General features: G+C 73.1%; 59 protein-coding genes and 3 pseudogenes (2 of these 62 running past the window's edge). 31 read left to right on the plus strand and 31 right to left on the minus strand.

What is annotated here, in order from left to right:
* The 3 genes in view from kdpB to kdpF are tightly spaced (at most 12 nt apart) and all read right to left on the minus strand, a layout consistent with a single transcriptional unit that may run on beyond the window.
* Window positions 1–527: the 5' end (the start) of a potassium-transporting ATPase subunit KdpB gene (kdpB, locus tag ACFFXY_RS23150; RefSeq protein WP_382356275.1), read on the minus strand. Its footprint begins 1,612 nt before the window's first position; only the first 527 of its 2,139 coding nucleotides appear in the window; the start codon lies at window positions 525–527; the stop codon falls past the left edge of the window.
* Between the two features lie 12 nt (window positions 528–539).
* Window positions 540–2,201 carry a potassium-transporting ATPase subunit KdpA gene (kdpA, locus tag ACFFXY_RS23155; protein ID WP_382356277.1) on the minus strand — a complete coding sequence of 554 codons (1,662 nt, stop codon included), beginning with the start codon at window positions 2,199–2,201 and terminating at the stop codon, window positions 540–542.
* Complete coding sequence (gene kdpF, locus ACFFXY_RS23160; RefSeq protein WP_112136207.1) at window positions 2,201–2,290, minus strand: K(+)-transporting ATPase subunit F; 90 nt, start codon at window positions 2,288–2,290, stop codon at window positions 2,201–2,203. Before kdpF ends, kdpA begins: the two co-directional genes overlap by 1 nt.
* 414 nt (window positions 2,291–2,704) lie before the next feature.
* Here kdpF and ACFFXY_RS23165 point away from each other — a divergent pair, with 414 nt between their 5' ends.
* On the plus strand, window positions 2,705–4,288 hold the full coding sequence (locus ACFFXY_RS23165) for an alpha/beta hydrolase (RefSeq protein WP_382356280.1): 1,584 nt from the start codon (window positions 2,705–2,707) through the stop codon (window positions 4,286–4,288).
* A 213-nt stretch (window positions 4,289–4,501) separates the two neighbouring features.
* Complete coding sequence (locus ACFFXY_RS23170) at window positions 4,502–5,335, plus strand: undecaprenyl-diphosphate phosphatase (protein ID WP_382356718.1); 834 nt, start codon at window positions 4,502–4,504, stop codon at window positions 5,333–5,335.
* Between the two features lie 55 nt (window positions 5,336–5,390).
* On the opposite strand, the gene ACFFXY_RS23175 is transcribed toward ACFFXY_RS23170, so the two are convergent.
* The 7 genes and pseudogenes from ACFFXY_RS23175 to ACFFXY_RS23205 form a co-directional block, all read right to left on the minus strand.
* Entirely contained in the window at window positions 5,391–6,320 is a 930-nt protein-coding gene (locus ACFFXY_RS23175; RefSeq protein ID WP_382356282.1) for a DMT family transporter, read from the minus strand.
* Window positions 6,321–6,464: 144 nt separating this feature from the next.
* Window positions 6,465–7,700 (minus strand): MFS transporter, encoded by a 1,236-nt coding sequence (locus ACFFXY_RS23180; protein WP_382356284.1) that lies wholly within the window; start codon window positions 7,698–7,700, stop codon window positions 6,465–6,467.
* Window positions 7,697–8,329 carry a GntR family transcriptional regulator gene (locus tag ACFFXY_RS23185; protein ID WP_382356286.1) on the minus strand — a complete coding sequence of 211 codons (633 nt, stop codon included), beginning with the start codon at window positions 8,327–8,329 and terminating at the stop codon, window positions 7,697–7,699. The genes ACFFXY_RS23180 and ACFFXY_RS23185 overlap by 4 nt, the downstream gene beginning before the upstream one ends.
* Before the next feature lie 60 nt (window positions 8,330–8,389).
* Complete coding sequence (locus tag ACFFXY_RS23190; protein WP_359951939.1) at window positions 8,390–8,953, minus strand: PadR family transcriptional regulator; 564 nt, start codon at window positions 8,951–8,953, stop codon at window positions 8,390–8,392.
* A 191-nt stretch (window positions 8,954–9,144) separates the two neighbouring features.
* Window positions 9,145–9,708, minus strand: a complete 564-nt coding sequence (locus ACFFXY_RS23195; RefSeq protein ID WP_382356288.1) for a hypothetical protein — start codon at window positions 9,706–9,708, stop codon at window positions 9,145–9,147.
* Between the two features lie 61 nt (window positions 9,709–9,769).
* A pseudogene (locus tag ACFFXY_RS23200) lies at window positions 9,770–11,071 on the minus strand (UDP-N-acetylglucosamine 1-carboxyvinyltransferase); the annotation flags it as partial.
* 128 nt (window positions 11,072–11,199) lie between these two features.
* Window positions 11,200–12,126, minus strand: a complete 927-nt coding sequence (locus ACFFXY_RS23205) for a LysR family transcriptional regulator (protein WP_382356290.1) — start codon at window positions 12,124–12,126, stop codon at window positions 11,200–11,202.
* Between the two features lie 472 nt (window positions 12,127–12,598).
* On the opposite strand from ACFFXY_RS23205, the gene ACFFXY_RS23210 reads away from it, so the two are divergent.
* The 5 genes from ACFFXY_RS23210 (at window position 12,599) to ACFFXY_RS23230 (ending at window position 16,326) form a co-directional block, all read left to right on the plus strand.
* The gene (locus tag ACFFXY_RS23210; protein WP_382356292.1) at window positions 12,599–12,991 is read left to right on the plus strand and encodes a CBU_0592 family membrane protein; all 393 of its coding nucleotides are present in this window, start codon (window positions 12,599–12,601) and stop codon (window positions 12,989–12,991) included.
* A 26-nt stretch (window positions 12,992–13,017) separates the two neighbouring features.
* Complete coding sequence (locus ACFFXY_RS23215; protein ID WP_382356294.1) at window positions 13,018–13,665, plus strand: response regulator; 648 nt, start codon at window positions 13,018–13,020, stop codon at window positions 13,663–13,665.
* Between the two features lie 16 nt (window positions 13,666–13,681).
* On the plus strand, window positions 13,682–14,293 hold the full coding sequence (locus ACFFXY_RS23220) for an IMPACT family protein (protein ID WP_417398524.1): 612 nt from the start codon (window positions 13,682–13,684) through the stop codon (window positions 14,291–14,293).
* 10 nt (window positions 14,294–14,303) lie between these two features.
* Window positions 14,304–15,269 (plus strand): glycoside hydrolase family 43 protein, encoded by a 966-nt coding sequence (locus tag ACFFXY_RS23225; protein WP_382356298.1) that lies wholly within the window; start codon window positions 14,304–14,306, stop codon window positions 15,267–15,269.
* Window positions 15,270–15,336: 67 nt separating this feature from the next.
* Entirely contained in the window at window positions 15,337–16,326 is a 990-nt protein-coding gene (locus ACFFXY_RS23230; protein WP_382356300.1) for an NAD(P)-dependent alcohol dehydrogenase, read from the plus strand.
* 5 nt (window positions 16,327–16,331) lie between these two features.
* On the opposite strand, the gene arfB is transcribed toward ACFFXY_RS23230, so the two are convergent.
* Both arfB and ACFFXY_RS23240 read right to left on the minus strand, forming a co-directional pair.
* Window positions 16,332–16,751, minus strand: coding sequence for an alternative ribosome rescue aminoacyl-tRNA hydrolase ArfB (gene arfB, locus ACFFXY_RS23235; protein WP_382356302.1), 420 nt, complete (start codon window positions 16,749–16,751; stop codon window positions 16,332–16,334).
* A 22-nt stretch (window positions 16,752–16,773) separates the two neighbouring features.
* A complete protein-coding gene (locus ACFFXY_RS23240; RefSeq protein WP_382356304.1) occupies window positions 16,774–17,814 on the minus strand; it encodes an aminoglycoside phosphotransferase in 1,041 nt (346 codons plus the stop codon).
* A 34-nt stretch (window positions 17,815–17,848) separates the two neighbouring features.
* On the opposite strand from ACFFXY_RS23240, the gene ACFFXY_RS23245 reads away from it, so the two are divergent.
* On the plus strand, window positions 17,849–18,721 hold the full coding sequence (locus ACFFXY_RS23245) for a hypothetical protein (protein ID WP_382356306.1): 873 nt from the start codon (window positions 17,849–17,851) through the stop codon (window positions 18,719–18,721).
* On the opposite strand, the gene ACFFXY_RS23250 is transcribed toward ACFFXY_RS23245, so the two are convergent.
* Both ACFFXY_RS23250 and ACFFXY_RS23255 read right to left on the minus strand, forming a co-directional pair.
* Window positions 18,718–21,207, minus strand: a complete 2,490-nt coding sequence (locus tag ACFFXY_RS23250; RefSeq protein ID WP_382356308.1) for a DEAD/DEAH box helicase — start codon at window positions 21,205–21,207, stop codon at window positions 18,718–18,720. The genes ACFFXY_RS23245 and ACFFXY_RS23250 overlap by 4 nt on opposite strands.
* 48 nt (window positions 21,208–21,255) lie before the next feature.
* A complete protein-coding gene (locus tag ACFFXY_RS23255) occupies window positions 21,256–22,056 on the minus strand; it encodes an exodeoxyribonuclease III (RefSeq protein WP_382356310.1) in 801 nt (266 codons plus the stop codon).
* A gap of 123 nt (window positions 22,057–22,179) precedes the next feature.
* On the opposite strand from ACFFXY_RS23255, the gene ACFFXY_RS23260 reads away from it, so the two are divergent.
* The 5 genes from ACFFXY_RS23260 to ACFFXY_RS23280 all read left to right on the plus strand — a co-directional run bounded on the left by ACFFXY_RS23260 (window position 22,180) and on the right by ACFFXY_RS23280 (window position 27,501).
* Window positions 22,180–24,441 carry a DUF2339 domain-containing protein gene (locus ACFFXY_RS23260; protein ID WP_382356312.1) on the plus strand — a complete coding sequence of 754 codons (2,262 nt, stop codon included), beginning with the start codon at window positions 22,180–22,182 and terminating at the stop codon, window positions 24,439–24,441.
* Between the two features lie 71 nt (window positions 24,442–24,512).
* Window positions 24,513–25,292 carry an exodeoxyribonuclease III gene (locus ACFFXY_RS23265; RefSeq protein ID WP_382356314.1) on the plus strand — a complete coding sequence of 260 codons (780 nt, stop codon included), beginning with the start codon at window positions 24,513–24,515 and terminating at the stop codon, window positions 25,290–25,292.
* A 68-nt stretch (window positions 25,293–25,360) separates the two neighbouring features.
* Window positions 25,361–26,323, plus strand: a complete 963-nt coding sequence (locus ACFFXY_RS23270; protein WP_382356316.1) for a VldE C-terminal domain-containing protein — start codon at window positions 25,361–25,363, stop codon at window positions 26,321–26,323.
* Between the two features lie 17 nt (window positions 26,324–26,340).
* Complete coding sequence (locus ACFFXY_RS23275) at window positions 26,341–26,979, plus strand: maleylpyruvate isomerase N-terminal domain-containing protein (protein WP_382356318.1); 639 nt, start codon at window positions 26,341–26,343, stop codon at window positions 26,977–26,979.
* 78 nt (window positions 26,980–27,057) lie between these two features.
* Complete coding sequence (locus tag ACFFXY_RS23280; protein ID WP_382356320.1) at window positions 27,058–27,501, plus strand: hypothetical protein; 444 nt, start codon at window positions 27,058–27,060, stop codon at window positions 27,499–27,501.
* Between the two features lie 4 nt (window positions 27,502–27,505).
* Here the strand turns inward: ACFFXY_RS23280 and ACFFXY_RS23285 are convergent, their stop codons facing one another.
* The 3 genes from ACFFXY_RS23285 to ACFFXY_RS23295 are packed head-to-tail and all read right to left on the minus strand — an operon-like array spanning window position 27,506 to window position 30,556.
* Window positions 27,506–27,997 carry a methylated-DNA--[protein]-cysteine S-methyltransferase gene (locus ACFFXY_RS23285; protein ID WP_382356720.1) on the minus strand — a complete coding sequence of 164 codons (492 nt, stop codon included), beginning with the start codon at window positions 27,995–27,997 and terminating at the stop codon, window positions 27,506–27,508.
* A complete protein-coding gene (locus ACFFXY_RS23290; protein ID WP_382356322.1) occupies window positions 27,997–29,514 on the minus strand; it encodes a DNA-3-methyladenine glycosylase 2 family protein in 1,518 nt (505 codons plus the stop codon). Before ACFFXY_RS23290 ends, ACFFXY_RS23285 begins: the two co-directional genes overlap by 1 nt.
* A 49-nt stretch (window positions 29,515–29,563) precedes the next feature.
* Window positions 29,564–30,556, minus strand: coding sequence for a tyrosine-type recombinase/integrase (locus ACFFXY_RS23295; protein ID WP_382356324.1), 993 nt, complete (start codon window positions 30,554–30,556; stop codon window positions 29,564–29,566).
* Between the two features lie 83 nt (window positions 30,557–30,639).
* Here ACFFXY_RS23295 and ACFFXY_RS23300 point away from each other — a divergent pair, with 83 nt between their 5' ends.
* Entirely contained in the window at window positions 30,640–31,059 is a 420-nt protein-coding gene (locus ACFFXY_RS23300) for a secondary thiamine-phosphate synthase enzyme YjbQ (protein ID WP_382356326.1), read from the plus strand.
* Here ACFFXY_RS23300 and ACFFXY_RS23305 read toward each other — a convergent pair.
* Window positions 31,056–32,000 carry an aldo/keto reductase gene (locus ACFFXY_RS23305; RefSeq protein WP_382356328.1) on the minus strand — a complete coding sequence of 315 codons (945 nt, stop codon included), beginning with the start codon at window positions 31,998–32,000 and terminating at the stop codon, window positions 31,056–31,058. The genes ACFFXY_RS23300 and ACFFXY_RS23305 overlap by 4 nt on opposite strands.
* Before the next feature lie 115 nt (window positions 32,001–32,115).
* Between ACFFXY_RS23305 and ACFFXY_RS23310 the strand changes: the two genes are divergently transcribed.
* Both ACFFXY_RS23310 and ACFFXY_RS23315 read left to right on the plus strand, forming a co-directional pair.
* On the plus strand, window positions 32,116–32,475 hold the full coding sequence (locus tag ACFFXY_RS23310) for a MerR family transcriptional regulator (protein ID WP_382356330.1): 360 nt from the start codon (window positions 32,116–32,118) through the stop codon (window positions 32,473–32,475).
* A gap of 14 nt (window positions 32,476–32,489) precedes the next feature.
* Window positions 32,490–32,918, plus strand: a pseudogene (locus ACFFXY_RS23315) (AAA family ATPase); the annotation flags it as partial.
* A gap of 105 nt (window positions 32,919–33,023) precedes the next feature.
* On the opposite strand, the gene ACFFXY_RS23320 reads toward ACFFXY_RS23315, so the two are convergent.
* Genes ACFFXY_RS23320 through ACFFXY_RS23330 form a run of 3 tightly spaced genes read right to left on the minus strand, consistent with a single transcriptional unit; the run spans window position 33,024 to window position 35,010 of the window.
* On the minus strand, window positions 33,024–33,521 hold the full coding sequence (locus tag ACFFXY_RS23320; RefSeq protein ID WP_382356332.1) for a tetratricopeptide repeat protein: 498 nt from the start codon (window positions 33,519–33,521) through the stop codon (window positions 33,024–33,026).
* 24 nt (window positions 33,522–33,545) lie between these two features.
* Window positions 33,546–34,271, minus strand: a complete 726-nt coding sequence (locus ACFFXY_RS23325) for a hypothetical protein (protein WP_382356334.1) — start codon at window positions 34,269–34,271, stop codon at window positions 33,546–33,548.
* A gap of 25 nt (window positions 34,272–34,296) precedes the next feature.
* Entirely contained in the window at window positions 34,297–35,010 is a 714-nt protein-coding gene (locus ACFFXY_RS23330) for an HNH endonuclease family protein (RefSeq protein ID WP_382356336.1), read from the minus strand.
* A gap of 122 nt (window positions 35,011–35,132) precedes the next feature.
* Here ACFFXY_RS23330 and ACFFXY_RS23335 point away from each other — a divergent pair, with 122 nt between their 5' ends.
* From ACFFXY_RS23335 to ACFFXY_RS23345, 3 genes are all read left to right on the plus strand, one after another.
* Window positions 35,133–35,663, plus strand: a complete 531-nt coding sequence (locus tag ACFFXY_RS23335) for an AAA family ATPase (protein WP_382356338.1) — start codon at window positions 35,133–35,135, stop codon at window positions 35,661–35,663.
* Between the two features lie 84 nt (window positions 35,664–35,747).
* Window positions 35,748–36,887 carry a WD40/YVTN/BNR-like repeat-containing protein gene (locus ACFFXY_RS23340; RefSeq protein WP_382356340.1) on the plus strand — a complete coding sequence of 380 codons (1,140 nt, stop codon included), beginning with the start codon at window positions 35,748–35,750 and terminating at the stop codon, window positions 36,885–36,887.
* Window positions 36,884–37,165, plus strand: coding sequence for a MoaD/ThiS family protein (locus ACFFXY_RS23345; RefSeq protein WP_382356342.1), 282 nt, complete (start codon window positions 36,884–36,886; stop codon window positions 37,163–37,165). The genes ACFFXY_RS23340 and ACFFXY_RS23345 overlap by 4 nt, the downstream gene beginning before the upstream one ends.
* Before the next feature lie 51 nt (window positions 37,166–37,216).
* On the opposite strand, the gene ACFFXY_RS23350 is transcribed toward ACFFXY_RS23345, so the two are convergent.
* Window positions 37,217–37,648, minus strand: coding sequence for an FKBP-type peptidyl-prolyl cis-trans isomerase (locus ACFFXY_RS23350; RefSeq protein WP_382356344.1), 432 nt, complete (start codon window positions 37,646–37,648; stop codon window positions 37,217–37,219).
* Between the two features lie 149 nt (window positions 37,649–37,797).
* On the opposite strand from ACFFXY_RS23350, the gene ACFFXY_RS23355 reads away from it, so the two are divergent.
* Window positions 37,798–38,250, plus strand: coding sequence for a MarR family winged helix-turn-helix transcriptional regulator (locus ACFFXY_RS23355; RefSeq protein ID WP_382356346.1), 453 nt, complete (start codon window positions 37,798–37,800; stop codon window positions 38,248–38,250).
* Here the strand turns inward: ACFFXY_RS23355 and ACFFXY_RS23360 are convergent.
* Window positions 38,244–38,906 carry an NAD(P)-dependent oxidoreductase gene (locus ACFFXY_RS23360; protein ID WP_382356348.1) on the minus strand — a complete coding sequence of 221 codons (663 nt, stop codon included), beginning with the start codon at window positions 38,904–38,906 and terminating at the stop codon, window positions 38,244–38,246. The two genes, ACFFXY_RS23355 and ACFFXY_RS23360, sit on opposite strands and share 7 nt — an antisense overlap.
* A gap of 121 nt (window positions 38,907–39,027) precedes the next feature.
* Here ACFFXY_RS23360 and ACFFXY_RS23365 point away from each other — a divergent pair, with 121 nt between their 5' ends.
* From ACFFXY_RS23365 to ACFFXY_RS23385, 5 genes are all read left to right on the plus strand, one after another.
* Window positions 39,028–39,633, plus strand: coding sequence for a rhomboid family intramembrane serine protease (locus ACFFXY_RS23365; protein ID WP_382356350.1), 606 nt, complete (start codon window positions 39,028–39,030; stop codon window positions 39,631–39,633).
* The gene (locus tag ACFFXY_RS23370) at window positions 39,630–39,851 is read left to right on the plus strand and encodes a hypothetical protein (RefSeq protein WP_382356352.1); all 222 of its coding nucleotides are present in this window, start codon (window positions 39,630–39,632) and stop codon (window positions 39,849–39,851) included. The genes ACFFXY_RS23365 and ACFFXY_RS23370 overlap by 4 nt, the downstream gene beginning before the upstream one ends.
* An 82-nt stretch (window positions 39,852–39,933) precedes the next feature.
* The gene (locus ACFFXY_RS23375) at window positions 39,934–40,320 is read left to right on the plus strand and encodes a GntR family transcriptional regulator (protein WP_382356354.1); all 387 of its coding nucleotides are present in this window, start codon (window positions 39,934–39,936) and stop codon (window positions 40,318–40,320) included.
* Window positions 40,317–41,207 (plus strand): ABC transporter ATP-binding protein, encoded by an 891-nt coding sequence (locus ACFFXY_RS23380; RefSeq protein WP_382356356.1) that lies wholly within the window; start codon window positions 40,317–40,319, stop codon window positions 41,205–41,207. The genes ACFFXY_RS23375 and ACFFXY_RS23380 overlap by 4 nt, the downstream gene beginning before the upstream one ends.
* Complete coding sequence (locus ACFFXY_RS23385) at window positions 41,204–42,193, plus strand: ABC-2 membrane transporter-related protein (protein WP_382356358.1); 990 nt, start codon at window positions 41,204–41,206, stop codon at window positions 42,191–42,193. Before ACFFXY_RS23380 ends, ACFFXY_RS23385 begins: the two co-directional genes overlap by 4 nt.
* A gap of 78 nt (window positions 42,194–42,271) precedes the next feature.
* Here the strand turns inward: ACFFXY_RS23385 and ACFFXY_RS23390 are convergent, their stop codons facing one another.
* Window positions 42,272–42,676: a VOC family protein gene (locus tag ACFFXY_RS23390; protein ID WP_382356360.1), complete on the minus strand. Its 405-nt coding sequence runs from the start codon at window positions 42,674–42,676 to the stop codon at window positions 42,272–42,274.
* Between the two features lie 237 nt (window positions 42,677–42,913).
* Between ACFFXY_RS23390 and ACFFXY_RS23395 the strand changes: the two genes are divergently transcribed.
* Both ACFFXY_RS23395 and ACFFXY_RS23400 read left to right on the plus strand, forming a co-directional pair.
* Window positions 42,914–44,002: a coiled-coil domain-containing protein gene (locus ACFFXY_RS23395; protein WP_382356362.1), complete on the plus strand. Its 1,089-nt coding sequence runs from the start codon at window positions 42,914–42,916 to the stop codon at window positions 44,000–44,002.
* A 195-nt stretch (window positions 44,003–44,197) separates the two neighbouring features.
* A complete protein-coding gene (locus ACFFXY_RS23400) occupies window positions 44,198–45,670 on the plus strand; it encodes an FAD-dependent monooxygenase (RefSeq protein ID WP_382356364.1) in 1,473 nt (490 codons plus the stop codon).
* A 48-nt stretch (window positions 45,671–45,718) separates the two neighbouring features.
* Here the strand turns inward: ACFFXY_RS23400 and ACFFXY_RS23405 are convergent, their stop codons facing one another.
* Together ACFFXY_RS23405 and ACFFXY_RS23410 are read right to left on the minus strand one after the other, a co-directional pair.
* A complete protein-coding gene (locus tag ACFFXY_RS23405) occupies window positions 45,719–46,309 on the minus strand; it encodes a DinB family protein (protein WP_382356366.1) in 591 nt (196 codons plus the stop codon).
* A 60-nt stretch (window positions 46,310–46,369) separates the two neighbouring features.
* A complete protein-coding gene (locus tag ACFFXY_RS23410; protein ID WP_382356368.1) occupies window positions 46,370–46,669 on the minus strand; it encodes a putative quinol monooxygenase in 300 nt (99 codons plus the stop codon).
* 64 nt (window positions 46,670–46,733) lie between these two features.
* On the opposite strand from ACFFXY_RS23410, the gene ACFFXY_RS23415 reads away from it, so the two are divergent.
* Window positions 46,734–47,483 carry a class I SAM-dependent methyltransferase gene (locus tag ACFFXY_RS23415; protein ID WP_382356370.1) on the plus strand — a complete coding sequence of 250 codons (750 nt, stop codon included), beginning with the start codon at window positions 46,734–46,736 and terminating at the stop codon, window positions 47,481–47,483.
* A 60-nt stretch (window positions 47,484–47,543) separates the two neighbouring features.
* Here ACFFXY_RS23415 and ACFFXY_RS23420 read toward each other — a convergent pair whose 3' ends face one another.
* The 3 genes from ACFFXY_RS23420 to trhA all read right to left on the minus strand — a co-directional run bounded on the left by ACFFXY_RS23420 (window position 47,544) and on the right by trhA (window position 49,192).
* Window positions 47,544–47,984, minus strand: a complete 441-nt coding sequence (locus ACFFXY_RS23420) for a DoxX family protein (RefSeq protein ID WP_382356372.1) — start codon at window positions 47,982–47,984, stop codon at window positions 47,544–47,546.
* 110 nt (window positions 47,985–48,094) lie between these two features.
* Entirely contained in the window at window positions 48,095–48,490 is a 396-nt protein-coding gene (locus ACFFXY_RS23425) for a DnaJ family domain-containing protein (protein WP_382356374.1), read from the minus strand.
* 42 nt (window positions 48,491–48,532) lie between these two features.
* Window positions 48,533–49,192 carry a PAQR family membrane homeostasis protein TrhA gene (gene trhA / locus ACFFXY_RS23430; protein ID WP_382356376.1) on the minus strand — a complete coding sequence of 220 codons (660 nt, stop codon included), beginning with the start codon at window positions 49,190–49,192 and terminating at the stop codon, window positions 48,533–48,535.
* Window positions 49,193–49,309: 117 nt separating this feature from the next.
* On the opposite strand from trhA, the gene ACFFXY_RS23435 reads away from it, so the two are divergent.
* Both ACFFXY_RS23435 and ACFFXY_RS23440 read left to right on the plus strand, forming a co-directional pair.
* Window positions 49,310–50,506 (plus strand): cation:proton antiporter, encoded by a 1,197-nt coding sequence (locus ACFFXY_RS23435; protein WP_382356378.1) that lies wholly within the window; start codon window positions 49,310–49,312, stop codon window positions 50,504–50,506.
* A gap of 83 nt (window positions 50,507–50,589) precedes the next feature.
* The gene (locus tag ACFFXY_RS23440; RefSeq protein ID WP_382356380.1) at window positions 50,590–51,111 is read left to right on the plus strand and encodes a DUF2269 domain-containing protein; all 522 of its coding nucleotides are present in this window, start codon (window positions 50,590–50,592) and stop codon (window positions 51,109–51,111) included.
* Here the strand turns inward: ACFFXY_RS23440 and ACFFXY_RS23445 are convergent.
* Window positions 51,035–52,180 (minus strand): glycosyltransferase, encoded by a 1,146-nt coding sequence (locus ACFFXY_RS23445; RefSeq protein ID WP_382356382.1) that lies wholly within the window; start codon window positions 52,178–52,180, stop codon window positions 51,035–51,037. The genes ACFFXY_RS23440 and ACFFXY_RS23445 overlap by 77 nt on opposite strands.
* A gap of 141 nt (window positions 52,181–52,321) precedes the next feature.
* On the opposite strand from ACFFXY_RS23445, the gene ACFFXY_RS23450 reads away from it, so the two are divergent.
* Window positions 52,322–53,233: a hypothetical protein gene (locus ACFFXY_RS23450; RefSeq protein WP_382356384.1), complete on the plus strand. Its 912-nt coding sequence runs from the start codon at window positions 52,322–52,324 to the stop codon at window positions 53,231–53,233.
* 18 nt (window positions 53,234–53,251) lie between these two features.
* On the opposite strand, the pseudogene ACFFXY_RS23455 reads toward ACFFXY_RS23450, so the two are convergent.
* Window positions 53,252–53,562 (minus strand): annotated as a pseudogene (locus tag ACFFXY_RS23455) (helix-turn-helix domain-containing protein) (its annotated part continues 418 nt past the right edge of the window); the annotation flags it as partial.

Here is a 53,562-nt window from a genome sequence, read left to right on the forward strand (position 1 = left end):
CCGCCGGACTCGCGGATCACCGGCGCGGACTCGCCGGTGATCGCCGACTCGTCCACGCTCGCGATACCGGTGACGACGTCCCCGTCACCGGGGATCGTCTGGCCCGCCTCCACGAGCACGTAGTCGCCGCGCACCAACTCCGGCGCCGGGACCTCGTACGTCTCCACCCCGGGGGAGGAGATCGCCGGGTCCTGCTTCGCGAGCTTCCTCGCAACCGTGTCGGTCTTCGCCTTGCGCAGGCTGTCGGCCTGCGCCTTGCCGCGGCCCTCGGCGATCGCCTCGGCCGCGTTCGCGAACAGCACCGTCAGCCACAGCCACACGGTGATCAGCCACGCGAACACGCTCGGATCGACGATCGCGAGCACCGTCGTGAACACGGCCCCGATCTCGACGATGAACATGACCGGGTTGCGCCACATCCGGCGCGGGTCCAGTTTGCGCAGCGCCGACGGGGCGGACTTCACCCACTGCCCGGGGTCGAGCAGACCGCCCCGGACCTTCGGCGCCACAGTGGTCATTGCAGACATTGCGGGCATCTCCTATTGCAGCCCTTCGGCCAGCGGGCCGAGGGCGAGGACGGGGAGGAAGGTCAGCGCGACGAGGACGAGCGTCACGCCCACGACCATGCCGACGAACAGGGGCCGGTGCGTCGGGAGCGTGCCGGCCGAGGCCGGCACCGGCTTCTGCCTCGCCAGCGACCCGGCCAGCGCCAGGACCAGGACGATCGGCACGAACCGGCCCAGCAGCATGCACAAGCCCAGCGCGGTGTTGAACCACGGCGTGTTCGCGCCGAACCCGCCGAACGCCGACCCGTTGTTGTTCGACGCCGACGTGAACGCGTACAGCAGCTCCGAGAGCCCGTGCGGCCCCGCCTCCTGCATCGAGTCGAGATTGGACGGCAGGAGGAACGCCGTCGCCACGCCGACCAGCAGCAGCGCCGGGGTCACCAGGAAGTACATGCTCGCGAGCTTGATCTCCCGCGCCCCGATCTTCTTCCCCAGGTACTCCGGGGTCCGCCCGACCATGAGCCCGGCCACGAACACCGTGATCACCGCGAGCACGAGGATGCCGTACAGCCCGCCGCCGACGCCGCCGGGCGCGACCTCCCCGAACATCATGTTCAGGATCAGGACGCCGCCGCCCAGCGAGGTGAACGAGTCGTGGAACGAGTTGACCGCGCCGGTCGAGGTGAGCGTCGTCGCCGCGGCGAACAGGCTCGAATCCCCGACGCCGAAACGGACCTCCTTGCCCTCCATGGCCGCCGCGACCGCCTGCGGCACCGTCCCGTTCGCGAGGGACTCGAAGCCGAACACGGCCGTGACCGAGGCGAGCGCCAGCACCGACATGACCGCGACGATCGCGTACCCCTGCCGGTCGTCCCCGACGATGCGCCCGAACACGCGCGGCATCGACACCGGGATCGCCAGCAGCAGGTAGATCTCGATGAAGTTCGTCCACGAGGTCGGGTTCTCGAACGGGTGCGCCGAGTTCGCGTTGTAGAACCCGCCGCCGTTCGTCCCCAGCTCCTTGATCGCCTCCTGGCTCGCGACCAGGCCGCCGGTGATCGACTGCGTGTCGCCGGCCGCGGTCGCCGCCTGCGTCACGTCGGTCAGGTTCTGCACCACGCCGCCCAGGACCAGGACGATCGCGCCGAGCGTCGCGATCGGCAGCAGCACCCACAGGGTGATCCGGGTCAGGTCGACCCAGAAGTTCCCCAGCTTGTCGGTGGCCCTGCGCGCGAACCCGCGCACCAGCACCACCGCCACCGAGATGCCCACGGCCGCGGACACGAAGTTCTGCACCGCCAACCCCGCGGCCTGCACCAAGTGGCCCATCGTGGACTCGCCCGAGTACGCCTGCCAGTTCGTGTTCGTCACGAAGCTGACGGCGGTGTTCCACGAGACGTACGGGTCCACGCCCGGGAAGCCCAGGCTCAGCGGCAGGAACTCCTGGAGCCGCAGGAACCCGTACAGGAAGAGGACGCTCACAGCCGAGAACGCGAGCACGCTCTTGGCGTACCCCGCCCAGCTCTGCTCGGTGCCCGGCCGGGCACCGACGACGCGGTAGATCCCGCGCTCGACCCGGTAGTGGCGCTCCCGCGCCACGACCCGGAAGATGTAGTCGCCGAGCGGCTTGTAGGTCGCGGCGAGCGCGACGGTCATCGCGGCGATGAAGACGACGCCCGCGGTGGTGGGGCCCATCAGAAGCGCTCCGGTTTCAGCAGGGCGATCACCAGGTAGACCCCGATGAGGACGGCGAGGACGAGGCCGATGGCGTTGACGGCGCTCACAGCTTCTCCACCGCCTTCACGAGCAGGCCCAGGGCGATGAAGCACACCGCCGTCAGAGCCAGGTAGGCGAGATCGGGCATCGGTTCCTTCTTCTCAGGAGGGGGCGCGGCCGGCGCCGCGCCGCCGGGACGGGGAAGCGCCCGGCGGAACCGAGTCAACGCCCGCCCGCACCGATTGCACAGAGGACCTGACGGCTTCGCTACGTCCCGGCGCCCCTTCTTGACGAGCCGCTGACAGCGCCGCGCAGACCACCCATTCGGAGCCCATCACGCCAAACGGCCCAAATCCGGAAACCGGGGCCGTAGAGTCCTTCCCATCGGCGCCTGCCGCGGCCGTCCGACCCGGTTTCCTGCCATGCGACCAGGCCGGACGGCCGCGGCGAACCCAGCGCCCCGCATCCCCGAGGGAGTCCACATGAGGCGCACCGCCGTGCCCGCCGCCCTTGCCGTCCTCGCTTGCGCCGCGCTGGCGGCCTGCGGCGCGGACTACGCGGGGAACGGCTCCTCGAAGGCCCGGGCGGGCGTCGCCGACGTCCAGGAGCGCGTCACCAGCGTGGACTGGGAGGCGTGCGACCTCCAGGCGATGTTCCGGGGCCGCGAGCTCGACGCGGCGCAGGCCGCGTGGGCCGAGGCCCTCGAATGCGGCGCGATCAAGGTCCCGGTCGACTACGAGGACCCCGGCGGCCTCCAGGTGCACCTGGCGATGGTCCGCCACCCGGCCACCGCCGCCGACAAGACCGGGTCGCTCCTGGTCAACCCGGGCGGCCCCGGCGGCTCGGGGGTGGAGCTGGCCTCGCAGCCGTTCCTGCCCGACGCGGTGACCGCGGCCTTCGACGTGGTCGGCTTCGACCCGCGCGGGGTGGGCGCGAGCGCGAACCTCACGTGCGGTTCGGAGGACGCCTTCGACGCGGCCGTCACCGACGTGTACACCGCCGACCCGTCCGCGCTCACCGACGCCCAGACCGAGGCGCTGGAGACCGGCGCGAAGGACTTCTCCGGCGAGTGCGCCCAGGAGGAGGACCCGGTGTTCCTCGACAACATCGGGACCATGAACGTCGCCCGCGACATGGAGGTCATGCGCGCCGCCCTCGGCGACGACCAGCTCACCTACCTCGGGTACTCCTACGGCACCTACATCGGCCAGATGTACCTGTACCTCTACCCGCACAAAGTGCGCGCCATGGTCCTCGACGGGGTCATGCGCACCTCCGGGTCCGTGCTCGACGTCGCCGAGGGCCAGGCCGCCGGCTTCGAGACCGCCTGGCAGGACTTCGCCGCGTACTGCCTCACCGTCGAGGACTGCCCGCTGTCCTCGAAGGAGACCGCCGACGCCGAGCTGACCGCGATCCTCACGCGGGCGCAGGAGCGCGTCGGCGGGGAGCTCACCGTCGCCGCCATGCTCGACATGGTCGCCCAGAGCCTCTACTCCGAGGCCAAGTGGCCCGCGCTGGAGAAGGTCCTCGCCGGGGCCGCCGCCGGGACCCTGGAGCAGTTCGTGCAGGACCTCCAGGACCTCGCCGGGGACGAGGGCTCCTCGCGCCCGCTGCGCCTGCCGCCGATCCCGCTGCCGCGCCGCGACTCCGACGCCGACTTCTACGGCGTCCAGTGCGCCGACCGCGACAACCCCGGCCACTTCAGGGCCTACCGCGACTCCGCGGAGGCCGCGTACGGGAGCTCGGCGCTGTTCGGCGCGGGGATCTCCTGGAGCTACCTGCCGTGCGCGACCTGGCCCGCCGACGAGCCCAACCCCTCGAAGGTCGACGGCCGCGGGGCCGCGACCGCGGTCCTGGTCGGCAACACCGGGGACCCGGCGACCCCGTACGCGTGGGCCGAGTCGGCGGCCGCGGACCTCGACGACGCGGTCCTGGTCACCTACGAGGGCTCCGGGCACACCGCGTACGCCCTCGGCCACGAGTGCGTCGACGCCCCCGTCACGGCCTACCTGATCGGCCTCACCGTCCCCGAGCAGGGCCTGCGCTGCCCGCAGGAACTCGGCTGAGGCACCGCGCGATTACACTGTGGAGCGGCCGTCCGGCGCGTCTCACTCCCGGTCGTACACCGGTCGGTCACCCTGGTGCGTCTGGCAAGATGTCCCAGTCGCTCCGAGCGCCGCACGGCGTCGGGTGCGACGCCAGACCGTCGATGTGACGAAAGAAGCGCGAATGCACACTCTCCCCAGCACTGCTCGGACGGAGGCACCCGCATGGTCGACATGACCTGGTTCGAGGCGATCGTGCTCGGTGTCGTCCAGGGCCTGACCGAGATGCTGCCGGTGTCCTCCTCGGCCCACCTGCGGCTCACGTCGGCCCTGTTCTTCGAGGAGGACGCGGGGGCGTCGTTCACGGCGGTCACGCAGCTCGGCACCGAGACGGCGGTCCTGATCTACTTCTGGAAGGACATCGTCCGCATCCTGGTGGCCTGGTGGAAGGGCCTGTTCGACAAGGAGCTGCGCGGCGAGACCGACTACCGGCTCGGCTGGTACGTCATCATCGGGACGCTCCCGATCGTGTTCTTCGGCCTCATCTTCAAGGACGCGATCCGCGACGGCGCCCGCAACCTGTGGCTCGTGGCCTTCAGCCTCATCTTCTTCGGCCTGCTCCTGGCCCTCGCCGAGCTCGTGGGCCGCAAGACCCGCACCTGGGACGACTTCCGCATGAAGGACGGCCTCATCCTCGGCTTCGCCCAGGCCGGCGCCCTCATCCCCGGCGTCTCCCGCTCCGGCGGCACGATCACCGCGGGCCTGTTCATCGGCCTCGACCGCGCCGTCGCCGCGAGATACTCGTTCCTCCTGGCGATCCCGGCCGTGTTCGGCGCGGGCATCCTCAGCCTCGGCGACGTGTTCGAGCCCGCCACCGAGGGCTCGGTGCCCTCCGGCGCGCAGATGCTCGTGGCCACGGTCATCGCGTTCATCGTCGGCCTCGGCGCGGTCCACTGGATGCTCAAGTGGGTCGCCAAGCACTCGGTCTTCATCTTCGTGTGGTACCGCTGCCTCCTGGGCGTCGCCGTGGTCATCATGCTGGAGACGGGCTTCCTCTCGGCCACCTGAGCCTTGAGCGGAAGGGCCGGTCCGATCGGACCGGCCCTTCCCTGTGCCCTGCTCGCTAACCGCGCCGCGACTCGGCCGCCGCCAGGGCCGTGATGGAGCCCAAGAGGATCACCGAGCCCGCGACCGTCGCCGCCGTCAGCGGCTCGCCGAGCACCGTCACCGCCAGGACCGCGGCCGTGCACGGCTCGATGAGCATCATCACCGAGGCCGTCGCCGCCCGCACCCGGGCCGCGCCCGCGAAGTACAGCGGGTACGCCACGGCCGTGGTGAACACCGCCAGGTACGCCATGAGCGCCGCGCCCCGCCAGACGTCGCCGCCCTGGGGGAGGAGCCCCTCGAACCACGCGGGCGCCAGCAGCACGAGCGCGCCGACCCCGAAGGACCACAACGTGATCGTGAACGCGCCCTCGCCGCGCTGACCGGCGGACCGGCCCAGCAGCGTCACGCCCGCGTACCCCGCGGCCGACAGGACCGCCAGCCCCGCCCCGGCCGGGTCGACGCTCGCGTCGCCCCCGACGAGGACCGCGAGGCCCGCGACGGCCCCGGCCACGGCGAGGAGCCCGCCGCGCCCGAGCCGCTCGCCCAGCCAGATGCGCGCGCCGAACGCGGTGAGGACCGGCCCCGACCCGAGCGTCAGGAGCGTCGCGACGGCCACGCCGGTGGCCTCCACCGACGCGAAGTAGGCGGTCTGGAACACCGCCATGCCGACCCCGGCGCCCACGAGGCGCCCCAGGCGGCCCCGCAGCGGGCGCGCCTCGCGCCGCTTCGCAGGCCGCCGGAGCGCGCAGAACGCGCCGAGCAGGACCAGGCCGCCGAGGTGGCGCCAGAACGAGACGGCCATGGGCCCGATGTCGGTGGCCGCGTAGATCAGGTCGGCGGCCGCGCCGGTGGTACCCCAGGCGAGGCCGGTGAGCGTGAGGAACGCGAGCCCGCGCCGGGCCGACCCGGTAGCCGGGCGCGCTTGAGCGACAGTGACAGTGGACATGTGTCCTCCAGAGGAGAGTCGTGGGAAGGTCTCTCGTCTGCGGGCACGTCACCGGAACGCGACCGGCCTGCGGCCGGTCGCGGCGTCGGGGGAGGCCCGCCTCAGACGGCGGGCGGGGAGATGCCGAAGCGCATGGCCGCTACCCTACCCCGGCAGGTGCCGCCGGTAGGACCGCAGGATCGCCGCCGCGCACACCGCGCCCACGCCCACGACCCCCAGCAGCAGCCCCGCCGCCGGGGCGCCCGTCGCCGCCGCGACCGCCGACAGCAGCGCCGGGGACGCGAACCCCAGGTACGACACCGCGTAGAACACGCCCGTCAGCCCCGCCAGGTCCGCCGGCCCCGCGATCCGCTGCACCTCAAGCAGACCCGAGACCATCCCGGTCCCCATGCCCGCCCCCACCGCGACCGCCGCGGCGACGCCCAGGGGCCAGGACTGCCAGTGCGCGGCCGCGGCGACCACCGCCACCCCGGCGACGATCATCGCGAGCCCGGCGAGCACGCCGCGCGCCGAGTCCCGCCGGTCGATGTGCTTCGCCAAGGGCTGCACCGCCGCCGAGGCGGCCAGCGCCGTCACCGTCAGCAGCGTCGCGTACGCGATGCCCCACCCGCGCGTCGCGTCCGCCAGGAGCACCGGCAGGTACCCGTACCCGATCGCCGAGGCCGCGAACACCCACGGCCCGGCCACGACCACGACCCGCGTGAACCGCTTGTGCCCGGCCGCGGGGACCCGCAGCTGCGCGCGCAGCGGCCCCGGCACGCCGCCGGTCCGCGCCGTCTCCGGGGCCTTGAGCACCAGCCACGCGAACGGGAGCGTCAGCGCCACGTGGACGGCGAACGGCAGCTGCTCGGGCCAGGGCCCCCACTGCGCGATGAGCCCGGCGACCCCGGCGCCCGCGAGCGACCCGAGCGAGAACGACAGGGTCGCCCGCCGCGCCCCGGCCCCGGTGTCCGCCGCCGGGTCGTGCGGCCACTGCGACAGCTCCTTCATCCACGCCGAGCCCACGCACGTCGCCGTCCCCACCGTGACCCCGGCGAGGAACCGGCCGAGGCAGATCATGACCGCCCCGGACTCGCCGAACGCCAGCGCCGTCGAGGCCGCGACCGCCGCGAGGACCCCGGCGAACATGACCGGGCGCCGACCGTACCGGTCGCTGAGCGCCCCCGAGAGCAGGAACGCGGGGACCAGCCCGAGGACGTACACGCCGAGGAACCCGTTGACCGCGGCCGTCGAGTAGTGCTGGCGCTCCTGGTAGAGCAGCAGCAGCGGGCTGAACTGGTTCCCGGCCCAGCTGGTGGTGAACATGACGGCGAACAGGGTCCGCCACGGCCGCGTCCTCGGCGGTGCGAGCGGTTCGGGCAGCGCCGCGAGGGCGCTCACGCCAGGCCCTGGTGCCGCGAGAGGTGCAGGTCCAGGACCGCCCCGTATCCGGCGGCGTCGCCGCGGCCCAGGCACGCGGCCATCTCGCGGTGCTCGGCGAACGAGGCGTCCAGGACGACCTGGCTGCTGGAGAGCACCAGGTGCGCGAGCCGGACCTGCCGGTCGCGCAGGAGGTCGAAGAAGTGCGCGGCGATCGGGTTGCCCGCCAGGGCGATCACGGCCGCGTGGAAGTCGCAGTCGGCCTCGACGTACGCGCCGAGGTTCCCGGCGGCGAGAGCCGCCTCCTGGCGCCGCAGCGGGACCCCCAGGGCCGCTTCCACCTCGGCCGCGCCGATCCACTGCGCGGCGACGCGCGCGACGGCGCTGCGCTCCAGGACCGCGCGCATCTCGACCACGTCGGCGGCCTCGCCGGGCGGCACGGGGTTGACGACGGCGCCCTGCCGCGAGGACAGCGTGATGAGCCGCTCGGCCGACAGTCGCAGGAACGCCTCGTGGACGGGGGTGCGGCTGAGTTCGAGCTCGTCGCCGATCTGCCCCTCGGACAGCCTCGCGCCCCCGGCGAGCTCGCCGGTGATGATCCGCTGCTTGGTGTACGCGTACGCGCGCTCGGCCGCCGCCTGTCCCGTCATGGGTCAGGACGCTACCACTTGCATGCATCGTTGCATGCAACGATTCCCGGCGGCTGGGACTCAGTCGCCGTCCCGCTGGCGCACGGCGTATCCGGCGCGCTGGTTGAGGTCGCCGATCTGGCGGTCGAGCCAGTCGATCTCGGTGAGGTTGGTGGACCGGTGGATCTGCATGAGGCCCTTGCGGAACGGCGAGTCGAGCCGCTCGGGCGGGACGGGGGTCCCGTCGGCGTCGAAGAACAGCTGCGCAGGCTGGTCGAGGAACTCGCGGCGGCGGGCGAGCACGAGCGCCTGCTCCCGCGGGTTCTCCAGGTGGTGCAGGAACGCCAGCAGCACGTACCACTTGTTGTCGTCGGTGATGAACCCCGGCTCGGGGTCGCGCAGCCACCGCCGCAACTGGTCGGTGCCGATCTGCGTGATCTCCAGCATGTGCCGCGGCGCGGCCACCGACCCGGGCGCGGTGCGCCTGGTCAGGCACTGCGCGTCTTCGAGCTTCTTGATCGTCGGGTACAGCGTCCCGTCCGCGACGGGCCGCACGTGCCCGGCCAGGCTCGCGACGCGGTTCTTCAGGTCGTACCCGTGCAGGGGAAAGTCCCGCAGGAATCCCAGAATCGCCATCTTCAGCATGCGTCCATTATGACACATCTATAGATATACATCGACGTCGAGGTTAAAAAACCTCTTGTCGGTCAACGAAAGTGCCCGTCCAAAGAACGAGCACGGGCTCCGCCCGCGCACTCACCAAAAAGGAAAGCCGCCCTCGAATCCCGTGCGTGAGCTGGGATTCGAGGGCGGCGGGGCCGCTGGGTCGAGGGGCCTTAGATGACGTGGAAGTACCAGAGGGCCAGGTAGGCGGTGGCGGCGAGGAAGGCGATGAGGGTGAGGAGGACGAGCCAGCCGGCGGCGGCCTCGAAGACGCCGGGGCGGGCGGACTCGCCGGTGGCCGCGGCGACGGGCTCCCAGACGGTCTGGTCGATGATCCGCATGGGGGCGAGGGCCTTGGCGGGCGGGTACCAGGCGCGGGGCTGGGCCTGGAGGGCGGTGCGGTTGGCGGCCTGGAGGCGCCCGCGCCGGTTGTACGCGAAGACGGCCACATCGGACTCGTCGGCGAGGGCCGCGAGGTCGTCGTCCAGGGGCATCGTGGTGTACAGGCGCCGCTTGCGGTCGGGGGAGCCGGTGCCGACGATCATGGGCACGTCCTCGGCGGTGACCGGCAGGCCCGGGGCCTTCACGGCGGCGACGGTCCGCGCGGACTCCACGGCGGCCTCCCACTGGGGCACCGGCAGGTACTCGCCGTCGGTCTTGTCGAGGTGCCGCAGGTGCGCCTGGACCAGGCTGAGGAGTGCGTACGTCTGCGGCGGCACGTCGGACGGCATGTTCATGAAGTGAAGTGTCACATACGCCCGCGGCCGTCGCACCTGTCCGCGGCCGGGAGTGACGGGTTCAGAACGCCTCGATCTCGGCGCCGAGGAGCTGGAGCCGCTCGGCGAGGTGCTCGTAGCCGCGGTGGATGACGTTGACGTGCCGCAGCTCGGAGGTCCCGCGGGCGCGCAGCATCCCCAGCAGGAGCACGACGGCGGGCCGCAGGGCGGGCGGGCACACGACCTCGGCGCCGGTCCACCCGGCGGGCCCGGCGACCTGGATGCGGTGCGGGTCGAGCAGGCGCACACGGGCGCCGAGCCGGTTGAGCTCGGTCAGGTAGATCGCGCGGTTCTCGTACACCCAGTCGTGGATCATCGTCGAGCCCACCGCGCACGAGGCGATGAGCGCGAAGAACGGCAGGTTGTCGATGTTCAGGCCCGGGAACGGCATCGGGTGGATCTTGTCCATGGGCGCCCGCAGCCGCGAGGGGTGCACGGTCAGGTCCGTCAGGCGCGTGCGCCCGTTCTCGGCGAGGTACTCGGGCCCGCTCGCGTACTCCAGGCCCATCTCCTCGGCGAGCGCGAGCTCGATCTCGGTGAACTCGATGGGGACGCGGCGGACGGTGATCTCGGACTCGGTGACGATGGCGGCGGCGACGAGGCTCCACGCCTCGATGGGGTCCTCGGAGGGGGCGTAGTCGACGTCGGCGTCGATGTCCTCGCGGCCGTGGACGGTGACGGTGGTGGTGCCGACGCCGTCGATGCGGATGCCGAGGCGCTCCAGGTAGAAGCAGAGGTCCTGGACCATGTAGTTGCAGGAGGCGTTGCGGATGACGGTGACGGCGGGGAAGCGGGCGGCGGCCATGATGGCGTTCTCGGTGACGGTGTCGCCGCGCTCGGTCAGGACGATGGTGCCGGGCGGGTCGACGCGGTCCTTGACGGTGGCGCGGTAGGCGCCGCCGGAGGTCTCGACGGCGAGGCCGAAGCGGCGGAGGGCGACCATGTGGGGTTCGACGGTGCGGTCGCCGAGTTCGCAGCCGCCGGCGAAGGGGAGCTCGAACTCGGGGTAGTCGTGCAGGAGCGGGCCGAGGAACATGATGATGGAGCGGGTGCGGCGGGCGGCGTCGGCGTCGATGCCGGTGAGGTCGAGGCGCTCGGGCGGGGTCAGGCGCAGGTCCTGGCCGATCCACTCGTGGTGGACGCCCATGGAGTCGAGGACGCGGAGGATGCGGTTGACCTCCTCGATGCGGGCGACTTTGCGGAGGGTGGTGGTGCCGCGGTTGAGCAGGCTCGCGCACAGGAGCGCGACGCAGGCGTTCTTGGAGGTCTTGACGTCGATGGCCCCCGACAGGAGGGTGCCGCCGTGGACGCGGAGGTGCCTGGGCGCGTCGTCGGCGCCGTTGCAGCGGCTGGTACGCGTGTGTGCTCCTGCGGCGGCGTAGTCGAACATGCGGCCAGCGTAACGGACGTGAGTGTCCGAATAGGGCCGTTCGTGCGTGAAGGGTCCTCGGTTCAGGGGACGGGGTTGATGCCCTCGGCGGCGCGGATGCGCTCGTCGAGGAGGTCCATGACGGCGGCGACGGCGGGGCGGCGGGCGCCGCCGCGCAGGGTGACGGCGCGGAAGTGCCGGTAAGGCGTGTAGGGGCCGCCGATGGGGACGCGGACGAGGTCGAGGTGGTGGGGGAGGTCGACCAGGCGGGGGATGAGGGCGACGCCCATGCGGTGGTCGACCATGACGGCGATGACGGGCCATTCGCGGGCCTCGCCGGTGACGGTGGGGCGGAAGCCGGCGTTGGAGCAGGCGGTGAGGACGTGGCGGCGGTGGATGGACCCGGGGACGCCGATGATCCACGGTTCGCGTTCGAGGTCGCGCAGGTCGGCCTTATCGGCGGCCGCGGCCCAGTGGCCGGAGGGCACGACGAGGTCGAACGGGTCGTTGAAGACGGTCTGGGAGTCGAAGCGGATGTCCTCGGGCGGCGGGTTGTCGGGGGTGGCCTCGACGAGCGCGAGGTCGGCGTCCCCGGCGAACAGCAGGTCGAAGCTCTCGGAGGCCTCGGCTTCGCGCAGGCGCAGTTCGAGGTTGGGGTAGCGGTCGCGGGCGGCGTCCACGAGCGGGGCGAGGAGCGTGGCGATGGCGGTGGGGAACCCGCACAGGCGCAGCAGCCCGGACGGCTCGCCCTCGGTGGCCTGGAGCTCGGCCTCGGCCAGGCGCCACATGGCCTCGATGGCGTCGATGTGGGCGATGAGGATCTGGGCGGCCGAGGACAGGCGCACGCCGCGCCCGACGGGTTCGAGCAGGGGCACGCCGAGGTCCTTGGACAGGAGCCTGATCTGCTGCGACGCCGCCGAGGTCGACATGTGCAGGGACTTGGCGGCGCCGGAGACCGTCCCGTGGTGGGCGATGGCCCGCAGGACGTGCAGTCGGCGGAGGTCGATCACCGTGTGTCTCCGATCGCTTAAGGTTCCGCTTCACGATGAGTTTCGCAAACCATCGTCGCCGAAGTGTTGTAGCCCGGACGAATGGGACTCTAACCTCGATGGTGAGCGTGATGCCGGCGTCCTGTGCCGGCGGGTGGACGCTCGACCCAATCTGCTTTCCGATGCCTTGTGAGGAGGACACGGTCATGCCCTGCTGCCCGTACTGCGGTTGGCCCGACGACGATCCGGTGACGACCGTGTCCCGGCACCGCAGCGCCGCCGGCGCGACGGTGTGGACGCGGTGCATCTGCGGGTCCCTCCAGACGCGGGTGCAGCGCGGCGCCGCGTCGGTGGTCTGCGCCCGGAGCAGACCGGTCGGCCGTCCGGCCGCGACCCTGTAGCACCCCCGCACTCCCTTTCCCAGCACTTCCGCACGCGCCCGGTCCGGGCGTGCGCTCCTTCCTGCCTGCCTTCGTTCCGAAAAGGGTTTCCCATGCACGACTTCGACATCCGCATCATGTTCCAGATCATCGGCGCGCTCCTGTACATCACGAACTTCCTGCTGCTTCAGACCCACCGCATCCACGCGACCAAGCCCGCGTCGCTGCTGCTGGTCATCTCGGCCTGCTCGATCCTGCTGACGGCGGCGATCATCGGCCGCGACTGGGGCCTGATCCTCCTCGAAGGGACCTGGCTGATCCTCGTCAGCTCCACGTTCGCCATCCGCCAGCGCGAGACGCGGCGGCGTCTGGTGCTGGAGCGGGAGGCGGTGGCGTCGGCGGTCGCGGTGGTCCGGGAGGTCCCGGTGGCGGTCGTGGAGCCGGTGGCGGCGCCTGTGGCGGCGCCTGTGGTGCGCGAGCGTGAACTGGCGGGCGCGGCCGCGTAGCGTGCGGGGCCGGTTAGGCTCTGGGCGTGGCTATCCGAGTGCTCATCGCAGACGATCAGGAGATGGTCCGGGCGGGTTTCCGGGCCATCATCGACGCGCAGCCCGATATGGAGGTGGTCGCGGACGCGCCTGACGGTGTGGTGGCGGTGGCGCAGGCGCGGCGGTTGCAGCCGGACGTGTGCCTGTTCGACATCCGGATGCCGCGGCTGGACGGGCTTGAGGCGACGCGGACGCTGCTGGCGGGCCGGAATGGTGCGGGTCCGCGGGTGGTCGTGGTGACGACGTTCGACACGGACGAGTACGTGTACGGGGCGTTGCGGTCGGGTGCGACGGGGTTCTTGTTGAAGGATTCGGGTCCGACGCTGCTGGTGGAGGCGGTTCGTGCGGCGGCGTCGGGTGAGTCGCTGGTGTCGCCGTCGGTGACGGTGCGGCTGCTGGAGCGGCTGTCCGAGCCGGTGAAGGACGGTCCGGCTGCGGTGCGGGTGCTGACTGAGCGTGAGCTCGATGTGGTGGAGCTGGTGGCGCGGGGGAAGACGAACGCGGAGATCGCGGGGACGCTGTTCGTGTCGGTGTCGACGGTGAAGACGCATCTGGAGGCGGTGCGGGCGAAGCTGCCGGCGCGCAACCGGGTGGAGATCGCGGCGTGGGCGTGGGAGCACGGCGTCGTCGGCTGAGGCGCGGGGGGTGTCGATGCGTGGTCTTGCGGTGGAGTCGTCGGTGACCGAGACGGTGGTGAACCGGTCGAGGTTCGTGTGCTCGCTGTACCGGGTGGCTTCGGACGCCCAGGCGCGGGAGCGGATCGCGTCGCACCGGCGGGAATTCTGGGACGCGACGCACAACTGCACGGCGTATGTGCTCGATGAGGGTCGGATCGCGCGGTCGAGTGATGACGGGGAGCCGGCCGGGACGGCGGGGCTGCCGATGCTCGAAGTGCTGCGCGGGCGGGGCCTGACGGAGGTGCTCGCGGTGGTGACGCGGTATTTCGGCGGGGTGAAGCTGGGTGCGGGCGGTCTGGTGCGCGCGTACGGCGGTGCGGTGTCGGCGGCGGTGGACGCGGCGGGGGTCGTGGAGCTGGCGGTGTGGCCGCGGCTGCTGGTGCGCGTCGACTACGGGGTGGCGGGGAGCCTGGAGGGGCTGCTGCGGCTGCGCGAGGACGTGCGGCTGGCGGGCGTGTCGTTCACGGATGTGGTGACGTTCGATCTGGCGTGCGCGGATGCGGAACTTCTGGCGGCGTGGGTGGCGGGGCAGTCGGCGGGTGCGGCGGAGGTGGAGCCGGCGGGGTCGGTGCGCGTGGAGCTGTAGGATCCGTGTTGTGACCGATAACAGTGTGCGTCCGTACCCGAACCCGTTCATCCGCGAGCGCGCGGACCCGCAGATCCTGCGCCACGGCGGGCGCTACTTCTTCACGGCCACGGTCCCGGCGTACGACCGGATCGTGCTGCGCGGCGCCGACACCCTCGACGGGCTGAGGACCGCCGAGGAGACCACGGTCTGGGTGAAGTACCCCGAAGGAGCGATGGGCTCGCACATCTGGGCGCCGGAGCTGCACCGGATCGGCGCGGGCTGGTACCTGTACTTCGCGGCGGGCGAGGCCGCCACGGCCACCGGCGACGTGTGGAAGATCCGCATGTACGTCCTGGAGAACCGCAACGACGACCCCCTGACCGGGGAGTGGACCGAGAAGGGGCGGATCGCGACCCCCGTCGACTCGTTCTCCCTGGACGCGACGACGTTCGCGCACGGCGGGACGCAGTACCTGTGCTGGGCGCAGCACGACCCGGGCCTGGAGGGCTCGAACACGAGCCTGTACCTCGCGGCGCTGGCGAACCCGTGGACCCTCGCGGGCGACCCGGTGGAGATCTCCCGGCCCGAGCTGGACTGGGAGACCGTCCGGTTCGCGGTCAACGAGGGCCCCTACGCGCTGGTGCGCAACGGGAAGGTGTTCGTGACCTACTCGGCGTCGGGGACGGGCGCGGAGTACTGCGTGGGCCTGCTGTCGGCCGACGCCGACGCGGACCTGCTGGACCCCGCGTCGTGGACCAAGAGCCCGGTCCCGGTGTTCGCCACGAACGCCGCGGCCGGGATCTACGGGCCCGGGCACAACGCGTTCACCACCGACGAGGACGGGCGCGACCTCCTCGTGTTCCACGCGCGCGCGTACGAGGAGATCACCGGCGACCCGCTCGACAACCCCGACCGGCACTGCCGCATCCAGCCGTTCGGCTGGCACGCGGACGGGACGCCCGACTTCGGTGCGCCGCTGCCGGAGTCGGAGTAGGCCGGTCGGCCGAGGCGCCGGGGCTCCCTTGGGGACTACGGTGAGGGCACCAACCCCTGGAGGTGCCATGAAAGCCGTCGTCCAGGACCGGTTCGGCCCGCCCGAGCAGGTCCTCCGCGTCACCGACGTCGACCGCCCCGAGCCCGGCCCCGGCGAGGTCCTCGTCCGGATGCGGGCCACCAGCGTCAACACGCCCGACTGGATCGCCGTCGCGGGCGTCCCCTACGTGCTGCGCCTGTCGGCCCGCGCGAAGGGGGCCGTGCGCGGCACCGACGTCGCCGGGACCGTCGCGGCCCTCGGCGAGGGCGTCACGGCGTTCGGTGTCGGGGACGCGGTCTTCGGCACCAAGTGGGGCTCGGGGTTCACGACGGCGGGCACGTTCGCCGAGTACACCGTCACCGCCGCCGACCGGCTCCTCCCCAAACCCGAGGCGCTGTCCTTCACCGACGCCGCCGCCTCCGTCATGTCCGGGCTCACCGCCCACGCGGCGATGACCGACTCGTTCACCGCCGCACCCGGGACGCGGGTCCTGGTCAACGGGGCCTCGGGCGGGGTCGGCACGTTCGCGGTCCAGATCGCCAAGCACGCCGGAGCGCACGTCACCGCCGTGTGCGGGCCGGGGAACCTCGACCTCGTGCGCGGCCTGGGCGCCGACGCCGCCGTCGACTACACGGCCGCCGACTTCACGGCCGGGACCGACCGGTACGACGCGATCCTCGACAACGTCCTCAACCACCCGCCCCGGCGGGCTATGCGCGCCCTCGCCCCCGGCGGCGTCTACCTGCCCAACAGCATCGGCAACACCGGCGGGCTCACCGCCGGACTGCTCAAGATGGCCGCCGCCACGCTCATGGGCGCGACGGGCCGGGCCACGGTCCGCTCCGTCGACGGGAACTTCACCCCCGAACGCCTCAAGGCCGTCGCCGACCTGGTCGAAACCGGGGCCCTCACACCGGTCATCGACCGCGTCTACCCCCTGGAGGAGGCCCCGGCCGCGGTCGCGCGCATGTACGCCCACCACGCCCGCGGCAACCTCGTCATCACCATGGGCGAGTGAGGGCTTCAGTCACCGGTGTCGCGGCGCAGCCGCTTGGTCTGGCCGCGGCGCCGCTTGTCCTCCAGGCGCCGCCGCTGCTGCCCCTTCGACGGCTTCGTGGCCCGCCGCGCGGGCGGCGGCGCCGCGATCGCCCGCCGCAGCAGGTCCCCGAGCCGCTCGGCCGCGGCCTCCCGGTTGCGCAGCTGCGACCGGAACTCCGAGGCGGCGATCACCACCGCCCCCTCCACCAGCCGCGACTCCAGGCGCGCCAGCGCGCGCTCGTGGAGCGATTCGGGGAACACCTTCGTGGCGGCGAGGTCGAAGACCAGTTCGACCCGGGAGTCGGTGGTGTTGACGCCCTGGCCCCCCGGGCCCGAGGAGCGCGAGAACCGCCAGCGCAGCTCGGCGTCGGGGATCTCGTACTGGGCGGTGACGGTGACGGGCATGGCAGGCTTCCAGATCGTGCGTTCAGGCGGTGAGGGCGGTGCGGGCCCAGCGGACGAGCATCGCGAAGATCGGACGGCGCCGCTCCATGACGGCGCCGTTGGCGGCGCCGTCGTAGTCGGCGCTGGCGACGCTGCCTCCGGCGGCGAGGCGCCCGAGCATGGCGGGGGCGAGCCAACAGTACTTGGCGGCGCCCGCGGCCGCGACGGCTTTGCGCACCGCGGCTTCGCCGCGGTACCCGGCCCCGCGGAGCCCTTCCAGGTAGGCGGTCGTGAGGGCGGTCTCGGCGTCGGCGAGGCGGTCCACGGGCTGGAGGCCGTCGAAGAACGTGTCGGCGATGAGGTTCGCGAGGTCCTCGCCGAGCGCGCCGGCCCCGGTGAACGACCAGTCCAGGAGCGCGAACTCCCCGTCCGGTCTGCGGCGCAGGTTCATCGGCCACACGTCCAGGTGGCACACCGTCTGCGGCGCGGCCTCGGCGAGGCCGAACAGGTCGGTGCGCCGCTCCCACATGAGCCGCAGCCCCTCCCGCAGGTCTGCGGGCCAGTGCGCCGCCGCGGCCGGGTGGTCCCAGTCGAGGGGCCCGAACTCCCGGCGGCCCGCATACTGGCGCAGGAAATTGCGCGAATGCCACGGCTCCACGGTCCTTTTGCGGCCCTGGACGGTCCCGAGGCGGCGCGCGAACTCGGCGAGCTCCTCGACCGTGCAGTCGCGGCCCGCGGTGCCCTCGACGTGTTCGAGCCACAGCTCGACGCTCCCGTCCGGGCGCTCCCCGCACGCCAACAGGCCCGGTGCGCCGATACCGGCGCCGATCCCGTACCCGGCCGCGAACCCGCTCTCGTAAGCGAGCTGCTCGCGGCGCCAGTAGTTCCAGTGCCCCGGGTCTTCGGACGCCGCCCAGTGCGCCGCACCGTCCCCGGCAGGCGTCAGGTGCTTGAGGACGGCGTCGCCGCCGGGCCCGGTCACCTGCCAGATCCCGCCGGTCGCCTGGTTCCCGGTGTTGTGCGCGAACGCCCGCACCGGTCGGACGGGGGCGCCGACGGGGGAGTGGCGGGGGTCTGCGAGCACCCGGAGGATTCTGCCACCTCCGTATCCTGAACGCATGTGGTGGTGGCTGGTCCTGTCGGCGGCCTGCGCGGCGCTCATCGCGGTCGTGCAGTCCCTGGCCGCGGCCCGCGTCGGGGCGCTGACCCTGGTCCGGGCCGCGATCGTCCTCGCGCCGACCGGACGGTGGGCCGACGCCGTGTTCGGGCCGATCGTCGACCGCCCCGGCCTGGCGCGCGGCCTCGTCGGCCACGCGTCCGTCCCGGTGTCCCTGGGGTGGTTCACGGCGCTGGCGGCCGCGCCGGTCGTCGGCAACACCACCGCCCTCACCCTCGCCCACGGCACCGGGCACACGGCATCGTGGGCCCAGATCTACCCCACGCCCGGGCCGTGGCTCGCCGGGGCCGCACTGTTCGCGCTCCTCGCCGCCCACGCCTCCACCCGCATCGCCCTCGGCATGCACCTGCGCGCCTGGGGGATCGTCAGCCGGACCCGGTGGTGGTGGCGCGCGGCGGCCCTGGCCGGCGCGGTCGCGTTCGCGTGGGTGTGGCGGTCGGTCACCGGCGCCGACGGGCCCGCCGCGGCCCTCGCCCTCGCCGCGGGGTCCCTCGCCCTGGCGTGGACGGGGAACCGGGCCGCATGGGGCGCCTACCGGGACATGGGCCTGGCCGAACCCCTCGCCGAGGCCGGCGCCGAGCGGACCGGCGCCCACGCGATCGCCCGGGCCGCGACGTGGCTGCTCGTCCTCGCCGGGGCGGCCCTGACCGCGCTGGTGCGCGGCCTCGACATGGGCGCGTACGGGAACGGCCCGGCCCTGGCGCTCCTCACCCCCGTACTGGTCCTGGCGGCGACGGTCGTCAAGGACCTCGCCGGGGACGCGGGGGAGGCGCTGGCGCGCCGACACGGCCTGCCGTTCCGCCGCGAGGACTAGCGCCGGTCGGAGAAGTCCGCCACGGCCATGACCACGGTCCCGGTCTCGTCGGAGGCGTCGAGGTCGACGGTGAACAGCAGCGACCAGTCGCGGTCGGCGGCCGGGTCGTCGATCGTCTGCCGCACCGTCCAGGTCCGGCCCTCCTTGGCGATCTCCAACAGGTCGGCGCCGCGGGCGGGCCCGGCGGTCCCGATGTCGTCGTGGGCCGCGAAGTACGCCTCCAGGGCCGCGTCCCACTTCGAGGACGGCCACCCGGTCTCCAGGGCCGCGAGCGCCTCGGGGCGGTCGGCGGCGGCGAGCTCGACGTGCCGGAACGCGGCGTTGCGGACCGCGATGGTGAACGCCCGCTCGTTGTCGGTGAACGCCCGCGCGGGCCGCCCGGTGTCGATCTGGTCGTCGTCGGCGGGGTTGGTCAGCTGCTCCCACTCGTTGATCAGCGAGGAGTCGGTCTGGCGGATCGTCTCCCCCAGCCACGCGGTCAAATCGTCGACCTCGGCGCCGCCGGTGTCCTCCGGGAGCGTCTGCACCAGCGCCTTGTACGCACTCGACAGGTACCGCAGCAGCAGGCCCTCGGCGCGCGGCAGAGAATAGAGCGCGATGTACTCCCCGAACGTCATGCGCCCCTCCCAGATCTCGCGGAGGATCGACTTGGGCTCCAACTGGTAGTCCGCGGCCCACGGGTGGCTGGTCTTGTACGCCCCGAACGCCTCGTCCAAGAGCTCGGCGAGGGGCTTGGGGTAGTCGACCTCGGCGTCTTCGAGCTGGTTCATCCGGTCGTAGTAGTCCAGGCCCTCGGCCTTCATCGCGTTGACGGCCTCGCCCTTCGCTTTGTTCCTTTGCGCGGCGAGGATCTGCCCCGGGCCCTCCAGCGTCGCCTCCACGATCGACACCACGTCCATCGGATACTCCTCCGACTCCGCGTCCAGCAGCTCCAGGGCGGCGAGCGCGAACGGGGCGAGCGGCTGGTTGAGCGCGAAATGGTCGGGCAGGTCCACCGTCAGCTTCACGGCCCCGCCGTCGATGACGATGATCCCCGCGTCCCGCAGCGTCCGGGCGATCGTCAAAGCGGTACGGGCCATCTTCAACTGCGTCGCCCGGTCGGCGTGCGAGTCCTCGATGAGGGTCCGCACATGGTTGAACGTGTCCCCGCCGCGGCCCAGCAGGTTGATGAGCATCGCGTGCGTCATGCGCATCCGCGACGTCAACGGCTCCGGGGCCGCCTCCGACAGGCCCAGGAACGTCTCCTCCGACCAGCCGACGAACCCCTCGGGGGGCTTCTTCTTCGCCATCTTCTTGCGCTTCTTCGGGTCGAGCCCGAACTTCGCCTGCGCCTTCTCGTTCTCGATGACGTGCTCGGGCGCCTGGCACACCACGAACCCCTCCACGTCGAACCCGGCCCGGCCCGCGCGCCCGGCGATCTGGTGGAACTCCCGCGCCCGCAGCCGCCTGGTCCGGCGCCCGTCGTACTTCGCCAACCCGGTGAACACGACCGTGCGGATCGGCACGTTGATCCCCACACCGAGCGTGTCGGTCCCGCAGATGACCTTCAGCAGGCCCTGCTGCGCCAGCCGCTCCACCAGCCGCCGGTACTTCGGGAGCATCCCCGCATGGTGCACGCCGATCCCCGAGCGCACCAGCCGCGCGAGCGTCTGCCCGAACTTCGTGGTGAACCGGAACCCGCCCAGCGCCGCCCCGATCGCCGCCTTCTGCTCCTTGTCCACCAGATGCAGGCTCGCGAGGGCCTGCGCGGTCTCCAGGGCCGCGGCCTGCGTGAAGTGCACGATGTACGCCGGGGCCTTCTCGGCCTTGACGAGGATCTCCACCGTCTCGTGCAGCGGGGTCTTGCGGTACTCGTAGTGCAGCGGCACGGGCCGCGTCGCCGACGCCACGAGCGCGGTCTCGCGGCCGGTGCGCCGCGTCAGGTCCTCCTCGAAGAACGCCGTGTCCCCCAGCGTCGCCGACATGAGCGTGAACTGCGCCCGGTGCAGCTCCAGCAGCGGGACCTGCCACGCCCAGCCGCGGTCGGGCTCGGCGTAGAAGTGGAACTCGTCGGCCACCACCGAGTCGCAGTCCAGCGCCGCGCCCTCGCGCAGCGCCAGGTTCGCGAGGATCTCCGCGGTGCAGCAGATCAGCGGCGCATCGGGGTTGACGGCCGCGTCGCCGGTGAGCATCCCCACGTTCTCGTGCCCGAACTGCTCGCACAGCTCGAAGAACTTCTCCGACACCAGCGCCTTGATCGGCGCGGTGTAGAACGACGTCCGCTGGTTCGCCAGCGCGTTGAAGTGCGCGGCGGCGGCGATGAGCGACTTGCCCGACCCCGTGGGGGTCGCGACGATGACGTTCTGCCCCGTGCAGATCGCCAGGAGGGCCTCTTCCTGGTGCTCGTAGAGGACGATCCCCGAGTCCTCGGCCCACTGGGCGAAGGCGGCGTAGACGTCGTCGGGTTCGGGACGGTCGGACGCTGGCAGGTAGTCGATGAGGCTCACGTGTACCAATGGTGCCCGCCCGCCCGGACCGTCCGCCAGCGGCCCCCGCTAGTGGTCGTAGGTGACCAGGACCGGCGCGTGGTCCGACCACCGCCGGTCGTGCGACGCCGCCCGGTCCACCCACGCCTTCATGGCTTTCGCCGCCAGGCCCGCGGTCGCCACGTGCAGGTCGATGCGCCAGCCCGCGTCGTTGTCGAACGCCCGCCCCCGGTACGACCACCACGAGTACGGGCCCTCCACGCCCGGATGCAGCGACCGCACCACGTCGACGAACCCGCGCGTCCCGTACACCTCGGTGAGCCAGTCGCGCTCCTCGGGCAGGAACCCCGCGGTCTTCTTGTTCGCCTTCCAGTTCTTCAAGTCCGCCTCGGCGTGCGCGATGTTCCAGTCCCCGCACACCAGAAGCTCCCGGCCGCCCGCGACCGCGGACTTCCCCGTCTCGGTCAGATAGTCGGCGAAGGCGGCCATGAACCGCTCCTTCTCGACCTGCCGCGGCGTGTCCACCTCACCCGAAGGCAGGTACAGGGACGCGACGGTCAGGCCCGGCAGGTCCACCTCCGCGTACCGCCCCGACCCGTCGAACTCGCTCGACCCGAACCCGATCCGCACCGCCTCCGGCGCTTCGCGGGTGAGCACGGCCACCCCGGCGCGGCCCTTCGCCGTCAGCGACGGCGCCACCGTCCAGTGCCAGCCGCCCGCCGCCGCCGCATCGGCGGGGATCTGCGCCTCGTCGGCGCGGACCTCCTGGAGCAGCACGACGTCCGCCTCCACGTTCGCGAGCCAGTCGACCAGGCCCTTCTTGGCGGCGGCCCGGACTCCGTTGACATTGGCGGTGGCGATGGTGCGCATGCGCCCACCCTAACGCGCCCCGCCGACACCCACCGGCAACGCCGCGACACCGTCCCCGCCCGCCCCCGGGGCCGGTCCGGGACGCGCCCGGCCGGGGCGCGGGCACCCCATACACTCACTGTCATGACACAGGCGAGGGAACGACGCGGCGCACTGGCGCGATGGGCCGGTGCGGCCCTGGCCGCATTCACGGCGGCGCTCGCCCTCCCGCAGGCCGCGCACGCCGCCGACGAGCCCGAAGCCGACGGCGTCGTCATCGTCGGCGTCCCCGGCCTCGCCTGGTCCGACCTCGACCCCCAGGCCACCCCGAACCTGTGGGACCTCGCCGGGACCGGCGCGTCCGCGGCCATGAGCGTGCGCACCATCGGCTCCTGGACCTGCCCCGAAGCCGGATGGATCTCCCTCGGTGCGGGAGAGCGCGCCGGGGGCGTGGCCGCCCGCGACGCCCAGTGCTCGGCCCAGTCGCAGCTGCGGCCCCCGGTCGACACCGGCTCCGGCTGGACCGTCGAGGACTGGGACGCGTTCGTCGACGTGAACTCCGCGCTCAACTACGGGGCCCGCCTGGGGTCCCTCGCCGACGCGCTCGCCGAAGCCGCCCTCGCCCAGGAGACCGCCGCCGCCGAAGCCGAAGCGGACGGCGAACCGGCCCCCGAACCGAACCCGGGGTCGTGCGTCGCCGGGATCGGCGACGGCGCCGCGCTCGCCGCGGCCGACACCGAGGGCCGCATCACCTACTGGGCCCCCGGCCTGGACTCCCTCGCCGCGGCGATGGACGCCTGCGACGTCGTCATCGTCGACCCCGGGGTCGTCATCGGCGACACCGCCGACAACGCCCCCGACACGACCACCGACTACGACCAGCTCGGCGAGGACGACACCGAGGTCGGCACCGACGCCACCAGCGCCGAACCCGACCCCGGCGAGATCGCCCCCGAGGCCGACCCCGTCCGCGACGCCGCCGTCGCCGGCGCCGACACCGCCATCGGGCAGGTCCGCGCCGCCCTGCCCGACTCGTGGCGGCTCATCGTCGCCGGGATCAGCGACGCCTCCGCGCCCGGGTCCCTCCACCCCGTCCTGTACTCCGGCCCCGGCGTCGAACCCGGCGACCTCACCTCCCGCACCACCGGCCGCGACGGGTACGTGCAGCTCACCGACCTGACCGCGACCGCCCTCGCCGTCGTCGGCGCCGACATCCCCGCCACCGTCGCCGGAGCCCCGGTGACCGTCCTGGCCGACCCCGGCCGCACCGCCGCCGAAGCGGTCGATCGCGGCGCGGACCTGACCGCCGCGTCGGCCGCGAACGCCGACGTCTCACCGAACTTCTACTGGACGCTCTCGTTCGTCGGCGTCGCCGTCATGCTCCTGGCCGCCCACCTCGTCGCCGGGCCCGACCGATTCCGGCGCACCGCCCGCACCGTGTGCATCGCGTTCTCAGCCGTCCCCGTCGCCGGGGTCGCCGCCGGCATCCCCCCGTGGTGGCGCGCCGACCACCCCAAGCTCGCGTTCTGGGGCCTCATCATCGCCGGGGTCGCCGTCCTCACACTCGCCGCGTCCCTGCCCTGGACCCGCAGCGGCATCCGGCCCGTACTCGTCGTCGCCGGGACCGCCGCGGCCTTGATCGCCGTCGACCAGGTCTCCGGCGCCACCTGGCCCCTGCACACCCCCATGGGCTACACCGCCCAGGCCGGCGCCCGGTACACGGGCCTGGGGAACTACGCGTTCAGCGTGTTCGCCGCCGCCGTCATCCTCCTGGTGTGCTTCATCCCCTGGCGCGGCCGCACCCGCGTGTGGGGGCCGATCGCCCTCGGCGTGTGCGCGGTCGTCATCGTCGGCGCCCCCATGCTCGGCCGCGACATGGGCGGCACCCTCACCCTCGTCGCCGCCGGCATCCTCTGCTGCCTCAAACTGTGGGGCAAGCGCCTCTCCATCGGCGCGGTCCTGGCCGCCGGAGGCATCGCCGTCGCCGTGTTCGCCGTCGGCGGCATCCTCGACTACCTGCGCCCCGAAGAGGACCAGACCCACCTGGGCCGGTTCGTCGGCTCCGTCCTCGACGGCACCGCCACCCAGATCCTCATCCGCAAGGCCTCCGCCGCCTGGGGCACCGTCGGCGAGTCCATGACGTGGATCACCCTCGCCGCGCTCGTCGCCGCCGTCCTCATCTGGCGCAAACGGGCCCCCGTCCGCACCGACGCCGTCGCCGCCGCCGTCGTCGGCCTCACCGCCGTCGCCCTCATCGGCGGCCTCGTCAACGACTCAGGCATGTCCGTGCCCGGGTTCACCGCCGCCCTCGGCTTCGGGCTCCTCGCCGTCGCCGTCGGCCCCCGCCACGACACCCCCGCCGCCCCGGCGACCGAACCGGCCGCCAGCGCCCCCGCCGCCACCTGACCCGTCACGCGCGGCACCCGCGGACCCCCGGTCCGCCCGGTCACGCACCGCAGCCGGGTAGGGTGAGGCCCATGCGCGTGGCGACCTGGAACATCAACTCGCTCAAAGCCCGCCTCGACCGGGTCCTGGCCTGGCTCGACGCCGCCGGAGCCGACGTGGTGTGCCTCCAGGAGCTCAAATGCGCCACCGCCGACGTCCCCGCCGACGCGTTCGCCGCCGCCGGATACGAGACCGCCGCCTGGGGCACCGGCCGCTGGAACGGCGTCGCCATCCTCTCCCGCGTCGGCCTCACCGACATCCGCGAAGGCCTCACCGGGCAGCCGCAGTTCGGCGGCGAGACCGAACCGCGCGCCATCGCCGCCACCTGCGGGCCCGTGCGCGTCCAATCCCTCTACATCCCCAACGGCCGCGACACCGCCGACCCGCACTTCCCGTACAAGCTCGCGTTCCTCCAGGCCCTCGCCGCCGACGCCGCCAAGGACGCCGCCGCGGGAGTCCCGTTCGCCGCCATGGGCGACTACAACATCTGCCCCACCGACGACGACCTGTGGGACATCGACGCCTGGACCGGCACCACCCACGTCACGGCCGACGAGCGCGACGCGCTGGCCGCGGTCCAGGCCGCGGGCCTGGCCGACGTCTACCCCCGGGCCCTCAAATACGATCGGCCCTTCACGTTCTGGGACTACCGCAACCTCGACTTCCCCAAGAACCGCGGCATGCGCATCGACCTCGCGCTCGCCAACCCGGCGTTCAAGGACGCCGTCACCGACGCCTACGTCGACCGCAACGAACGCAAAGGCAAAGGCGCCTCCGACCACGCCCCGCTCGTGGTCGACCTCGACCTGTAAACCCACGCGCGGCCACCCCACCCCCACCTGCGGGCCGCGCCCGATCCGGGAAGGGCTGACCTCCACCCGTGCGCAACAAGATCCTCTCCGCGCTCCTGCTCGTCGCGCTCCTGGCGCTGATCCCCGCGCCGGCCGCGGCCGAACCCGACGAGGAGACCCTCGAAGCCGACCTCACCGAGGCCATCGCCGCCGTCAACGACGCGCAGGCCGCCGTCGACGAGGCGAACGACCGGGCCGCCGAACTGGAGACCCAGATCGCCGAGACGCAGGCCCGCTTCGACGAGCTCCGCACCGACCTCGACGACTACGCGCTGTACCTGTACACCGAGGGCGACCTCCAGCAGACCAACGCGATCCTCTCCTCCTCCGACACCCGCGAGCTCATCGACGCGATGACCTACACCGGGTTCCTCGGCAACGAGCGCGCCGCGCTCCTCAACGAGGCCGGGGAGATCCTCGACCAGCTCGAAGCCGAGCAGGCCGCCCACGCCGCCGAGCTCGACGACGCCGCCGCGGCCCTCGAAGCCGCCGAGGAGGCCCAAGCCGACCTCGAAGAGCAGCTCGACGAGCTGCGCGCCGAGGAGGCCGCCGGTCCCGGCGGCGACGGCGGGGCCCCCGGCGCCGGGGACTACACCGGCGGCGACGGCGGCTGCACCGAGGACGACCCGACGACCTCGGGGTGCCTGACCCCCAGGACCCTGAACATGTACTACGAGACCAAGGACGCCGGGTTCGACCACTACGTGTCGTGCTACCGGTCGGGCGGCTCGGGCGAGCACCCGCTGGGCCGCGCCTGCGACTGGGCCGCGAACTCCTCGGGCTTCCAGGACTCGGACGCGTCCGGCTCGGACAAGGACTACGGCGACCGCCTCGCCGCCTGGTACGTCAACAACGCCTCCAACCTGGGCGTGGAGTACGTCATCTGGTACCGCCAGTTCTGGTCCCCGGGGTCGGGGTGGCGCTCCTACTCCGGGCAGGACGGCACCCCCGCGGGGGACCACACCAACCACGTGCACGTCTCGATGCAGTAGCGACCGGAGGAACCGACATGAGCGCTTCGACCGGCCCGTACCTGGCCGCCGCCCGCACCGCCCTCGACCTCGCCGGGCACGGCGCGGTCGCCGACCACTGGGCCGAGCCCTCGGCCCTGGAGGGCTTCACCGTCGGCGGCCTCGCCGCCCATCTCCTGGGCCAGGTCACGTCCGTGGCCGTGGCCCTGGACGCCGACCACGCCGGGAAGGAGACCGTGGGCCTGCACGAGCACTACGCGCGGGCCGCGTGGCTGGCCGCCGACATCGACAACGAGTACAACACCGCGATCCGCACCGGCGGCGAGCAGAGCGCCGCGGACGGCCACGCCGCCGTCCTCGCCGGCGCGTCGAGCGCCTTGGACCGGCTCGCGGCCGAGCTCCCGGCCCTGGACGGGGCGCACACGAGCGGGAACGTGCGGTGGGCGTACGCGATGGGCCTGGACGACTTCCTGGCCACGCGCCTGCTGGAACTGGTCGTCCACGCCGACGACCTCGCCTACTCCACGGGCCTGGACACGCCCGTGTTCGACCAGGAGGCGTTCGCGACCGCCGCGGCGCTGCTCGCGCACCTGGCGGCGGTCCGCCACGGGCAGCCCGCGCTCATCCGGGCCCTGGCCCGGGCCGAGCGGGCGCCGGGGACGATCAGCGGCCTGTGAGGCCGCGGGCCGCGGTGCGCGCCACCGGCGGTGCGTATAGGGGCCGGGCACGCCCGGCCACCGGGTAGGGTCGCGGCCATGGTCTCCCCGCCGGCTCCGACCGTCCGCCGCGCCCTCCATGCCGCCGTGTGGCTGCTGGTGGTCCTCGCCGGGCTCATCGCGGCGGTGTGGGGCGTCGCGTGGGCCCTCGAAGGGGGCCCGCAGCCGTCGGCCGACGCCGTCGAGCAGGCCGTGCACCTCGACCTGCCCGAGGGGACCGAGGTCGTGGACGCGGACCTGTCGCAGGCGCAGCCGCCGATGCCCGGCGACCGCGCCGAGGCCACGGTGCGGATCGCGCCTGAATCGTTCGGGGCGTTCATCGCCGACAACGGCATGGACGCCCCGCTGCTGGCCGGGGTGACCCCGGCCGGGACGGCCTCGGGGATCATCCCGGCCGGGTGCACCGAGGAGGTCTGCTACTCGGCGACGATCGTCGTCACCGACGACGCCGTCGAGGTCGCCCTCACCGTCACCCTCCTCTAGGCCCTCACGCGAAGAGTGCGGGCGCGCCGCGCTCCAGGCCCAGCAGCCACTCCTTGCGCCACAGGCCGCCCGCGTACCCGGTGAGCTTCCCGTTGGAGCCGATCACCCGGTGGCAGGGGACGACGATCGCGATCGGGTTGCGCCCGTTCGCCAGGCCCACGGCCCGCACGGCCTTGGGGTCGCCGAGGTTCTGGGCGACGTCGAGGTACGACCAGGTCTCGCCGTAGGGGATGCGGACCAGCTCGGCCCACACTCGGTGCTGGAACCCGGTGCCCTCGGCCGCCAGCGGCAGGTCGAAGTCCTTCAACTCGCCCGCGAAGTAGGCCTCCAGCTGGTCCTGGGCCGCGGCGAGCACCGGGGTGGCCTCCTCGGGCCCCCAGGCGTCCTTCATCTCCTCGACGCCCATGTGGACGTACGTCAGGCCCTCCTCGACCGCCGAGACCGCCATCAGGCCCAGCGGCGTCTCGAATTTCACATGCCTCGCGTCGGTGCGCATCACGCGTCCGCCTTCTCTCGTTCCGTCTCGTTCATCGTCTGGTCGTCGGGGGTGCGGTTGGTGGGGTGCTCCGAAGAGGCCCACAGGTACTGGACGGCGTAGGCCCGCCAGGGCCGCCACGCCTGGGACCGGGCCTCCAGGGCCCGCCCGGCGCCGAGGCCGAGCGCCTCGGCGCCCTTGACGACCCCGAGGTCTTTGACCGGGAACGCGTCGGGGTCGCCCATGGCGCGCATGGCGACCATCTCCACGGTCCAGGGCCCGACCCCGGGGACGGCCGCGAGCTGGTCCCGCGCGGCCGTCCAGTCGGCGCCGGGCCCCAGCTCCACCGACCCGTCCGCCAGGGCGGCGGCGAGGGCGAGGACGGTGCGCTTGCGGGCTCCGGGCATCGGCAGGTGCGCGGGGTCGGCCGCGGCCAGCGCGGCCGGGTCGGGGAACAGCCTCGTGAGGCCGCCGTCCGGGTCGTCCACGGCCTCGCCGTAGGTGTCGGCGAGGCGCGCGGCGATCGTGGCCGCGGAGGCGGTGGACACCTGCTGGCCGATGACGGCGCGGATCGCGTACTCGTCGGCGTCGGCTTTGCGGGGGACGCGGCGGCCGGGGGTCTTGGCGACCAGCGGCGCGAGGACCTCGTCGGCGGCGAGGGCCTCCATCGGGGCCTGCGGGTCGGCGTCGAGGTCGAGCATGCGGCGGCATCGGGCGACGGCGGCGGTGACGTCGCGCAGGTCGGCGACCCGCAGCCGCGCCTCGACGTACCCGGGGCCGGGTCGCAGGGCGACGATGCCGGGGCCGCCGGGCAGGCGCAGGGTCCGCCGGTAGGCGCCCTCGCGCCATTCTTCGACGCCGGGGGCCGCGGCGGCGGCGAGGTGCCCGAACAGGTTGGAGGGCTCGAACGGCTCCCGGTAGGCCAGGCGCAGGCTGATCGCCCCGCCGCCGGCGGGACGCGTCCTGGTCTTGGCGCGCAGTTCGGTGGGGGAGCAGGCGAACACCTCGGCGACGACGCGGTTGAACGCCCTGATGGAGGCGAACCCGGCGGCGAAGGCGACCTGGCCCATGGGCAGGTCGGTGTTCTCGATGAGGGTCCGCGCGACCTGCGCCCGCTGGGCTCTGGCGAGGGCGGCGGGCCCGGCGCCGACCTCGGCGATCAGGAGCCGCTCCAGCTGGCGCAGGGAGTAGCCCAGGCGGCGGGCGAGTCCGGCGGCGCCGTCGCGGTCGACGACGCCTTCGCCGATGAGGCGCATGGCGCGGGCGCACACGTCGCTTCGCCAGTCCCACGCGGGGGACCCGGGGGAGGCGTCGGGGCGGCAGCGCTTGCACGCGCGGTACCCGGCCTCCTGGGCCGCGGCCGCGGAGGCGTAGAACCGCTGGTGCTCGCGTTTGGGTTTGACCGCGGGGCACGAGGGGCGGCAGTAGATGCCGGTGGAGGTGACGGCGAGGAACACCCAGCCGTCGAACCGGGCGTCGCGTCCGGCGACCGCGGCCTGGAGCTGCTCCTCGTTGCCGAGTATCTGAAGATCCGCCATGCGTCAAGCGTGCCCCACGGGCCCGACAGCGGCTAGCCAGAAATCGACATCACGATTCGGGGAGCTGCAACCGGTCGACCGCCTCGCGCGAGCGCCGCGCCGGACGCCGGTCGTACCGGGCGGTCGTGGCGGGGGAGGCGTGGCCGACGAGCGACTGGGTGATCGCCAGGTCGACGCCGGCGTCGAGGAGCTCGCCGATGAACGTGCGGCGGAAGTCGTGCGGGGTGTGGCGGCGCTGCCCGGCCTCCACGAGCCGCTTGGTCAGCAGGTCGGCGATGGCCTGCCCGGTCATGCCCGAGAGGCGGTTCCCGTCGAGTTTGAGCTTCCCGGCCTTGTTGATCGGGCAGAACAGGGCCCCGGGGGTGTTGCCGCGCACGGCCATCCACCGGTCGATGCGGGCCTGGGCGGCCTCGGTGACGTACACGGCGCGCTCCTTGTTGCCCTTGCCGACGATGCGGATGGCCCGCTCGGCCGGGTCGTAGTCGGCCAGGCGCATCGACGCGATCTCGCTGCGCCGGCACCCGGTCGAATACAGCGTCGCCAGGACCGCGGCGTCCCGCGCCCCCGCCGGGCCCGGGTCGGCGTCGCACGCGTACAGCGCCGCCCCCAGCGCCTCGCCGTCGACCTGCTGCCCCACCGGGAGCCGCTTGGCCTTGACCGGCTGGAGGTCGCACGCCCGCTGGTAGTCCTCGGCGGCCATCAGATCCAGGCGCCACGCCTCCTTCAGCACCCGCCGCAGCGCCGCGAGGTGCTTGTTCACGTACGCGCCCGACCAGCCCGCGTCGATCATCGCCGCCCGCACCCGCGAGGTGTGCTCGTACCGCAGCAGATGCCACGGCTGCCCCTCGCCGGTCGTCTCGGCGTCGCCGGAGAGCAGCTGCGCGATCCGGTCCAGGCACCCGCGCATCGTCCGCCGCGACTCGGCCGACCCCAGCGAGTCCAGGTACGCCCGGTACGGGTCCGCACTGGAGCCGACCGCGACCGTCCCCCAGTCGACGCCCGACAGGTCCAGCCCCGCCAGCGCCTTCCCCGTGCCTTCCAACGAACTTCCCTCCGACGGCATGGCGTCCACCCTAGACGACGGCACCGACACCCGGGCCGGTGCGGCATGGCAGGATCGCGTCCATGAACTCGGCGTTCCACACCACGACCATCGAGGTCCACACCGGACGGCGCGAGGCCGTCCGCAACCTCACCGGCGACTGCGAGGGCTTCCTGTCCTCCATCGGCGCCCGCGACGGCCTGCTGAACGTGTTCGTGCCCCACGCCACCGCCGGGATCGCCGTCATCGAGACCGGCGCCGGCTCCGACGAGGACCTCCTCGACGCCCTCGGGGACCTCCTGCCGCGCACCGACCGGTGGCGCCACCAGCACGGCTCCATCGGCCACGGCCGCGACCACGTCCTCCCCGGCCTGGTCGCCCCCCACGCCACCCTCCCGGTGGTCGCCGGACGGCTCGCCCTGGGCACCTGGCAGTCGGTGCTCCTGGTGGACACCAACCGCGACAACCCCGACCGGACCGTCCGGCTCTCCTTCCTCGGCTAAGCCGCCGCCGACAGGCGCCGCCACTGCCCGGGGTCGAGCTTCAGCTCCACGCCCGCCGCGGCCTCCTCCAACTGCGCCACCGACGACACCCCCACCAGGGGGACCACCGGCGCCCCGTGCCCGACCAGCCACGCCAGCACCACCTGGTTGCGCGTCGCCCCCGTCTCCGCGGCCACCTCGTCCAGCACCCGCAACCGCGCCTCGGTCCCCGGGTGCGCGTAGTGCTCCCCGAGCGGCTTCTTCACATACGCGCCCGACAGGAGCGAGGAGTACGCCAGCAGCGCCGTCCCCGGCGTGCTCGCGACGAAGTCCAGGTCCGACGGCTCGGCGTGCACATGCCCGCCCTCCGGCAGCACCGCCCCCGGGCGCGGCTTGAGGTACGAGTACCGGTTCTGCATCGCCGTGTACGACGCCGCACCGGCCTCGGCCGCCACGCCCAGCGCCTGCTGGACGCGCCACGCCGTGTAGTTCGACGCCCCCACCATGCGCGCCTTCCCCGCCCGCACCGCGTCGTCGAAGCCCGCGACCGTCTCGCCCAGCGGCGTGTCGCGGTCGTCGCGGTGCGCCCAGAACAGGTCCACCCGGTCGGTCCCCAACCGCACCAGCGACTCCTCCAGCGCCGCCCCGATCCGCTCCCGCGTCAACGGCTCCGAGTGCTCCATGCCCCCGCCGGGGAACGACGGCCGCCGCCCCGCCTTCGTCGCCAGCACCACTTCGTCCCGCGTCCCGCGCGCCGCGAACCACCGGCCCAGCAGCAGCTCCGACTGGTCCCCGGTCCCGTCCCCCTCCCAGAACATGTAGCAGTTGGCCGTGTCGATGAAGTTCCCGCCCAACTCGATGAACCGGTCCAGGATCGCGAAGCTCGCCGCCTCGTCCTGCTGCGTGCCCAGGGCCATCGCCCCCAGGCACAGCCGCGACACCCCGATACCGTCCGGTCCCAATGCGATCCGCTCCACAGCGGTCCCCTTTCCTCCGTCGTTGACTACCCGCACGACGGTAGGACCTGGAGTGGACTCCAGCGCAAACCCGCAGGCCGCACGCGTATCCTCACACGACGTGGACACCTACACGATCGGCGAATGCGCCCGCCGCTCCGGCTTCACCATGGACACCCTCCGCTACTACGAGCGCATCGGCCTCATCGAGCACATCACCCGCACCCCCACCGGCCAGCGCCGCTTCAACGACGACCACCTCGAATGGCTCTCGGTCCTCAAATGCCTGCGCGACACCGGCATGCCCGTCGAGCAGATGCACCGCTTCGCCACCCTCGCCCGCGACGGCGACCACACCGTCCCCGAACGCATCGCCCTGCTCCAAGCCCACAAGACCGCCGTCGACGCCCGCATGGACGACCTCGCCGCCAAACGCGACTACCTCCTCGGCAAGATCGACTACTACAAGTCCATCGCCTGACCAGAGGAGACCCCTTGCGCCGCTACATCCTCACCGGCGCCCCCGGCGCCGGGAAGACCACCGCCGCCCGGCACCTCGCCGCCGCCGGGCACACCGTCGTCGCCGAAGCCGCCACCGACCTCATCACCGCGGCCCAAGCCGCCGGCACCGACGCACCCTGGGACGACCCCGCATTCACCGACGAGATCGCCGCCCTCCAGCGCGAACGCCAGCGCCGCGCCGACGCCCTCCCCGGACCCGTCCAGTTCTTCGACCGCTCCCCGGTGTGCACCCTCGCCATGGCCCGCTTCACCGGCCACGAACCCGGCCCGGTCCTGCTCGCCGAACTCGACCGCATCGCCGCGGCCGGCGTCTACCAGACCACCGTCCTGCTCTTCGACCTGCTCGACGCCATCACACCCACCGCCGTCCGCCGCGTCACCCTCGACCAGGCCCGCGCCTTCGAAAGGACCCACCTCGACGCCTACGCCGAGCACGGCTACACGATCGCGCGAATCCCGCCGCTGCCCCCCGCCGACCGGGCCGCGCTCGCCGAACACCTCACCCGCTTAACCGACCGGGTCCAAACCCACCAGGCCCCGCGCGTAGTTCACCGTCGACCGCTGATACCGCGGCAGCGTCGGCGCCAGCGCCACCAGCGCCACCGACAGGCCCTCCCGGTCCCGCCCCAGCTTCGCCAGCGTCAACGCCTCGCACATCGCCAGCGCCCCGTCATAGGCGTCCGACCCGCGGCCCTTCTCCTCCTCGATCACCGCCAGCGCCTCCTGCGGCCGCCCGGTCTCCCGCAGCGACGACGCCATCTGGATCGACACGCGCCGCCGCCGCACCCCCGACAGCCCCGCCTTCACCGCCCGGTCGTAATAGCCCACCGCCTGCTCGGTGAACCCCGTCGAATCATGCGCGCCGCCGACCTCGAACAACCCCACCGCCACGTCGTCGGTCTCGGCCGCCAGGTCCTTCATCGCCTGCACGAACTCCTCACGGCCCATCGCATCCAGCCGCTCCCACAACGCCGCACAGCGCACTTCCCAAGCCTCATCAGTCATAGCCAGGAACATACGCCCCCCGCCTCACGGCGCGCTGAGCCCGTCCGCCAGCGCACCCAGCGCCCCCAGCAGCAGCCACCGCTCACCCTCGTCCAGGACCTCGTACACCTGATCATCCAGGCGGTTCGTCTCCGCCTCGATCCCGTCCTTCACCGCACCCGGCCCCAACGCCTGCACCTCGGCCACCGTCAGCCCCGCCGCACCCCACGCCGCCCGATGCGCATCCGCCCGGTAATGCCGCAGCGCCTCCAACCGCGCCACCAACCGCTGCGCCGCCGAACCCCCCGGCGGCTCCCACACCGGCGTCAACGCCCGGAACACCGGCCCCCCGCTCGCCTGCCCCGCCTCCAGCAGCCGCCCGATCAACCCCGCCGCCGTCGCCACCGCCTCACCGCCCGGCATCGTCGCGATCGGCCGATACGACCACAACCGCTCCGCCGCCTCGGTGAACACCCGGTCCACCCCCAGCACCCGCTCCCGGCCCGCACCCGTCAACTCCCACGACCCGTTCACCCGCGCCACCAGCCCCCGCGCCTCCTCCGCATCCGGATCGAACGCGAAATACACCATCCGCGCCGCCAGCGCCGACTCCGCCACCGGATGGTCCAGCAGCGCATAGAACGCATCCACCTCGATGCCCGGCCGCACACCCCCGTACAGCGCCGACACCCCCGGCACCGACGCATGCCGCAGCGACACATGCACCCGGTCCACCACCGGACGCACCACACCCGCAAACGAGACCATCACGCACCCCTCTCCATCGACACGCGCGTCAGCACGCGCCGGCGTACTCCAGGAGCGCGGCCCGCTCGGCCTCGTCCACCGTGAGCGACCACTCCTTCTTGACCTCGACCCACGCCCACACGTAGGCGCACCAGGCGCTCTCGTCCTCGGGCATCCACTCGGCCGGGTCCTGGTCGGACTTGGAGCGGTTGGAGGAGGCGGTGACGGCGATGAGGTGCCAGGCGTTGCCGAGCCAGTTCGCGTACGACTGGCGGTCCTCGGTGGTCCAGTCGACCGCGCCGGAGCCCCACGCCTCCTTGAGCGGCACGAAGTGGTCGATGTCGAGGTCCCCGGAGTCGGTGACGGTCTCGGCGTCGTACATCGACACCCACTCGCCGGTCATCGCGCCGCCGCAGTCGGCCTCCGTGAGGCCCCCGGACCGGTCCTGGGCCACCAGCACGTCGTCGCGCGCGTCGCACCCGTTGCCGTCCTCGTCCTTCCAGTGCGGGAACAGCGACCGGTCGTACCCCTCGTTCTGCTCCTCGGCCACGGTGAGCGCCTCGATGTCCGCCGTCAGCGCCGCCGCGTCCACCGTGACGGTGAACGGCGCGGTCTCGGAGAACTCCGCCGACACCTGCGAGCCCGTCCCGTCCCCCGAAGCGGCGTCGGAGGAGGCGTCGTCGATCGCGTCGGACAACTCCTGGCAGCCGGTCGACAGCAGCAGCAGCGGGGACAGCAGCAGGGCAACACGGGAGGCGCGCATGGGCACTCGTCCTAACAGGATCGATCACGGGGCGGGCGGGGGACGCGGGTGCGCCCGGGGTGTCCGCAACGTAACACGAACGCGCGCCCCGCAACAGGTCCGCCCCTGCTAGATTCCCCCGAATGATCGTATGGCTCAACGGCCCCTTCGGCGCCGGCAAGACCACCACCGCCCGCCTCCTCCGACAATCCCTCCCGGCCCGCGTCTTCGACGCCGAGCACGTCGGACACCTCCTGCGCGCCATCATCGGCGACCTCCCGCACACCGACTTCAAGGAATGGGCCCCCTGGCGCACCCTCACCGTCGAGACCGCCCGCCAAGTCCTCGACTTCGCCGGCGGCACCCTCGTCGTCCCCCAGACCGTCCTCCAACACGACTACTGGACCGAACTCGCCGACGGCTTCGCCCAACACCACATCCCCGTCCACGCCTTCACCCTCCACACCGACCGCGACACCTTCACCGACCGCGTCGCCAACGACACCGACGAACCCACCGCCCGGCAATGGCGCCTGGACCACCGCGGCCCCTACGAGACCGCCCTCGCCACCTGGCTCGCCGACGCCACCACCGTCATCGACAACACCCACCTCACCCCCGACCAGACCGCCGAAGCCGTCCACGACCGCCTCCAAGCCCGAACCACCCCCTAGGAAACCCCGGAACGGCCTGAAAACGTCACACCCGAGCGCGACGATGGGACCCACAGCCACGAACACACGGCAAAGGAGCCCGCCATGGCCTACCTCGTCCTCATCGGCACCCGCAAAGGCCTCTTCACCGCCACCAGCGACGACCGCGTCCACTGGTCCGTCGACGGCCCCGCCAAACTCGACGCCGACGGCTTCACCGCCGTCGCCGAGATCTTCGCCGCCGCCTGCGACCCCGCCACCGGACGCGTCCTCGTCGGCGCCAGCACCTTCTTCGGCCCCTCCATCTGGCGCTCCGACGACCACGGACACACCTGGGACGAACCCGTCAACGCCCCCATGGAATTCCCCCAAGACCTCCCGTACCGGCCCCTCGACTACTCCGACACCGCCGGCATCGACCAGCCCGACTCCACCAAGACCAACACCGTCAAGAAGATCTGGCAGCTCACCTTCGGCCCCGGCGACCGCGTCTGGGCCGGCGTCGAACCCACCAGCCTCTGGACCTCCGACGACTCCGGCCGCACCTTCGCCTTCAACCGCGCCCTCTGGGACCACCCCCAGCACACCACCTGGGCCTCCGGCGGCGCCGGACCCGCCGTCCACACCATCGTCCCCGACCCCGACGACCCCGCCGCCCTCACCGTCGCCATCTCCTCCGGCGGCATCTACCAGACCCGCGACGACGGCCGCACCTGGAACGGCATCGCCAAAGGCATCACCGTCGACTACGGCCCCGACCCCGAACCCGAATCCGGCCAATGCATCCACAAAGTCACCCGCGCCGCCGACGGCACCCTCTACGCCCAAAGCCACGGCCCCGCCTACCGCGCCACCCGCCCCGACGGCGGCTGGACCAACATCTCCCAGAACCTGCCCACCGACTTCGGGTTCGCCATCGTCGCCCACCCCACCGAACCGGGCACCGTCACCGCCTGGCCCGTCGGCGAATCCATGGACCGCACCCCGCCCGGCCACCGCATCGCCCCCTGGCGCACCACCGACCGCGGCCACACCTGGACCCCCTGGAACGAAGGCCTCCCCGACGAGGACTACTTCGGCACCGTCATGCGCGACGGCGCCTGCACCGACGGCGCCCCCGACCCCGGCTGGTACTTCGGCACCCGCTGCGGCGACGTCTGGGCCGCCGCCGACAACGGCCCCTGGCACCAAGTCGCCGCCCACCTCCCCGACGTCCTCTGCGTCCGCGCCATGGAGACCCCGTGACCACCGACGTCAAGATCCCCGCCGCACTCGCCTCCGAATGCGACGGCGCCCGCCACCTCACCGTCGACCTCGACGAGCACGCCACACTCGCCGACCTCCTCGACGCCCTCGCCCGCACCCACCCGCGCCTGGCCCGCCGCCTGCGCGACGAGTCCGGACGACTCCGCCGCTACGTCAACGTCTACATCGGCGACGACGAGTCCCGCCGCCTCCAGGGACTCCACACACCCCTGGCCGGCCGCGACATCCAGATCCTCCCCTCCATCGCCGGAGGCTGAACACGCCAAAGGAGGGGGCGCCCCGCAAGCCGCCCCCTCCTCGAACAACGACTACTTCTGCCCGTTCACCGACACCACGTCGACCACGAACACCAGCGTCTCGTTCGGACCGATCACACCGCCCGCACCCGACGCCCCGTAACCCAGCTCCGGCGGGATCACGACCAGCCGGCGCCCGCCGACCTTCGCACCCACCAAGCCGTCGTTCCACCCCTGGATCACCGGGGCCGAACCCAGCGGCGACACCGTGAACGGCTGCGCCCCGCGGTTCCACGACGCGTCGAACTCCTTGCCGTTCGACCAGTTGAACCCCGCGTACTGCACCGCGACCGCATCCCCGGCCTGCGCCACCGCACCCGAACCCTCGACCACGTCGAACACCAGCAGCCCCGCCGGCGCCGCCGCATCCGGCACCGACACCACCGGACGCGAACCCGTGTCCTCCGACACCGGCACCTCGACCCCGCCACCGATCTGCACCATTGCACACACCCCTCTCGATCCGGCCGCCCCAGGCGGCACCGCGCAAACCCCAACAGCCTAAGCACCGCGCCCAGACCCACCGCCCACACCCCCCGGCCCCGGCCCTCGCCTATCCTGAACCCCACCCGACCCGCCAGGAGCAGCCGCCGATGACCAGCCACGCCCACGACGTCACCGAACTCCTGCGCCACCTCACCGTCCAGCTCCGCCTCCTCAACCACCAGGTCTCCGACCGCCTCGGCCTCCAAGACGTCGACCTCGAATGCCTCGACCTCATCACCCGCACCGGACCCCTCACCGCCACCGCGCTGGCCCGCGCCGCCGACCTCCACCCCGCCACCGCCACCGGGGTCCTCGACCGGCTCGAAGCCGCCGGGTGGATCCGCCGCGACCGGGTCCCCACCGACCGGCGGGCCGTCCACCTCACCGCCGAGCCCGACCGCACCGGCGAGGTCCGCGCCCTGTACGAGCCGCTGCGCGAGGCGATCGCCGACGTCTGCGCGGACTTCACGCCCGCCCAGCTCGACACGATCGCCGCGTTCCTGGGCCGGGTCGCCGACGCCGGGCGCGCCGCCACCGACGACCTGGCCGGGCGTCAGTAGGCCACGCCCAGGATCTTCCCCGCCGACGCGGGGTCGGCGGCCGCCGCCAGCATCGCCGCCGCCAGGTCCGCGCGCGAGATCGTCCACCCGTTCCTCGGGTTCGCCCCGACCGCGGTGCGCCACGCGCCCTTCGCGGGCCCGTCGGTCAGCCGCGGCGGCCGCACGACCGTCCACTCCAGCCCCGAGTCCAGGACCGCGTCCTCCATCGCCGCGAGGTCGGCGTAGTGCTCGGCCAGCGCGCGCTTGACGACCGGCGTCAGCAGCCGCAGCACCAGCCCGTCCCCGGGGTCGTGGCGCGGCTTGTCGGGGCGGACGGCCGTCGCCACCGTCCCGATCGGCGCGGCCGACAGCACCACCAGGCGCCGCACCCCGGCCTCGCGCATCGCCGCGATGAGCGCGAGCGTTCCCGTGGCCGCGACGCCCGCGTCCGCCTTGCCCGTCGCCCCGAGCGCCGAGACCACGGCGTCGGCGCCGCCCATCGCACCGGCGAGGGCCCCGGCGTCGGGGGAGTTGAAGTCGATGCGCGCGTAGGGGACTGCGTCCGGGAGCTTCCCGGGGGAGCGGACCAGCGCGGTCACCTCGTGGCCGGACGAGCGCGCCCGGTCCAGGACCAGGCGGCCGGTCGCACCGGTCGCCGCGGCAAGTACAAGTTTCACAGGGGGCCTCCTCACCGAAAAAGTATTACGAGAACCATACTATCGGAGTTTCGAAGCAACACGCGTGCGCGCGCACCGGCTACCCTTCACACGACCGACCGAATCCCAGCGAGGAGCCGCAGTGACCCTCCCCGTCCAGCCCCCGACCCCCCGCCCCGCGCACCCCCTGCGCCGCGCCCTCGCCACCTGGGGCGCCATCGCCGCGCTCCTGTGGGCGGTGCTCCTGGCCGACCTCGTGCTGCCCGCGCACCTGACGCAGTACGGCATCACCCCGCGGACCCTCGACGGCCTCGTCCCCGGCATCCTCGCCGCGCCGTTCCTCCACGCCGACGCCGCGCACCTGGCCGCGAACACCGTGCCCCTGGTCGTCATGGGCGTCATCTGCGCCCTGCGCGACCGCCGCGGCATGTGGACGGCCCTGGTGTTCGCCCTCGTCGCCTCCGGCCTGGGCGTGTGGCTCGTGTCCCCGGCGAACTCGGTCACCGTCGGCGCCTCCGGCGTCGCCTTCGGGCTCCTGGGGTACCTGCTCGCGCGCGGGGTCTTCATGCGCCGCATCGGGGACCTGCTCATCGCCCTGCTCGTCTTCGCCGTCTACGGCTCCCTCATCTGGGGCGTCCTGCCCACCAGTCCGTACGTGTCCTGGCAGGCCCACCTCTTCGGATTCCTCGGCGGCATCGCCGCGGCGATCGCCGTCGCCCGCGCCCGCCGGTCCGAGGCCGCCGCGTGAGCGCCGCCTCCGGGTTCTCCCACCGCGAGCGCGGGGACGGCACCGTCGTCATCCTCCACCGCGGCCGCGCCGCCGCCACCCTCCGCGGGGCCCGCGCCGCGAAGTTCCTCGCCGAGCTCGACGCCGGCGACCCGCAGCTCGTCATGGCCCGCTGGACCGGCGCCTACAAGTTCGGCAACGAGCGCACCGCCCGCAACCACCCCCGCAACCAGGGATAACACCCGCAGTCCCCGCCCCGCCTTTGACAGGCCCGCACCCATAGCCCTATAGTGCTAACATCCTAGTGAAATAGAGAAAGTTGTGATCGACTTCCACCTCGAACCGCGCTCCGGCGTGGCCCCGTACATGCAGCTCGTCCACCAGGTCCAGCAGGCCCTGCGGCTCGGGATGCTCACCGTGGGGGACCAGCTGCCGACGGTCAAGCAAGTCGTGGCCAAAGTCGCGATCAACCCCAACACCGTCCTCAAGGCGTACCGCGAACTCGAACGCCAGGGACTGGTCGCACCCAAACCCGGGCGCGGCACCTTCGTCACCGCGACCCTCGCCGGGGACGACCTCGACGCCCACGCCGCACTCCGCGCGGGCCTCGACCAGTGGATCGCCCGCGCCCGCGCCGCCGGCCTCGCCGACGACGCGATCCGGGCGCTCTTCGACACCACCATGAGAAGGATCGCGCAGGAACCATGACCACCCCCGTCATCGCGACGAACGCGCTCACCAAGCGCTACGGGGCCCACGCGGCCCTGGACGACGTCACCCTCGACATCCCCGCCGGACGCATCACCGGCCTCGTCGGCCCCAACGGCGCCGGCAAGTCCACGCTCCTGGCCCTCGCCGCCGGGCTCATCCGACCCACCTCCGGCACCATCGAAGTCCTCGGCAACCGCCCCGCCGCAGGCGCCGCGCAGCTCGCCCGCGTCGGCTTCGTCGCCCAGGACACCCCCGTCTACGCCCAGCTCACCGTTGCCGACCACCTGAGACTGGGGGAGAAGCTCAACCCCGGCTGGGACGCGCAGGTCGCCGAGGCCCGCATCCGCCAGACCGGCCTGGACCCCGCCAAGAAGGCCGGGCGCCTCTCCGGGGGCCAGCGGGCCCAGCTCGCGCTCACCCTCGCCGCCGCCAAACGCCCCGAGCTGCTCGTCTTCGACGAGCCCGTCGCCGCCCTCGACCCGCTCGCGCGCCGCTCGTTCCTCCAGTCCCTCATGGAGTTCGTCGCCGACATGGAGGTCTCGGTGGTCCTCTCCTCCCACCTCATCGCCGACGTCGAGCGCGTGTGCGACCACCTCGTCATCCTCGCCGAGTCCCGCGTCCAGGTCGCGGGGGAGATCGACGACCTCGCCGCCGCCCACCGCCGCGTCGTCGGCCCCCGCGGCAGCCTCGACCGCCTCCCCGGGGGCGTCGAGGTCATCGCCGCCGACCACACCCCGCGACAGTCCACCCTCGTCGTCCACGACCCCGCCGGGCGCCTCGACCTGCCCGGCGCCGAGCCGATCGGCCTGGAAGACCTGGTCCTCACCTACCTCCACCGCGCCGAAGGCCCCAGCGCCCCGATCCTCCAGGAGACCGCCCGATGATCTGGCTGACCTGGCGCCAGATGCGCGCCCAGACCCTGTGGACCGCCGCCGTCCTCGCCGCGGCCGCCGCCTACCTCCTCTACCTCGCCTGGGACGTCCGCGACGCCTACCGCACCCTCGTCACCGAGTGCACCGCCGAATGCGACCAGGCCGCCCACTACCTCGACGACCGGTTCGGCCTGCCCCTGACGCTCATCGGCCTGCTCCTGCTCGCCGGGCTCGCCGTCTTCGGCGCATTCTGGGGCGCGCCCCTGGTCGCCCGCGAACTCGAAGCGGGCACCCACCGCCTCGCCTGGACCCAGTCGGTCACCCGCACCCGCTGGCTCACCGCCAAGCTCGCCGTCGCCGGGGGAGTCGGGGTCCTCCTCGCCGGGTCCCTCACCCTCCTGCTGACCTGGGCCGTCAGCCCCCTCGACGACATCGCCGACTCCCGGTTCCACCCGATCGAGTTCGCCACCCGCAACGCCGCGCCCTTCGGGTACGCGGTCCTGGCGTTCACCCTCGGGCTCGCGATCGGCGCCCTCACCCGCCGGACCCTCGCCGCCATGGCCCTGACGCTCCTGGTGTTCCTCGGCCTCCAGCTCGCCATGGGCGGGTACGTGCGGCCCCTGTACGCCGAACCGGTCACCGCGACCGTCACCATGGCCGACGCCAACACCGTCGGCCTCATCGACGGGCTCTCCCTGGGCGACACCGGCGCGGTCGTCATGGGCTACACCATGCCCGGCGCGTGGGTCCTCAGCGACGAGATGCCCGTGCGCATGGCCGACGGCTCGGCGTTCACCGGCGAGGACGCCGACGAGTGCCGCAGCCTCAACGTCCCGCCCGACGAGTGCCTGTCGCACAAGGACGCCGCGTTCGACGTCGTCTACCAGCCCGCCGACCGGTACTGGCGGTTCCAGTGGACCGAGTTCGCCCTCACCCTGGGCCTGTCGGCGCTGCTCACCGCCGCCGCCTACTGGCGGCTCCGCCGCGGCGTCAACTAGCGCGATATTCCCACAAGCAACGGTGGGCGGGACCCATGTCCCGCCCACCGTCTTCCCGTCCCTTGTCGCCCCGGGGTACTAGCTCCCCGCGATGTTCACCATCCAGCCGATCCCGAACCGGTCGACCACGGCCCCGAACTCGTCGCCCCACATCTGCTTCTCCAGCGGGATGTTCACCGACCCGCCCTCCGACAATCCCGCGAAGTACCCGCGCAGCGCGTCCCCGTCGTCGCCCGAGAGGCTGATCGAGATGTTCTGGCCCGGCACGTACGGCATCCCCGGCGGCGTGTCCGAGGCCATCACCGTGAACCCGGCCGACGACGTCAACTGCGCGTGCATCACCTGGTCCGCCGGGGCGTCCGGCACCCCCGAGTCACCGAACGTCATCACGTTCAGCTCCCCGCCCAGCACCGACTGGTAGAACTCCATCGCCTCCCGCGCGTTCCCGTTGAACGACACGTAGGGATTGAGGATCGAACCCATCGCAGACTCCTTCCGCCCGATCTCCCCGCCATCGTCGCAGCGCCCGCAACCGGCGGCAGCCGAATCGCCGAGAACGGCCCGCCCGGCGACCCGTGGCACCCGGGGTCGAGTCAGGCCCTCCAGACTCATAACTTGCGGGAACGGCACTTCTCGTGAGTTATGTATCTCAGGGCGACACGCTTATTTTCCGGTTATTTAAATATCAATACCGGAAAGAAATAATGTTAGGATGTGGGCATGACGAAAACGGATGCGAACCACCAGACCACCCAGGCCCACCCGAAGCTCGTGACGCTGTGCAAGCGCTGCGGCACGCCGATCCCGCAGCAGCCCGGCCGCGGACGGCCCCGCCTGTACTGCGCCGACGGCGACTGCGCCTCCCAGGCCAAACGCCAGCGCGAACTGCGCCGCGCCACCCCGGGCCTGGAGGGCGCGCTCGCGCGGGCCGAGGAACTGTACGAGCAGATCGAGCAGTCCATGACCTCGGCGCTGGCGCCCCTCGCGGAGGCGCTGCGGGCCGAGACGGACCCCGCGGAGGTCGAGGCGCGGATCGCGGAGGTCCGGTCCGAGGCCGCCAGCGCGGTCGCGGCGGCGCGTGCGGAGCGCGACGAGGTGGCGGGGCGTGCGGCGGCGCTGCGTGACGAGCTGGCCGCGTCGGTTGCGGAGGTCGAGCGGGTGTCGGGGGTCGCTGCGGCGGCGGAGGGCCGTGCGAAGGAGGCGGTGTCGGCGCGGGTCGCGGCGGTGAAGGACGCGGAGGCGGCGCGCGTGGAGGCCGAGCGGGCGTTGGGTGAGGCGCGGGCGGCGGTGGCCGAGCGTGATGCGGCCGTCGGGGACGCGGCGGCGGCCCGGGTGGAGGCGGCCGAGGCGGTGCGGGGTCGTGATGCGGCGGTGGCGTCTCGGGAGGAGGCGGAGCGGGCGGCGGTGGCGGCTGCGGGTGATGCGGTGGCGGCGCGGGAGCGTGCGGACCGGGTGGAGGCGGAGGCGGCGGAGGCGCTGCGGGCCGGTGAGGCGGCGCTGGAGCGGGCCGAGGGGCGGGTGGCGTCGGTGATGGTCGAGCGGGACCGGGAGCGGTCGCGGGTGGAGGGTCTGGTGGCGGAGTTGGCGGTGGCGCGTCGGGACGCGGAGCAGGCGGGCGCGGCGGCGGCCGAGCGCGGTGCGGCGGTGGGGCGGTTGCAGGGCGAGGTCGCCGAGGCGGTCGCGGACCGGCGGGTGCTGGCGTCGCGGCTGGAGGCGGCGGAGGCGGCCCGGGCGGAGCAGGAGGCTGCGGCGGGGTCGTGGCGGGAGCGGGCGCTGGCGGCCGAGGCGCGGGTGAGGCGTCCCGAGTAGGGGTGCTCCCCTGCCGGTGTTTCGGGGTTTGACGGGTGGTGTCGCGGCTTGTATCTTGTGGTGGACCGCGACACTGCTTGAGGAGGTGGGACCCATGGACGTATCGATGTGGGTGCTCCCCTCCTCGCGTCGCGGCCGAGCGGTGTGATCGCTGCCGGGAGCGCCGGAAAGCACTCCTGAAGGGCAGGTTCTGCCATGGGCGTTTCCAAGTCCGCTGCCGGTGCGTCGCCGGAATCCGACGCGAGTTCTGTTGATGTGGTGGTCGCCGGGTGCGGTCCGACCGGTGCGATGCTGGCGGCCGAGTTGCGGCTGCACGGGGTCGGGGTCCTGGTCGTGGACCCGGTGACCGAGCCGAAGTCGATGGTCCGGGTCGTGGGCCTGCATGTTCGCAGTATCGAGTTGATGGCCATGCGGGGCCTGCTGGAGCGGTTGCGGCCGCTGGGCCGGGAGCGCCCGGCGGCCGGGTTCTTCGCGGGGCTCCCGGGTCCGGTGCCGGAGGGCCTGGACACGGCGCACGCTTTTCTGCTGGGTCTCCCCCAGCCTGTGGTGGAGCGGGTGCTGGAGGAGCATGCGGTGGAGCTGGGCGCCCGGGTGGTGCGGGGGCGGTCGGTGGCCGGGTTCGCGGAGGACGCGGGCGGTGTGGTCGTGGAGTTCGATGACGGTTCGCGGGTGCGGGCGGGGTTCCTGGTCGGGTGCGACGGGGCGCGCAGTGCAGTGCGGAGGCTCGCGGGTGTGGGGTTCGCGGGCGAGGCGTCGCGGTCCGAGACGCTGATGGGCGAGATGGAGGTCGGGGTCTCGGCCGAGGAGGTCGCCGCAGGGGTGGCGGGGGCGGGGCCGGTGGCGGGGTCGTTCTGGCTCAGGCCGTTCGGTGGTGTCTACAGTGTCGTCGTCCCGGCGGAGGGGGTGGCGCCGCGCGGGTCGGCGCCGACGCTCGATGATTTCCGGGCGCGGCTGCGTGCGGTTGCGGGGACGGATTTCGGGGTGCATTCGCCGCGGTGGCTGTCGCGGTTCGGGGACGCGACGCGGTTGGCGGACGCGTACCGGGTGGGGCGGGTGCTGCTGGCCGGTGATGCGGCGCATGTGCATCCGCCGCTGGGCGGGCAGGGGTTGAACCTGGGGGTGCAGGATGCGGTGAACCTGGGGTGGAAGCTGGCGGCGCAGGTGCGCGGGTGGGCTCCGGCGGGGCTGCTGGACACCTACGAGGCGGAGCGGCGTCCGGTGGCGGCGGCGGTGCTGGACAACACGCGGGCGCAGGTGGAGCTGTCCTCCCCCGGTGCGGGTCCGGAGGCGGCGCGGCGGCTGCTGGCGGAGTTGATGCGGTTCGGTGAGGTGAACCGGTTCCTGGTGGAGAAGGTCGCGGCGCTGGACGTGCGGTACGACTTCGGCGAGGGCCCGGAGGTCGTGGGGTGCCGCCAGCGCGATGTGCCGCTGGGGGGCGGGAGTCTGTACGGGTTCATGCGGGGCGGTCGGGGTCTGGTGGTGGACGGGACGGGGGGTCTGGGGGCCGGGGGGTGGTCGGACCGGGTCGATGTGGTGGCTGGTGCCGGTGGGGTGTCGGGGTGGCCGGGTGTGCTGCTGCGTCCGGACGGGCATGTGGCGTGGGCCGGTGGGGATCGGGCGGGTCTGGAGGCGGCGTTGGGGCGGTGGTTCGGGGCGCCGGTGGGGTGAGTGGTCTGGGGGCCCGGTGCGCATCGCACCGGGCCCTCGGGGGTGGTGTTATCGGCCTGCGGCGGTGCGGGCGGCTTGTTCGACCTGGTCGCGGTAGGCGGGCCAGTCGTATTGGTCGGCGGGCGGGAGGTTGGAGTTGCGCTGGTTGAGTCCGGCGGCGCCGTCGATGGTCTCGCGGACGATGTCGGCGTGTCCGGCGTGGCGGTTGGTCTCGGCGGTCATGTGGATGAGGATCTGGCCGAGGGTGACGGTGCGGCGTTCTTCGGGCCACCAGGGGACGGTGCCTTCGGTGTGGAGGTCGAGGGCGTCGATGGTGGCGTTGGAGTGGTCCCAGACGCGGCGGTAGAGGTCGGTGATGGATTCGGTGGTCTCGTCGGCGGTGGCCCACATCTCGATGTTGGGGACGGTCTCGATGAGGGGGAACCAGGCGGGCGGGTCGGGGAAGGGCCGGTCGAAGCAGGTGCCGAAGTATTCGACGTCGGTGGCGGCGGAGTGTTTGACGAGGCCGAGGAGGTTGGTGCCGGTGGGGGTGAGGGGGCGGCGCAGGTCGTACTCCCCTAGGCCGTCGAGTTTCCACAGGAGGGCTTCGCGGGCGGTCTGGAGGTAGCGCTGGAGGGTGGCTTTGAGGTCGTCGGTCATGGGTGCGAGTGTGCCAGTGGGGTGCGACGGGCGCATCCGGTTCGGGGGTCGGGTGTGGTGTCAGAGGTCGATGGGGGTGGATTCGTAGACGCGGATGTCGGCGGGGCGGGCGCGGTAGGGGTCGAGGGCGGCGGAGCCGGTGGCGTGGTGGGGTGCGGCGAGGTGGGCGTCGAGGGCGGCGCGGTCGGTCCAGGCTTCGACGCAGACGAACGCGCCGGGTTCGGTGACCGATTCCCAGAACCGGTATTCGAGGCAGCCGTGGTCGTTGGCGAGGGTGGAGTCCTGGAGGGCGCGGAGGCCGGCGAGGTAGGCGTCGCGGTGTTCGGGCAGGGTCCAGACGTAGGCGTGGACGGTGATCATGGGGGCGAGTGTAGAGGCGGATTCTCGTTTGCGCGGCGGGTGGGGCGCTGCTACGGTCCGGGCGATGACTTCTCTTGACGGGCCGGCACGGTACGGCCACCTCGACTGCAACTCCCCCATCGCGCGCTGGCGCCTCGACCGCATGGTGGAGGAGTGCGCGGCGTTCGCGCCGAAGACGATCCTCGACATCGGGTGCGGGTGGGGCGAGCTGCTCCAGCGGATCACGGAGCGGGTTCCGGACGCTGCGGCGGTGGGGATCGATTCGGATCTGGAACTGCTGGAGCGGGGGCGCGCGGGTGCGGCCCGGCGCGGGATCGGCGACCGGGTCGAGTTCGTGGAGTACCAGGGTGAGGACTGGACCGAGCCTGCGGATCTGGTGATCTGCATCGGTGCGGCGCATGCGTTCGGGACGAGCGCGGAGGCGGTGGCGGCGCTGGTGCCGCTGGTGAGGCCGGGTGGGCGGCTGGTGTTCGGCGACGGGATCTGGCAGCGCACGCCCACGGAGGCGGAGCTGGCTCAGATGTGGCCGGATACGAAGGCCGATGAGTGGCTGCTGCTGCCGGACCTGGTGGATGCGGCGGTGGCGGCGGGGCTGCGGCCGCTGCGGGTGGAGTCGGTGGAGCAGCACGAGTGGGACGACTTCGAGTCGGAGTTCCTCATGGACAAGGAGGTCTGGTTGCAGGCCAATCCGGGTCATGAGCGGGCCGAGGAGATCCGGGCGGCCGCGGATGCGCATCGTGCCTGGTGGTTGCGGGGTCACCGGGGTCTGCTCGGGTTCGCGTATCTGACGTTGGGGCGCCGGGTAGCGTTATAGGTGTGGGCAAGGGGCCCGGACCCGGTGGGGGTCCGGGCCTTCACCGTGTCCGGGGCCGGGTCAGAGTGCGGCGAGGACGCACAGGGCGATGAAGAGGGCCTGTTCGGCGGTGCGGATGCCGATGGGGGTGGCGGGCGATCCGGCGAGGGGGACGGCCCGTTTGGCGGCGGAGTAGTTCGCGGGGTACATGGCGACCAGGAGCGCGGCCAGGCACAGGGCGGCGGCGGTCGCGGTGGCGGGGACGAGGAGTCCGGCGGCGCCGGCGATTTCGAGGACGCCGGTGAGGGTGACCAGGTGCGCGGGTGTGGGGAGGCGCGCGGGGATCATGCGGATCATGTCGGCGCGGAATTTGGGGTGGAAGTGGACGGCGCCGGTGAGGGTGAACATGGCGGCGAGGCCGATGCGCAGGCACAGCTGCCAGTCGGTGAGGGCGTCGGCGCCGAGGAGTCCTGCCAGGCGGGCGAGGAGGGTGGCGGCGGTGAGGGTGATGATCGGTGCCATGGGTGTGCCTTCGGTGGTGGGCGCGAGCCGGTCTTGACATTGTCAAGTTAAGGATGCGCCGGAAACTAGACACTGTCAAGCAGGTGTTGCGGGAGCTACTGCGGTGGCGGCTACTGCTGCTGCTGGCGGCGTTCGCGCCAGGCCGCGACGGCCTCGTCGGCGTCGATGAGCCCGAACCGCAGCGGCGGGCCCTCCACTGGCCCGATGAGGGCCTTGCGGATGCGCCCGTTCAACTCCGCGACCGCCGCGCGCACCGCTTCCTCGTCGCCGAGGGCGTCCAGCGCCGCGGGCAGCTGCTCGCGCTCCTTGCCCAGGCGCAGGGCCGGCGGGAGGGCGTCCAGGCCGAAGTTCTCGCGCGTGGCCTGCTGGTGCAGCCACCAGTCCTCGCGCAGCGGCTGCCCGATCCCCGGCAGGGGCTTCCCGGCGCCGGGGAGGTCCTTGAACTCGCCGCGGGCCTCGGCCTCCTGGATCGCGCGGTCCACTCCCCTGGCTTGGCGGTCGCCCATGGCGGCACTCCCCTTCTCCGGTCGGTACCGCCGATCCTAACCTCAAGCGGCCGAATGGAGGACGATCGCGACCGCCGCGAACTGCGCCACGTACGCGGCGACGGTGAACGCGTGGAACACCTCGTGGAACCCGAACCACTGCACCGACGGGTTCGGGCGCTTGAGCGCGTACACCACGCCCCCGATCGTGTACAGCACCCCGCCGGTGAAGATCAGGACCGTCGCCGCCACCCCCGCGCCCGAGGCCAGCTGCGGCGTCACGAACACCGCCGCCCATCCCAGGACGATGTACAGGACCGTGTACAGCCAGCGCGGGGCCCCGTGCCACAGGACGCGGAAGACCACGCCGGCGGCGGCCCCGGCCCAGATGACCGACAGGAGCGCGGTGCGCGCGGTCCCGTCGAGGGCGAGGACGGCGATGGGCGTGTAGGTGCCGGCGATGATGAGGTAGATGTTCGCGTGGTCGAGGCGCTTGAGGGCGGCGGTGCCGCGGGCGGGGAGGTTGGTGCGGTGGTAGAGCGCGGAGACGCCGAACAGGAGGCCGGAGGTCGCGACGTAGACCGCGGCGGTGAGGCGTCCGGCGAGGGTGGGGGCGGTGGCGATGAGGGCGAGTCCGGCGATGAGCGCGAGGGGGAACGCGCCGGCGTGGAGCCAGCCGCGGAGGCGGGGTTTCGTGTCGGGGAGCGCGGGTGCCAGTGCCATGCTTCGAGGCTACGTCCGGAGGTTACCGTCCGGTAGTGCCGTTGCTCCCCCGATGCGGGGTGGGGTTAGGCCCCGTTTCGCCCGCTGGGGGGCGGTGCGGGGCTCTATGCTCCGGCGGTGGACTGGGACGGGATGTCGGTGCAGCTGGTGGTGCTGGCGATGGCCGCGGTGGCGGCGCCTTTGCTGGTGGACCGCGTGGAGCGGTGGGTGCGGCTGCCGAGCGTGGTCGTGGAGATCGTCCTGGGGATCGCGATCGGGCCGCAGGTGCTGGGGCTGGTGCAGACCGGGCCGCTGCTGGAGACGGTGTCGCAGCTGGGGTTGGCGATGCTGTTCTTCCTGGCGGGGTACGAGATCGACTTCCGGTCGGTGCGGGGGCGGCCGATCGCGGCGGCCTCGGCGGGCTGGCTGGTGTCGTTCGGGCTGGCGGCGGCCGCGATGTGGGCGGCCGGCGCCGGTGCGGCCGTGCTGATCCTGGCGATCGGGGTGTCCTCGACGGCGCTGGGGACGATCCTGCCGATCGCCCGCGACTCGGGGCTGCTGGCGGGGCCGGTGGGCCCGCACCTGATGGCCGTGGGCGCGGTCGGCGAGTTCGCGCCGATCGCGCTGCTGGCGTTGTTCTATTCGGAGGGGCACCATTCGGGGCGGACGACGCTCGCGATCGCGCTGGCGGGCCTGGCGGTCGCGGCGGCGGCGCTGGGGTCGCTGCGGCGGTCGGCGCGGGTCGCGCGGCTGCTGTCGGCGACCATGGGGACCTCGGCGCAGCTGGCGGTGCGGTTGTCGGTGCTGGTGCTGCTGGCGGCGGTGCTCCTGGCCGCCGAGATCGGCGTGGACATCGCGTTGGGGGCGTTCGCGGCCGGGGTGTGCATGCACCTGCTGCTGTCCGCTCTGGACGAGCGGGAGGAGGCGCTCGTGCAGTCCAAGCTCGACGGCATCGGGTTCGGCGCGGTCGTCCCGGTGTTCTTCGTCTACACGGGGGTGACGTTCGACCTGGACGAGCTGCTCGGTTCGCCCGCGGCCTTGGCGCTGATCCCGGTGTTCCTGCTGGCGTTCGCTCTGGTGCGGGGCGCGGTGACGTGGCTGTTCGCGCGCCGGTCCCTCGAAGGCCGGGACCGGGGCGCTCTGGCGGCGTTCGCGGCGACGCAGCTGCCGATCGTCGTCATCGCGTCCTCGACGGCGGCCGAGCGGGGTTTGGTCGCCGAGTCGGTGGCCGCGGCCATGGTCGGCGCCGCCATGGTCTCGGTCCTGGTGTTCCCGCTCGTGGGGTTGAAGTGGTCGCGGCGCAGCACCGCGGCGGTCGCGGCCGAGCCGATCTAGACGGGCGTCAGCGCAGGGGCGTAGGGGCGGATACGTCCGCGCTCCGATGTGGCGCCCCGCGTGCGGGGGCGAGCGTGGACGGTATGAGAAAACTCCGCCGCCCCGCGTACCGGGCCTTCGTCATCGCGCACGTCGCCTCGTCGGTCGCCTGGCTCGGCTTGAGCCTGAGCCTGCTGGTGCTGGGCGTCCGCGCCGTCACCACGACCGATCCGGCCGTGCAGTTCGCGGCCGGGACCGCCATGGACGCCCTCGCCTCCACTTTGGCCGTGCCGATCGGCGCGCTCGCCGTCGCCACCGGCGTGGTCCTGATGTTCGGGACCCGCTGGGGCCCTTCGCACAAGTGGGTGCTCGTCAAGCTCATCGCCACCGTCGCCGCGTTCGCCGCCACCGTGTTCGCGCTGCGACCGGGCCTGGCGGCCACCGCCGAGCTCCTGGACCCGGAGGCGTTGCAGACCCTCGACGACCAGGTCATCGCCGCGCCGATCGTGTCCTCGGCGATCTACCTCGGCGCGGTGATCCTCTCGTACGTCAAGCCGTGGGGACGGGTGGGCGCAGCCCGCCGCGCACCGGCCCCAGCGCGAGCGCCCGCCCGTAGTGCTCGATGAGCGCGTCCCCCTCCGCCTCCCAGGTGCGGCCGCGGACCTTCAGGCGCCCGCGCCGCCCCCACTGGCGCAGCACGTCCCGGCGCCCGGCCAGGCCCGCGACGAGGTCGGCCAGCGCGGCGGGGTCGGCGGCCGGGAAGTGGGTGCCGTCCACGCCCGGGTCGACCAGCTCGGCGGCCCCGCCGGCGTCGACGGCGAGCACGGCGACGCCGGAGGCGTGGGCCTCCTGGATCGTCTGCCCGAACGTCTCGAACGGCCCGGTGTGGACGAACAGGTCGAGGGAGGCGTACAGGCGCGACAGGTCCGTGCCGTGCAGGGCCCCCAGGAAGTGCGCCTGCGGCAGCAGCCGCTCCAGGGCCCGGCGGCGGGGCCCGTCCCCGGCGATGACCAGCCGCACCCCGGGGAGGGCGGCGACGTCGGCGAGCCAGTGGAGCTGCTTCTCGCGGGCGAGGCGGCCCACGTAGCCGACCAGGAGCTCCCCGTCGGGCACGAGCGCGTCGTGGAGCGTCGCGTCCCGGAACGAGGGGTGGAACCGGTTCGTGTCGACCCCGTGCGGCAGGACCGCGACGCCGCCGATGCCCTGGTCGGTCAGGGACCGGGCGGTGCACTCGGAGAGCGCGAGGTTCACCGCGGCGCGGGAGTGGATCGACTTGAGGCGCTTCCACACCAGCTGCTCGAACGCCGTCAGGTGGTAGGCGCGCGTGTAGGCGGGCAGGTCGGTCTGCCAGACGGCGACGGCGGGGACGCCGCGGCGCTCGGCCCAGGCCGCCGCGCGGGCGGTGTACCCGAAGGGGCTGGCGAGGTGGACGACGTCGGGGCGGTGCGCGTCCAGGGCGTCGTCGAGGGCGCGGGTGCCGAGCCCGGCCCGGAAGTGCCGGTAGGCGGGCAGGCGGACCGAGGGCACGTGCACCACCGGCCAGTCGAAGACCGGGCGCGGACCGGGCCCGGGGGCGGGGGCGACCACGACCGGTTCGATCCCGCGCGACGCCAGGTGGGCCGCGGCCCGCGCCACCGAGCGGGCGACGCCGTTGATCTGCGGCGGGAAGGATTCGGTGACCAGTGCGACTCTCATGACCGGAGCGTAAAGGCGCAGGTGGGCGCCGGAGGGAATCGGAAGTGTCGCGGGACTGAACCCCAGCCGATATTCACGGCCGTCACGGCGCGGCCGATTCGTTCAAGCCCGCGCCGCACTCCCCGCCCTAGCGTGGAGGGCATGGAACGGATCGATGCAGACGCGAGGGACCGGGCCGCGCAGTTCGTGTGGCGCACCGGCAGTCTCGTGGACCAGCGCCGCATGGCGCATCTCGCCGGGGCCGGCACGGGCGATCAGGTGCGGGACGCGGTGCTCGCCCACCGGACCGGGGACGGGGGGTTCGCGTTCGCGCTCGAACCCGACGTGAAGGGCCCCGACCCGCAGCCCCTCGCGGCCATGACGGCGCTGGGGCTCCTCGACGAGGCCGGGGCGCTCGACCAGGAGACGGGCGCGGGCGTGTGCGACTGGCTCGCCGGGTGCACGGCACCGGACGGGGGCGTCCCCGACCTCCTCGACACGATCGCGGCCTACCCGCACCCGCCGTGGGTCCAGGCCCCGCCCCAGGATCGCGGGGGGCTCCTGACCACCGCGCGCGCCGCCGGATACCTGCTGCGCAACCGGATCGAGCACGCCTGGGTCGACGGCGCGGCCGCGTTCTGCCGCACCCGCATCGACGCGGTGGAGGCGTCCCACCCGTACGAGGTGTTCAGCATCTGCGTATTCCTCGGCGCCGCACCCGACCGGGCCTGGGCGGCCCGGGCCGCGGCGAGGATCGGGGACCTCGTGCGCGACACCGGCCTGGTGCTCCTGGACCCCGAGAATGCCGAGGGCGCGGCGGTGCCCGCGGGGTACGCGCCCGGCGAGCACCACCTGGCGTGCGACTTCGCCCCCGAGCCGGGCAGCGTCGGCGCGGCGTGGTTCACGCCCGGTGAGATGCGTGCGGCCCTGGACTTCCGGGCCGCCGAGCAGGAGGCGGACGGCGGCTGGCCGATCCACTACCGGCGCTGGCATGCGGGGATCGAGCTCCAGGCCCGCCCCGGGTTCACCGTCGCGGCGCTGCGGACCCTGCGGGCGTGGGAGGGGCGGGCGTAACCGGCCCGTCGGGGACGCCCCGGACCAGCGGCGCACCTGCCGGGCCAGGTGCGCCTGGTCGGCGTACCCCTCCTCTGCCGCGACCCGCGCCCACCCGCGGCCGCTCGGGGCGGTGGCCCTGCGGAATCTGAGGATCTGTTCGAGGGTCTTGGGGCCGTACCCGAACGCGGCGTCGAGGCGGCGGCGCAGCTGCCGCTCGGAGAACCCCAGGCGCCGCGCCAGGACCGGGACCGCGGGCGGCTCGGGGACGTCGAGGGCCGCCGCGGCGGCGAGGGCGACCGGGTCGGGCCCGAACCGCCGCGCGCGGGCGGCCAGGGCCGCGGCCAGGA

Source organism: Glycomyces mayteni (assembly GCF_042428885.1).
GTDB classification, from domain to species: domain Bacteria; phylum Actinomycetota; class Actinomycetes; order Mycobacteriales; family Micromonosporaceae; genus Glycomyces; species Glycomyces mayteni.

Excerpts from the sequence above, each read along its gene's own strand:
- kdpA (WP_382356277.1), bottom strand. The coding sequence starts at position 2,201 with ATGGGCCCCACCACCGCGGGCGTCGTCTTCATCGCCGCGATGACCGTC.
- ACFFXY_RS23165 (WP_382356280.1), top strand. The coding sequence starts at position 2,705 with ATGAGGCGCACCGCCGTGCCCGCCGCCCTTGCCGTCCTCGCTTGCGCC.
- ACFFXY_RS23170 (WP_382356718.1), top strand. The coding sequence starts at position 4,502 with ATGACCTGGTTCGAGGCGATCGTGCTCGGTGTCGTCCAGGGCCTGACC.
- ACFFXY_RS23175 (WP_382356282.1), bottom strand. The coding sequence starts at position 6,320 with ATGTCCACTGTCACTGTCGCTCAAGCGCGCCCGGCTACCGGGTCGGCC.
- ACFFXY_RS23185 (WP_382356286.1), bottom strand. The coding sequence starts at position 8,329 with ATGACGGGACAGGCGGCGGCCGAGCGCGCGTACGCGTACACCAAGCAG.
- ACFFXY_RS23190 (WP_359951939.1), bottom strand. The coding sequence starts at position 8,953 with ATGCTGAAGATGGCGATTCTGGGATTCCTGCGGGACTTTCCCCTGCAC.
- ACFFXY_RS23195 (WP_382356288.1), bottom strand. The coding sequence starts at position 9,708 with ATGAACATGCCGTCCGACGTGCCGCCGCAGACGTACGCACTCCTCAGC.
- ACFFXY_RS23210 (WP_382356292.1), top strand. The coding sequence starts at position 12,599 with ATGCACGACTTCGACATCCGCATCATGTTCCAGATCATCGGCGCGCTC.
- ACFFXY_RS23220 (WP_417398524.1), top strand. The coding sequence starts at position 13,682 with ATGCGTGGTCTTGCGGTGGAGTCGTCGGTGACCGAGACGGTGGTGAAC.
- ACFFXY_RS23230 (WP_382356300.1), top strand. The coding sequence starts at position 15,337 with ATGAAAGCCGTCGTCCAGGACCGGTTCGGCCCGCCCGAGCAGGTCCTC.
- arfB (WP_382356302.1), bottom strand. The coding sequence starts at position 16,751 with ATGCCCGTCACCGTCACCGCCCAGTACGAGATCCCCGACGCCGAGCTG.
- ACFFXY_RS23245 (WP_382356306.1), top strand. The coding sequence starts at position 17,849 with ATGTGGTGGTGGCTGGTCCTGTCGGCGGCCTGCGCGGCGCTCATCGCG.
- ACFFXY_RS23255 (WP_382356310.1), bottom strand. The coding sequence starts at position 22,056 with ATGCGCACCATCGCCACCGCCAATGTCAACGGAGTCCGGGCCGCCGCC.
- ACFFXY_RS23260 (WP_382356312.1), top strand. The coding sequence starts at position 22,180 with ATGACACAGGCGAGGGAACGACGCGGCGCACTGGCGCGATGGGCCGGT.
- ACFFXY_RS23265 (WP_382356314.1), top strand. The coding sequence starts at position 24,513 with ATGCGCGTGGCGACCTGGAACATCAACTCGCTCAAAGCCCGCCTCGAC.
- ACFFXY_RS23275 (WP_382356318.1), top strand. The coding sequence starts at position 26,341 with ATGAGCGCTTCGACCGGCCCGTACCTGGCCGCCGCCCGCACCGCCCTC.
- ACFFXY_RS23280 (WP_382356320.1), top strand. The coding sequence starts at position 27,058 with ATGGTCTCCCCGCCGGCTCCGACCGTCCGCCGCGCCCTCCATGCCGCC.
- ACFFXY_RS23285 (WP_382356720.1), bottom strand. The coding sequence starts at position 27,997 with ATGCGCACCGACGCGAGGCATGTGAAATTCGAGACGCCGCTGGGCCTG.
- ACFFXY_RS23290 (WP_382356322.1), bottom strand. The coding sequence starts at position 29,514 with ATGGCGGATCTTCAGATACTCGGCAACGAGGAGCAGCTCCAGGCCGCG.
- ACFFXY_RS23300 (WP_382356326.1), top strand. The coding sequence starts at position 30,640 with ATGAACTCGGCGTTCCACACCACGACCATCGAGGTCCACACCGGACGG.
- ACFFXY_RS23320 (WP_382356332.1), bottom strand. The coding sequence starts at position 33,521 with ATGACTGATGAGGCTTGGGAAGTGCGCTGTGCGGCGTTGTGGGAGCGG.
- ACFFXY_RS23330 (WP_382356336.1), bottom strand. The coding sequence starts at position 35,010 with ATGCGCGCCTCCCGTGTTGCCCTGCTGCTGTCCCCGCTGCTGCTGCTG.
- ACFFXY_RS23335 (WP_382356338.1), top strand. The coding sequence starts at position 35,133 with ATGATCGTATGGCTCAACGGCCCCTTCGGCGCCGGCAAGACCACCACC.
- ACFFXY_RS23340 (WP_382356340.1), top strand. The coding sequence starts at position 35,748 with ATGGCCTACCTCGTCCTCATCGGCACCCGCAAAGGCCTCTTCACCGCC.
- ACFFXY_RS23350 (WP_382356344.1), bottom strand. The coding sequence starts at position 37,648 with ATGGTGCAGATCGGTGGCGGGGTCGAGGTGCCGGTGTCGGAGGACACG.
- ACFFXY_RS23355 (WP_382356346.1), top strand. The coding sequence starts at position 37,798 with ATGACCAGCCACGCCCACGACGTCACCGAACTCCTGCGCCACCTCACC.
- ACFFXY_RS23380 (WP_382356356.1), top strand. The coding sequence starts at position 40,317 with ATGACCACCCCCGTCATCGCGACGAACGCGCTCACCAAGCGCTACGGG.
- ACFFXY_RS23385 (WP_382356358.1), top strand. The coding sequence starts at position 41,204 with ATGATCTGGCTGACCTGGCGCCAGATGCGCGCCCAGACCCTGTGGACC.
- ACFFXY_RS23390 (WP_382356360.1), bottom strand. The coding sequence starts at position 42,676 with ATGGGTTCGATCCTCAATCCCTACGTGTCGTTCAACGGGAACGCGCGG.
- ACFFXY_RS23395 (WP_382356362.1), top strand. The coding sequence starts at position 42,914 with ATGACGAAAACGGATGCGAACCACCAGACCACCCAGGCCCACCCGAAG.
- ACFFXY_RS23400 (WP_382356364.1), top strand. The coding sequence starts at position 44,198 with ATGGGCGTTTCCAAGTCCGCTGCCGGTGCGTCGCCGGAATCCGACGCG.
- ACFFXY_RS23405 (WP_382356366.1), bottom strand. The coding sequence starts at position 46,309 with ATGACCGACGACCTCAAAGCCACCCTCCAGCGCTACCTCCAGACCGCC.
- ACFFXY_RS23410 (WP_382356368.1), bottom strand. The coding sequence starts at position 46,669 with ATGATCACCGTCCACGCCTACGTCTGGACCCTGCCCGAACACCGCGAC.
- ACFFXY_RS23415 (WP_382356370.1), top strand. The coding sequence starts at position 46,734 with ATGACTTCTCTTGACGGGCCGGCACGGTACGGCCACCTCGACTGCAAC.
- ACFFXY_RS23420 (WP_382356372.1), bottom strand. The coding sequence starts at position 47,984 with ATGGCACCGATCATCACCCTCACCGCCGCCACCCTCCTCGCCCGCCTG.
- ACFFXY_RS23425 (WP_382356374.1), bottom strand. The coding sequence starts at position 48,490 with ATGGGCGACCGCCAAGCCAGGGGAGTGGACCGCGCGATCCAGGAGGCC.
- trhA (WP_382356376.1), bottom strand. The coding sequence starts at position 49,192 with ATGGCACTGGCACCCGCGCTCCCCGACACGAAACCCCGCCTCCGCGGC.
- ACFFXY_RS23440 (WP_382356380.1), top strand. The coding sequence starts at position 50,590 with ATGAGAAAACTCCGCCGCCCCGCGTACCGGGCCTTCGTCATCGCGCAC.
- ACFFXY_RS23445 (WP_382356382.1), bottom strand. The coding sequence starts at position 52,180 with ATGAGAGTCGCACTGGTCACCGAATCCTTCCCGCCGCAGATCAACGGC.
- ACFFXY_RS23450 (WP_382356384.1), top strand. The coding sequence starts at position 52,322 with ATGGAACGGATCGATGCAGACGCGAGGGACCGGGCCGCGCAGTTCGTG.